This is a genomic window from Kineosporia rhizophila, assembly GCF_021277265.1.
Classification (GTDB): Bacteria; Actinomycetota; Actinomycetes; order Actinomycetales; family Kineosporiaceae; genus Kineosporia; species Kineosporia rhizophila.
This window is the reverse complement of the sequence record NZ_JAJSOH010000034.1, coordinates 1-57,671: the sequence shown is the minus strand read 5'-3', so window position 1 is coordinate 57,671 and position 57,671 is coordinate 1. Positions and strand designations below refer to the sequence as shown.

The following is a 57,671-nucleotide window of genomic DNA, read 5'->3' as shown; positions in this document are numbered from 1 at the left end:
AGCAGCGCCTGGTCCTGGAAACGTCGTGGGAAGCCCTGGAAGACGCCGGGGTCGACCCCACCTCGCTGGCCGGGATGCCGGTCGGCGTGTTCGTCGGGGCCATCGCCTCCGGCTACGGCGAGGTGGTCACCCGCTCGGCCCCCGACCTCGCCGGCCAACTGGTCACCGGCGCCGCCCAGAGCGTGCTCTCCGGCCGGGTCTCCTACTCCCTCGGGCTGCAGGGGCCGGCTGTCACGGTCGACACCGCCTGCTCCTCCTCGCTGGTCGCGATGCACTGGGCCGCACAGTCACTGCGTTCGGGGGAGTGCACGAGCGCCCTGGTCGGCGGGGTCAGCGTGATGGCCACCACCGAGCCCTTCGCCGGGTTCTCCCAGCAGGGCGGGCTGGCCCCGGACGGGCGGTGCAAGGCCTTCTCCGACGCCGCGGACGGCACCAGCTGGTCCGAGGGCGTGGGAATGATCGTGCTGCAGCGCCTTTCCGAGGCCCGCCGGGACGGCCGTCCGGTGCTGGCCGTTCTGCGCTCCAGCGCCGTCAACCAGGACGGGGCCTCCAACGGCCTGACCGCCCCCAACGGCCCGGCCCAGCAGCAGGTGATCCGGCAGGCGCTGGCCGGCGCCGGGCTCCGCGGCGCCGACGTGGACGCGGTGGAGGCCCACGGCACCGGCACCGTGCTCGGCGACCCGATCGAGGCCCAGGCCCTGATCGCCACCTACGGCCAGGACCGTTCCGAACCGCTGTACCTGGGATCGGTGAAGTCGAACATCGGCCACACCCAGGCCACCGCCGGGGTTGCCAGCGTGATCAAGATGATCCTGGCGATGCGCCACGGCGTGCTCCCGCGCACCCTGCACGTCGAGCGCCCCTCCACCCAGATGGACTGGTCGGACGGCACGGTGCAGCTGCTCACCGAGGCCACCGCCTGGCCGGACTCCCCGCAGCGGCCCCGCCGCGCGGGCGTCTCCTCGTTCGGGGTCTCCGGCACCAACGCCCACGTCATCCTCGAAGCACCCGAACCTGAGGACGTCCCCGCTCCGGTTCCGCTCGAAGCGCCGGTTGCGTGGGTGTTGTCGGCGCGCACACCCCAAGCCCTGCGCGAGCAGGCCCGCCGCCTGGCCGGGTCCGTCCCGGACGCGACCGCCGCCGACGTAGCCTGGTCGCTGGTGAACACCCGGACGGCCTTCGCCGAGCGGGCCGTCGTCGTCGGTTCCGATGCTGCTGGCCTGCGTTCCTCACTGGAGGCATTCGCCGCCGGCGAGGCCGCCTCCCCGATCGTGCGTGGCCGGGCCCGGGGCGGTTCGGTCGGTGTGCTGTTCAGCGGCCAGGGGTCGCAGCGTCTGGGTATGGGCGCGGGGCTCCGCGAGAGTTCGGCCGTCTTCGCCCAGGCGCTGGACGAGGTCGTCGCGGAACTGGACCAGCACCTGGACGGATCGCTGGCCGAGGTGATGCGCGGCAGCGACGCGGATCTGTTGCAGAGCACGGGCTGGGCGCAGCCGGCCTTGTTCGCGATCGAGGTCGCCCTGTTCCGGATGCTGCGCTCGTGGGGGGTGCGGCCCGCCTTCCTGGCCGGGCACTCGGTCGGCGAAGTGGCGGCGGCCCACGTCAGCGGGGTGCTCTCGCTGCCCGACGCCGCTCGCCTGGTGGCCGCGCGCGGACGCCTCATGCAGGCCCTGCCGGCCGGCGGGGCCATGACCGCCCTTGAGGCCTCCGAGGCGGAGGTCGCCGGGTTCCTGGGCGAGGACGTCTCGCTCGCCGCGGTCAACGCGCCCGGCTCGGTGGTGATCTCCGGCGTCGAGGCCGCGGTGCAGCGGGTGGGTGAGCACTTCGCCGGCCTGGGGCGGCGCACCACCCGGCTGAAGGTCTCGCACGCCTTCCACTCGGTGCTGATGGAACCGATGCTCGCCGACTTCCAGGCCGTGCTGGAATCGCTGGACTGGAACCCGCCCAGCATCCCGGTCGTGTCGACGCTCACCGGCGCGCCGGCCGACCCGGCCGAGTTCGCCGCCCCCGAGTACTGGCTGCGGCAGGTCCGTTCGGCCGTGCGCTTCGCCGACGCGGTCGCCGCGCTGGAGTCCCTGGGCGCGCGCACCCTGATCGAGCTGGGGCCGAACGGGTCGCTGGCGGCCATGGCGCAGCAGACCGCATCGGCCGACGTGCTCGCCGTGCCCATGCTCCGCGGGGCCGACCACCCCGAGGACCAGTCCGCCCTGACCGCGGCCGGGACGCTGTGGGCCCACGGCGCTCCCGTCCAGTGGGACGAACTGGTCAAGGGTGGACGCCGGATTGCGTTGCCCACGTATGCGTTCCAGCACGAGCGGTACTGGATCGAGGACGCCCCGGTCGCCGCGGACGTCTCGGCTGCGGGAATGGCCGGGATCGAGCACCCGGTACTGGGCGCCCGGCTGGACCTGCCCGCCCATGCGGGAGTGGTGTTCAGCGGGCGGGTCTCGATGCGCACCCTGCCCTGGCTCTCCGGGTACGAACTGCACGAGCAGATCGTCCTCCCGGCCGGTCTGGTGACGGACCTGGTCATCCGGGCCGGTGACGAGGTCGGCTGCGGGCGCATCGACGAACTGGTCATGGAAGTGCCCGCCGTGGTGCCGCCCACCGGCAGCCTGCAGTTGCAGGTGCTGCTGGTCCCCGAGCGCGACCGCTGGCTGGTCGAGGTGCACACCCGGCCGGAGGGAGCCCAGCAGTGGCGCAGCTGCGCCACGGCCACGCTCTCGCTGGGTGGTGAGACCTCGGACGGGCTGCGGCAGTGGCCCCCGGCGGGTGCACAAATGCTCGACCTGACGGCTGGAGCCGGTTCTGCCTTCGACGTGGCCGTTCAGGAGCCGGTGACCGGGGCTGGGGCGCTTGCCTGCGTGAGCAGGGCCTGGCGACGGGGCCGGCAGGTGTGGGCGGAGGCTGAACTCCCTGAGGTGGGGTCCGAACTGGGCCTTCACCCGGCATTGCTCGACGTGGCGCTGCAGGTGGCCGGTCTGGCCGACACGGCTGAGTCCGGTGCGGCCTTGATCGAGGTGGTGCCGGCCGCGCTGACCGACGTCGAGCTGTACGCCACCGGCGCGCAGCGGATACGGATCCAGGTCGAGCTCGGTGATGACGGCCTGGGAGTGACGGTGGCCGACGCGGGTGGGGAGCCGGTGCTCACCGCCGGGTGCCTGCAGACGGTGCCCGTGGACGAACTGGTGCTCGGCGACGCCTCCGATGACACCGTTGCCCTCGGCCTGGACTGGCTGCCCGCGGCCGCGCAGAACGCCGCCGGTGACTGGGTGGAGGTGGGTGGTGAGACCGGATTCGCCGACGTGGCAGCGCTGCTTGCCTCGATCGAGGCCGGGCGGGCGGTGCCGGACGGCGTGGTGCTCCTGCCCAGCGGCGTGACCACCGACCAGCCCGATGACGGCGCGCCGGAGCGGGCCCTGCGCGTGACCGCCTGGACCTTGGATCAGCTTCAGACGTGGCTCACCGACCCGCGTCTGGCCGCGGGGAGCCTGACCGTCATCACCCGCGGGGCAGTGAGCGTGGGCGTCGATGAGGCGATCGCCGATCCGGCCGGCGCTGCGGTCTGGGGTCTGGTGCGGACCGCGGCCACCGAGAATCCCGGCCGCATCTGCCTGGTGGACCTGGAACCCGGAGCCGCTGTCCGGGTACTGGCCGGGGCCGGGCAGTGGGCCGTACGCGGTGAGACCGTGTACGCGCCGCGTCTGGTCCGGCGGGCCGTTCCGGGCACAGAAGCCACCGAGATCAAGGGACGGGTGCTGGTCACCGGGGGGACCGGCGGCCTGGGGCAGCGGGTGGCCCGTCACCTGGTCACCGCCTACGGCGTCAGCGACCTGCTCCTGATGAGCCGGCGGGGCGATCAGGCCGCCGGGACGGCCGCCCTGATCGAGGAGCTCGCTGCCCTGGGGGCCCGGGCCACCGTCGTGGCCTGCGACGTGGCCGACCGGCAGGCTCTGGCCCGGGTGCTCGCAGAGCATCCGGTGACCGGCGTCGTCCACACTGCCGGTCTGGTCGAGGACGGCACCCTCACCTCGCTGAGCGCCGGGCACCTCGGGCGCGTGTTCGCGCCGAAGGTCTCGGGCACCTGGAACCTGCACGAGCTGGCCGGGGACCTGGACCTGTTCGTGGTGTTCTCCTCCATGGCCGGGATGCTCGGCGACGCAGGCCAGGCCAACTACGCCGCCGCCAACCACTTCGCTGATGCCGTGGTGGAGCTGCGCTGCGCCCAGGGCCTGCCCGGCGTCTCGATGGCCTGGGGCGCCTGGTCCGCCGAGGCCGGACTCACCGCGGCCCTGTCCGAGGCCGATCTGCGCCGGCTGAACACCTCCGGTCTGCCCACCCTCCGGCCGGAGCAGGGTCTGAGCCTGTTCGACCGGGCATTGTCCTTCGTGCACGGGCAGAGCGGCCCGTCCGCCGTGCTGGGTCTGACCCGGCTGGATCTGGCTGGTCTGCGCGCCCGCCCGCAACTGCCGCCGGTGCTCACCGCGCTGGCCGGGCGCACCGCCCGCCGGAGCGCCGGGAGCCAGGAGTTGACCGGCTTCGCCCAGCGCTGGGCCACCGTCCCGCCCACCCAGAGGGCGTCGTTCCTGCACGACCTCGTGCGCGATCATGTTGCTGCCGTGCTGGGCCACCGCCCCGGCACCACCGTCGATCCCGCCCAACCGTTCCGGGAGCTGGGCTTCGACTCACTGACGGCTGTCGAACTGCGCAATCAGCTGGCCGCCGTCACCGGGATCGCGCTGCCCGCCACCCTGGTCTTCGACCACCCCACCGCCAACGCCCTGGTCGAGCACCTCACCGAGATGCTGCAGGGCAGTGCGGTGGTGCCGGAGGGGGTCGCTGGGGCGGCCGCTGGGGTGGCGGACGACCCCATCGCCATCATCGGGATGGCCTGCCGCTACCCGGGTGAGGTCACCACCCCCGAGGAACTCTGGGACCTGGTGCTGCAGGGCCGCGACGCGATCAGCGGCTTCCCGGGTGACCGCGACTGGGACCTGAGCACCCTCGAGGCCGGCGCCTCGGTGACCTCCAGCGGTGGGTTCCTCACCGGGGCCGGGGACTTCGACGCGTCCTTCTTCGGCATCTCCCCGCGCGAGGCGATCGCCACCGACCCCCAGCAGCGGCTGCTGCTGGAGACCTCCTGGGAAGCGCTGGAGTACGCCGGGATCGCCCCCGACTCGCTGCAGGGCCAGCCGGTCGGGGTGTTCGCCGGGGCCTTCGAGTCCGGCTACGCCCAGCTCGCCGCCTCAGCAGGGGACGACCTCGCCGGGCACCTGATGACCGGCGGCTCGCAGAGCGTGGTCTCCGGGCGGGTGTCCTACGTGCTCGGCCTGCGCGGACCGGCCCTGACCGTGGACACGGCCTGCTCCTCGTCGCTGGTGGCGCTGCACCTGGCCGCCCAGGCGCTGCGCTCGGGGGAGTGCAGCATGGCCCTCGCCGGTGGAGTGACGGTGATGGCCACGGCCGAGACCTTTGTGGGTTTCACCCAGCAGGGTGGCCTGTCGGCGGACGGGCGGTGCAAGGCGTACGCCGACGGCGCCGACGGCACGGGCTGGGCCGAGGGTGCGGGAATGCTCGTGCTGCAGCGTCTTTCTGATGCTCAGCGGGAAGGCCGGCGGGTGCTGGCGGTGCTGCGCTCCAGCGCGGTGAACCAGGACGGCGCCTCCAACGGCCTGACCGCCCCCAACGGCCCGGCCCAGCAACGCGTGATCCGCTCCGCGCTGCACTCGGCGGGCCTGGCCCCCGCCGACATCCAGGCGGTCGAGGGGCACGGCACCGGGACCGTGCTGGGCGACCCCATCGAGGCCCAGGCACTGCTGGCGACCTACGGCCAGGACCGGCCCGGCCCCCTCTACCTCGGCTCGCTGAAGTCGAACATCGGGCACACCCAGGCCGCCGCCGGCGTGGGCGGTGTGATCAAGATGGTGATGGCCCTGCGCCACGGGGTACTGCCGCGCACCCTGCACGTCGGCCGGCCCTCCACGAAGGTCGACTGGGCCGCCGGAGACATCCAGCTGCTGACCGAGCAGACCCCGTGGCCCGCGACGGACGGGCCGCGCCGGGCCGGGATCTCGGCCTTCGGGGTGTCCGGGACCAACGCCCACGTGATCATCGAGGCGGTCCAGGCCGCACCCGTGGCCCTGGCCGAGACCGACGTGGAGGGCTCAGACGGCCCCCTGGGCCATCTCGGCCCGGTCGGCGTGAACGGCCCGCTGGTGCCCTGGGTCCTGTCCGCACGCTCCGCCAAGGCGCTGCAGGGTCAGGCCCGCCGCCTGCTCACCCGGCTGGGCGAGAACGCCGGAACGGTCGATGCGGTCGACGTCGGACGGTCGCTGATCCACGCCCGCAGCGCCACTTTCGAGCACCGGGCCGTCGTCACCGGCCGGGCCGGGCTCCAGGCCCTGGCCCAGGGCGAACCGGCTCCCGAACTGACCACCGCCCGAGCCCGCCCGCTCGGGGCACCCGTCTTCGTCTTCCCCGGCCAGGGAGCCCAGTGGGCCGGGATGGGACGGGAGCTGCTCCGCTCGTCCACTGTTTTCGCCTCCGCCCTGGCCGACTGCCAGCGGGCACTCGACCCGTATGTCGACTGGTTGCTCACCGACGTCCTGGCTGACGCCCAGGCCCTCGAGCGGGTGGACGTGGTCCAGCCGGCCTCCTGGGCGCTGATGGTCTCGCTCAGCGCGCTCTGGCAGGCGCACGGCGTGCAGCCAGCTGCTGTCGTCGGGCACTCGCAGGGCGAGATCGCCGCGCTGTGCGTGGCCGGAGCCCTGTCGCTGGAGGACGGCGCGCGCATCGTGTCGATGCGCAGCCGGATCATCGCCGAGGAACTGGCCGGGCGCGGCGGCATGATCGCGGTCGGTCTCGGCGCCGAGGCCGTGGCTGATCTGATCCGCCCCTGGGGAGAGGATCTTTCGCTCGCCGCCGTGAACAGTCCTTCGTCCGTGGTGCTGGCCGGTACCCCGGCTGCTGTGCAGGAAGTAGCCGCCCGCTGTGAGAGCGACGGGGTGCGCGCCCGGATCCTGCCGGTGGACTACGCCTCGCACTCGGCGCAGGTCGATGCGATCGCCGAGCGACTGCTCAGCGAACTGCACGGCATCGCACCCCGGCCGGGCGAGATCCCGGTGTACTCGACCGTGACCGGTTCGCTGTTCGACCCTGCGCTGGCCGACCCGGCGTACTGGGTGCGCAACCTGCGGCACACCGTCAAGCTTGCCCCAGTCGTGCAGGACCTGGCGCAGGCCGGGAAGAACTCCTTCGTCGAGATCAGCGCGCATCCGGTGCTGGTGGGCGCCATTCAGGAAACGGTTGCCGACGCTGTCGTCGTGGGCACCCTACGACGCGAGGACGGTGGTCCTTCGCGGCTGCTCACCTCGCTCGCCGAGCTGTTCGTGGCCGGCGGGCCGGTTGACTGGAGAACGCTTTTCACGCAACCGGGACGGTTCGTCCAACTGCCCACCTACCCCTTCGACCGACAGCGCTACTGGCCGCCGGCCAGCACACACAGCGCCGACGTCCGGGGTGCCGGTCTGGCTCCGGCCGGGCACCCACTGCTCGGCGCGGCCGTGGAACTGCCCGAGGACGGAACCGTCGTTCTCACCGGCCGCCTTTCGGCCCGTTCCCACCCGTGGCTCGAGGGGCGGACCACGTTGCCCGCGGCCGCGCTGCTCGAACTGGCCGTGCGAGCGGGCGACGAGGTCGGGGCCGAAGCAGTCCGACGGTTCACCCTGGAGACGGCTCTGGTCCTGCCCGAGCAGGCCGCTGTCCAGCTGCGGGTGACGGTGAAACCCTCTGGGGACGAATGGACGCTCGGGGTCTTCGCCCGTCCGGACGTCGATGGGCAGTGGACGCGGCATGCCACGGGCGTGCTCGGACCGAGCGTCGAAGCGACCTTCGACGCCGACGAGCCCGGCGTGGCGATCGCGGTCCCGGACGTTCCCGGATTCGGCCTGCACCCGGGCCTTCTGGACGCGGCCCTGCAGTCCGCGGCTCAGGTGTCCGAGGGTGAAGACCTGGTCGCGAGCGAGTTCCACGACGTCACCCTGCATGCTTCGGGCGCCTGCGAAGGGTCGGCGGCGCTGCAGGCGCTGGCCCCAGACTTGTACCGCCTGCGCATCACCGACCCGGCGGGTCTGCCGGTCCTGAGCATCGGATCCCTCACCCTTGTCCCTGCGGCCGAACCGGCCGCCCGCACAACGGACGTCACCGTGCTGGTGCCGGACTGGGAACGGGTGAAGGTGGATCCGGCATCCTCCACCGGTTGGGTCGTGGTCGGCGGCGGCGGTGCGCAAACGGATCTCGCAGCCCTCATCGATCTGGTGGACACCGGCGCGGCCGTCCCCGGGGCGGTTGTGCTGGCCGTGCCGCGTACTCCAGACGTGCCGGACTCGTCGGCCGGGGTCGCTGTCAGCGCTGTGGTCAGTCCGCTCGATCCGACGGGACCGATCGGGGCCGCGCACAGCAGCGCCATCTGGACGCTGGCGCAGGCCCAGCGCTGGCTCGGCGACGCGCGGTTCGCCCACACCCGGCTGATCGTCGTGACTCGCTCGGCGGTGACCACCAGCCCGGACGAGGTGGCCGACCTCGCGGCGTCCACCGTGTGGGGCCTGATCCGCACCGCACAGACCGAGAACCCCGACCGCATCGTGCTCGTCGACCTGCCGCTGAACGCCGAGCTCGACCTGGGGCTGCTGGCCGGCGTCGCGGCGTCGGCGGAGAGCCAGGTCGCGCTGCGCGGCGCCGCGGCAGGGACGGTGCTCGCTGCCCGGCTGGTGCGGCACCCGGCTCCGGGCTCGCCCGGATCGGCGAGCCCGGATCTGAGTGATGGCACTGTCCTGCTCACCGGAGCCTCGGGCGGCCTCGGTCGGCTCTTCGCCCGCCATCTCGTGCACCACCACGGCGTACGCGACCTTCTTCTGGTCAGCCGCCGCGGCCCGGCCGCCGAGGGCATGAGCGCCCTGACCGGCGAGCTCACCGATGCCGGGGCCCACGTCACCGTCGCGGCCTGCGACGTCTCCGACCGGGACGCTGTAGCCGATCTGTTGCGCAAGGTGCCGGACACCCGTCCTTTGATCGGGATCGTGCACACCGCTGGGGTTCTCGACGACGGGGTCATCACCTCCCTGACCCCCGAACGGGTCCGGAACGTGCTGCGGGCCAAGGTGGACGCTGCCTGGCACCTGCACGAGCTGACCCAGCACCTGGATCTGCGCCTGTTCGCCCTGTTCTCGTCGCTGGCCGGGCAGCTCGGTGGGCCGGGCCAGGGCAACTACGCGGCCGGCAACGTGTACCTGGACACCCTGGCGCAGTGGCGCCGGGCCCAGGGGCTGGCCGCGACCTCGATGGCCTGGGGCGCCTGGACCCCGGAGACCGGGCTGACCGGCACGCTGAACGAGGTCGACCTCAAGCGGATGGCCAAGGCCGGCATGCCGCTGCTCACCCTGGACCAGGGGCTGGAGTTGTTCGACCGTGCGCTGGCCGACGAGGCCCCGGTGCTCGGCCTGACCCGGCTCGACATTCCCGGACTACGCGACTCCGGGGACGTTCCGCCGGTGCTGCGCACGCTCACCGGTGGCATTGCGCGCCGTAGTGCATCCCGCTCCGCCCCGGACGATTTCGCCCAGCGATGGGCCGCGATGGAGCCCGACCGGCGGGGCCAGACGCTGCGTGACCTGCTGCGCCGTCACCTGGCCGCGGTGCTGGGGCATTCGTCGTCCGAAGACATCGACGACGCGCAGGCCTTCCGCGAGATGGGCCTGGACTCGCTGACCGCCGTCGAACTGCGCAACCAGCTCGGCGCGGCCACCGGCCTGGCCCTGCCGGCCACCCTGGTCTTCGACTTCCCCACCGTCTCCGCCCTGAGCGCACACCTCGCTGTCCTGCTCGGCGGTCCCGAGAACACCCCGGCCCGGCCCGAGGTCCCGGTGCCCACCCCGGTCGACGACCCGATCGTCATCGTGGGCATGTCCTGCCGCTTCCCGGGCGGGGTGAGTGGCCCGGACGAGCTGTGGAACCTGCTCGCCGAGGGCCGCGACGCGATCGGTGCCTTCCCCACCGACCGCGGCTGGGATCTGGAGGACCTGATCGGTTCCGGGGCCTCGGTCACCGCCCGCGGTGGCTTCCTGGAGGATGTCGGTGGCTTCGACGCCGCTTTCTTCGGCATCTCGCCGCGCGAGGCGCTGGCGATGGACCCGCAGCAGCGCATCCTGCTCGAGACCGCCTGGGAGGCCGTCGAGGACGCCGGGATCGATCCGACCGGCCTGGCCGGTGAACCGGTCGGCGTCTTCGTGGGTGCCTTCCCCTCCGGCTGGACCGAACTGGCCACCCGCGCCGACCGCGACCTGGCCGGGCACCTGATCACCGGCGGCTCGCAGAGTGTGCTGTCCGGCCGGGTCTCCTACGTGATGGGCCTGCAGGGACCGGCCGTCACCGTGGACACGGCCTGCTCGTCCTCGTTGGTGGCCCTGCACTGGGCGGCTCAGGCACTGCGCACGGGCGAGTGCTCGATGGCCCTGGCCGGCGGGGTGACCGTGATCGCCACCCCGGACACCTTCATCGGCTTCAGCCAGCAGGGCGGGCTCGCCCCGGACGGCCGCTGCAAGGCGTTCGCCGACTCTGCCGACGGCACCGGCTGGTCCGAGGGTGCCGGAATGCTCGTCCTGCAGCGTCTTTCCGACGCTCGCCGGGACAAGCGCCCGGTCCTGGCGGTGCTGCGCTCCAGTGCCGTGAATCAGGACGGCGCCTCGAACGGCCTGACCGCACCGAACGGCCCGGCCCAGCAGCGGGTGATCCGTCAGGCGCTGGCCGCGGCGGGCCTGTCGGGCTCGGACGTCGACGTCGTCGAAGGGCACGGCACCGGAACCGTTCTCGGTGATCCGATCGAGGCTCAGGCGCTGCTGGCCACCTACGGGCAGGACCGGGACGAGCCGCTGTACCTGGGTTCGCTGAAGTCGAACCTGGGCCACACCCAGGCCGCGGCCGGGGTGGCCGGCGTGGTCAAGATGGTGCTGGCCATGCGGCACGGGACGGCCCCGGCCAGCCTGCACGTGCAGGCGCCTTCGGCCAAGGTGGACTGGTCGTCCGGCGCCGTGCAGGTGCTCACCCGGAACACGCCGTGGCCCTCCAGCGGGCGCCCGCGCCGGGCCGGTGTCTCCTCCTTCGGGGTCTCGGGCACGAACGCCCACGTCATTCTCGAACAGCCCGAACCAGAGGACGTCCCCGCGCCGGTGACGCCTGAGGGCCCGCTTCCGTGGGTGGTTTCGGGAAAGACCGAGGACGGGGTCCGCGCCCAGGCCGGGCGGCTGGCCGGGTACGTGGCCGAGAACCCGGCCGGGCCGCTGGACATCGGGTGGTCGCTGGCCAACCAGCGCGCCCGGTTCGGGCACCGGGCCGTGGTCGTGGGTGCCGATCGGGACGAACTGCTCGAGGGCCTGCGTGCTCTGGCCGCCGGTTCACCATCCGCCGCAGTGACTCTGGGTCAGAGCCGGGGTGCTTCGGACGTTGCCGTGGTGTTCAGCGGTCAGGGTTCGCAGTGGCCCGGCATGGGCCGGGAACTGTACGAGGCGGCACCGGCCTTCGCGCAGGCCTTCGACGAGGTGACGCGGGCGCTGGACGAGCACCTGGAGCGACCTCTGCGCGAGGTGATGTGGCCTGACGCCGGTCCCGCCGAACCGGAGGCGGGGCAGTTGCAGCAGACCGGCTGGGCCCAGCCCGCGCTCTTCGCCCTCGAGGTCGCCCTGTTCCGGCTCCTGCAGGCGTACGGCGTGCGCCCGGCCCACCTGGCCGGGCACTCCGTCGGCGAGATCGCGGCTGCCCACGTCAGTGGTGCCCTCACGCTCCCGGACGCGGCTCGGCTGGTGGCAGCGCGTGGCCGGCTCATGCAGGCCCTCCCGGCCGGTGGAGCGATGGTGGCCATCGAGGCCGCCGAGGACGAGGTGAGCGGCCTGCTGGGCGAGGCGGTCACGGTGGCCGCGGTGAACTCGCCGACCTTCCTGGTCGTAGCCGGCGCGGAGGACGACGTTCTGGCCCTGGCCGAGACGTTTGCGGCGATGGGGCGGCGCACGAAACGGCTGAAGGTCTCGCACGCGTTCCACTCGCCGCTGATGGAGCCCATGCTGGCCGAGTTCGAGCAGGTGCTGAAGACGCTGCGGTGGGGTACCCCGGACACGCCGATCGTCTCCACGCTCACCGGCGGCCCGGTCACGCCGGAAGACTTCTCGACGCCGGAGTACTGGGTGCGCCAGGCCCGCGAGGGAGTTCGCTGGGCCGATGCGGTGCGTGCGCTGGAAAGCCTTGGTGTGCGCGCGCTCATCGAGGCCGGGCCGAACGGCTCCCTGGCCGCGGCGGCCCAGGAGAGCCTGTCGCCGGCGGTGAGGGCAGTCCCCGTACTGCGCGGCGCGGACAACGCCGGACTGCCGAGCGTGATGAACGGACTGGCTGCGGCCTTCGTGAACGGCGCAGCGGTCGACTGGAATGCCTTCCTCGCTGGTGGCCGGGGGACGACGTTGCCCACCTATGCCTTCCAACGTGAGCGTTACTGGGTCGAGGTACCTGTGGAGAAGACGGACGAGTCGGCTGTTCTCGAAGCGTGGCGTTACCGGGAGTCCTGGACGCTGCTGCCGGAGAGCGGTCAGGCCCAGGTCGCGGACGGGCCGGCGGACTGGGTGGTGGTCGCACCGGTCTCGCTCCTGGACGATCCGGAGGTCTCGCTGATCGCCGCCGCGCTGAGCGCCCGGACGGTCGGCTTCGACGGATCGGCCTTCGCCGGGCAGCTGGGTGCGTCGGAGCGTGTGCTGTCGCTGCTGTCGTGGGACGAGTCGACCCCCGGCTTCGTACCTGCCGGGGTGGTGCCCACGCTGGCTCTGCTGCAGAGGCTGGACCGACACACCGTGGTCTGGGCGGCCACCCGCGGTGCGGTCTCGACCGGTGCCGGCGATCCGGTCCTGAACCCGCGCCAGGCCGGTATCAGCGGCCTGGGCCGGGTCGCGGCGCTGGAACGACCGGATCAGTGGGGTGGGGTCGTCGACCTGCCGTCGCAGATCGACTCGGCCGCCGCCCGCCGACTGGCCGGGCTCCTGCGCAGGGCCGGCACCGACAACCGTGAGGACCAGCTCGCCCTGCGCCCGCACGGGGTGTTCGGCCGGCGGCTGATGCCGGCCCCCGCACCCGGTGGTCTCACGCAGTGGAAGGCCCGCGGCACGGTCCTGGTCACCGGCGGAACCGGCGGGCTGGGCGCGTTGGTGGCCCGCTGGGCTGCTGCGGCCGGTGCGGAGCACCTGGTTCTGCTCAGTCGCCGGGGCGAGCAGGCTCCCGGCGCCGATCGGCTGGCCGAGGATCTGCGCAACCTCGGAGCCAGTGTCACTTTCGCCGCCGCCGATGCCGCCGACGAAGGTGCGCTGAGTGACGTACTGGAGCAGATCCCGTCCCACATTCCGCTCCGGGCAGTTGTTCACGCGGCGGGGGTCAGCCACGGTGTGGTCGAGATCGACGACACCACGCCCGAGCAGGTGGAGGCTGAGGTGCGGGCCAAGGCCGGTGGGGCCGCGCTGCTGGACGAACTGACCCGCGGCCTGGACCTGGACGCCTTCGTGCTGTTCTCCTCGGGAGCCTCGGCCTGGGGCAGCGGGGGACAGGCCGCCTATGCCTCGGCCAACGCCTACCTGGACGCACTGGCCGCCCGGCGCCGGGCCGAGGGGCTCCCGGGCCTGGCCATCGCCTGGGGCAACTGGGCCGAGGCCGGCATGGCCGTGGACAACCCCGAGCAGGGTGAGTACCTGCGCAGGCTGGGGGTTCTGCCGATGCCCCCACGGCTGGCTCTGATCGCGCTGGGCCAGGCCCTGCAGGCCGGCGAGAGCGGGCTCACCGTCACGAACATGGACTGGGCCAAGTTCGCCCCGGCGTTCACCGTGTCCCGGCCCAGCGCCCTGCTTTCTGAGCTGCCGCAGGTGCAGGAGGTGCTCGCCGGGCCGATCGGCGGGCAGGACGACGCTTTTGCCAAGCAATGGCGTGAGACCCGGCCCGAGGAACGGCAGAAGTTCCTGCGCGCGCTGGTGCGTGAGCACGTCGCGGCGGCCCTGGGACACCGCTCGGGAAGCCGGATCGAGGCTGGGCAGGCCTTCAAGGAGCTGGGTTTCGACTCGCTGACCGCGGTGGAGCTGCGTAACCAGCTCGGCGCGGCGACCGGCCTGAACCTGCCCGCCACGATGGTGTTCGACCACCCCTCGATCGCCGAGCTGGCCGAGTTCCTGGCCGCCGAGCTGACCTGGGAGCCAGCCGGCGCGGAACCTGAGCGCCCGGCCGCAGCTGTGCCGGTGACCGACGAAGACGACGAAGCCCTCCTCACCGCGGATGTCGACGACCTCATCCGCCTGGCCCTGGGGGAGGACGAATGACCCCGCCGCAGAAGGACACCACTGTGAACCAGCCCGCCCGAGCGCAGGACCAGCAGAGCCGGATGGTCGAGGCCCTGCGGTCGGCCATGCTGGAGAACAAGCGACTGCAGCGCCGTAACCAGGAGCTGGAGGCGGCCGGCAGCGAGCCGATCGCGATCGTCGGGATGGCCTGCCGGCTGCCCGGTGGGGTCACCGGCCCCGACAGTCTGTGGGACCTGGTCGAGCAGGGCCGCGACGCCGTCACCGCCTTCCCCACCGACCGGGGCTGGGACCTGGACGCCCTGGCCGATGGTTCCAGCACGGGCCGGGGTGGCTTCCTGGACGGGGTCGCCGACTTCGACGCCGCGTTCTTCGGGATCTCCCCGCGCGAGGCGCTGGCGATGGACCCGCAGCAGCGGCTGCTGCTGGAGACCGCCTGGGAGGCTCTTGAGCACGCCGGGATCTCGCCCACCGCCCTGGCGGGAGAGCCGGTCGGGGTCTTCGCCGGGGCCAGCCCTTCGGGCTACGTCGAGATCGCCGACCGCGCCGACAGCGAGCTGGCCGGGCACCTGATCACCGGCGGTTCGCAGAGCGTGGTCTCCGGCCGCATCTCGTACGTGCTGGGCCTGCGCGGCCCGTCGATGACCGTGGACACGGCCTGTTCCTCCTCGCTGGTCGCCCTCCACCTGGCCGCCCAGGCGCTGCGGGCCGGTGAGTGCAGCACGGCGCTGGTCGGTGGCGTGTCGGTGATGGCCTCCGACGACGTGTTCGTGGGCTTCTCCCAGCAGGGCGGCCTGGCCCCGGACGGCCGCTGCAAGGCGTTCGCCGAGGCCGCCGACGGCACCGGCTGGGCCGAGGGTGCGGGCGTGCTGGTGGTGCAGCGCCTGTCCGAGGCGCACCGTCAGGGCCGCCGCGTCCTGGCCGTGGTGCGGGCCAGCGCGGTCAACCAGGACGGCGCGTCGAACGGCCTGACCGCGCCCAACGGCCCGGCCCAGCAGCGGGTGATCCGGGCCGCCCTGCAGGCGGCCGGGCTCCGCGGCGCCGACGTGGACGTGGTCGAAGGTCACGGCACCGGAACGATTCTCGGCGACCCGATCGAGGCGCAGGCCCTGCTGGCCACCTACGGTCGTGACCGTTCCGAGACGGACCCGCTGTGGCTGGGTTCGCTGAAGTCCAACCTCGGGCACGCCCAGGCCGCGGCCGGGGTCTCGGGTGTGATCAAGATGGTCATGGCCCTGCGCAACGGGGTCCTGCCGCGCACCCTGCACGTGGACGCGCCCTCCACCAAGGTGGACTGGTCGCGGGGGGCGGTGCGCCTGCTCACCGAGGCCCGGTCCTGGCCGCAGGTGGATCGCCCCCGCCGGGCCGCGGTCTCGGCCTTCGGGGTCTCCGGCACCAACGCGCACGTGATCCTGGAAGCGGCCCCGGACGAGGCCCCCGCACCGGCGGCGTCCGGGCTCTCGCTGGTTCCCTGGATGGTCTCGGCCAAGTCGCCGGCCGCCCTGCGCGAGCAGGCCGCCCGGCTGCGGCAGTGGCCCGTCGAGGATGCCCAGGCCGCAGCACGCACGCTGGCCATTGGCCGGGCCGCGCTGTCCTACCGGGCCGTGGTGACCGGCGCCGACCTGAGCGAGCTGCGGGACGCCCTGCAGACCGTGGCCTCCGGCGCCCCGGACGTCACCCGGGCCCTGGAGGCCGAGGACGGCCCGGTCTTCGTCTTCCCGGGACAAGGGGCGCAGTGGGCCGGGATGGCCCGGGAACTGCTCGGTTCCTCACCGGTCTTTGCCTCTTCGTTCGACGACTGTGCCCGCGCCCTGGCGCCGTTCGTGGACTGGCAGCTCACCGACGTCCTCAATGACGAGAGTGCCCTGGAACGAGTTGACGTGGTGCAGCCGGCCCTGTGGGCGGTGATGGTCTCGCTCGCGGCCACCTGGCGCTCGTACGGGGTCGAACCCGCCGCGGTGGTGGGGCACTCACAGGGCGAGATTGCCGCGCTGTGTGTGGCCGGCGCCCTCACCCTGGCCGACGGCGCCCGGATCGTGGCGCTGCGCAGCCGGGCCATCGCCGAGCAGTTGGCGGGAGCCGGGGCGATGGTCGCCGTCGGCCTGCCGCTGGAGCGGGCCCAGGAGCTGCTGACGGCCTGGGGCGGGCGGCTCTCGGTCGCCGTGGTCAACGCTCCCGGCTCGGTGGTCGTCGCCGGTGAGCCCTCGGCGGTGCAGGAACTGGCGGCGCAGTGCGAGAGCGACGGCGTGCGGGTGCGGATCCTGCCGGTGGACTACGCCTCCCACTCGGCGCAGGTCGACACGATCACCGAGCGGCTGCTGGAGGACCTGGCCGATGTCGCCCCCGTCCGCGCGGCCGTGCCGGTGTACTCCTCGCTCACCGGTGAGGAACTGGACACCACCACGGCCGATGCCGGGTACTGGGTGCGCAACCTGCGCGAGACGGTGCGCTTCGACCTGGCCACCCAGGCCCTGATGGACGCCGGGCACCGGCTGTTCGTCGAGGTCAGCCCGCACCCGGTGCTGGTGCAGGCGATCCAGCAGAGCGCGGACGGTCTGGAGCCGGACGATTCGGCCGCCACCGTCCCCACCCTGCACCGCGGCGACGGTGCTCTGCGGCGGATGTTTTCGGCGCTAGGTGAGTTCTGGGCCGCAGGGGGCAACGTCGACTGGGCCGGCCTGCTGGGCGAGGGGCCCCAGGCCTCGGTGCCCACCTACGCCTTCCAGCACGAGCGCTACTGGCCTTCGGCTCCGGCCGTGGCCGGGGATGTCGCGGGAGCTGGGCTGGACGCTGCGGGGCACCCCCTGCTGGGGGCACGGATGGAACTGCCCGGTGACGCCGGGCTGCTGTTCACCGGACGGCTCTCGGTGCGGACCCAGCCCTGGCTGGCCGACCACGTGGTGCGCGGATCGGTGGTCTTCCCCGGAACCGGGTTCGTGGAACTGGCGGTGCAGGCCGGGGACGCGGTCGGGTGCGGGCACCTGTCGGAACTGGTTCTGCAGGCGCCGCTGGTGCTGCCCGAGCACGGTGGCTGCCAGATCCGGGTGCACGTGAGCGGAACCGGCGCCGAGCGCCGCGACATCTCTGTCCAGGCCCGCCCGGACGGGCTCGAGGTCTGGACCGAGCACGCCGTGGGTGTCCTGGTCGCCGCCTCGCCCGCCCCGGGCCCGACGCTGACCTCCTGGCCCCCCGCAGGCACCGAAGCCGACATCTCCGGCCTGTATTCCGCGCCCGGAGACCTCGCGTACGGCCCCGCGTTCCAGGGCCTGCGCAAGGTGTGGCAGGACGCCGGCAGCGTCTGGGCCGAAGCCGAGATCGACGTCCCCTCCGAAGGGTTCGGCATCCACCCGGCGCTGCTGGACTCGGTCCTGCACGCTGCCGCCTTCCTCGGCGGCACGACGGCCTTCGAGGACGTGCGGCTGCCGTTCACCTTCAGCGGTGTGGAACTGTTCGCGACGGGTGCGGCCCGCGTCCGGGTCCGGATGGACCAGATCGCGCCGGACGAGGTCGCGGTGACCGTGACCGATGCCTCCGGGGCGGCCGTCCTGACGATCGCCTCGCTGCTCACCCGGCCGATCCCGGCCGGGAACCTGACCGCGCCCGACGACTCGGCCGCCCTCACCCTGCGCTGGCTCGACCTGCCCGATGCACCCGTCGCCACTGATGCCACGGCCGGCTCGGACTGGGTTGCGGTCGGGCCGGTCCCGGTGACCGGCGCCGCGCTGCAGCACCCCGACATCACGGCCCTGAGCGCCGCGGTCGAGGCCGGGGCACCAGTGCCGGGCCGCATCCTCCTGGCCGTCGCCCACCAGCCCGAACCCGAGAACGTCGCGGCCGCCGCCCACGCGGTCGCGGCCTGGACGCTGGAGCAGGTGCAGACCTGGCTGGGCGACGAGCGCCTCGAGCGCACCCCGCTCACGGTGGTCACCACCGCCGCGGTCGGCACCGCCGAGGACGACCCAGTCATCGACCTGCCCGCGGCCACGGTCTGGGGCCTGGTGCGCTCGGCGCAGGCCGAGAACCCGGGCCGGGTGACGCTGGTCGACCTCGAGATCGGCGCCGAGCCCGACCTGGCCGGCCTGACCCTGGCCGTGGCCACCGGCGAGCCCCAGGTCGCCGTGCGTGGCCGGGTGCTGCGCCGCCCCCGCCTGCTGAGCGCCGAACCGGTCGTGGAGCAGGCGTCCTCGGCCGGCCCGCTGGGCAGCGGCACCGTCCTGATCACCGGCGGCACCGGCGGGCTGGGCGCCCTCACCGCCCGTCACCTGGTCGCCGAGCACGGCGTGCGGCACCTGCTGCTGGTCAGCCGCCGCGGCGGCCAGGCCGAGGGCGCCGAGGCCCTGACCCGCGAACTGAGCGAGCTCGGCGCCGAGGTCACGATCGCCGCCGCCGATGTGAGCGACCGTGCGGCCCTGACGGCCCTGCTGTCCTCGATCCCGGCCGAGCACCCCCTGACCGGGGTCGTGCACACCGCCGGGGTGCTCGACGACGGGGTGATCAGCTCCCTCACCGCCGAACGTCTGGACGGGGTGCTCACCCCCAAGGTCGACGCCACCTGGCTGCTGCACGACCTCACCCGCGAGGCGGACCTTTCCCTCTTCGCGGTCTACTCCTCCCTGTCCGGTCTGCTCGGCAGCCCCGGCCAGGCCAACTACGCGGCCGGCAACGTCTTCGCCGACGCCGTGGTGCAGTGGCGCCGCCAGTTCGGGCTGCCCGCCGTGTCGATGGCGTGGGGCGCCTGGACCCCCGAGATCGGCCTGACCGGAACTCTTTCCGAGATCGACCGGCGGCGCCTGGAGAGCACCGGAATGCCTCCGCTGTCGGCCCGGCAGGGTCTGGCCCTGCTGGACCGGGCCCTGGCCGCCGACGAGCACGTGCTCGGCCTGACCCGCCTGGACCAGCCCACCCTGCGGACCCTGGGCGACCTGCCGCCGGTGCTGCGCACCCTCGTGCCGTCCCGGGCCACCCGCCGGGTGGCGGAGGAAGCCGCCGATGGCTTCGCGGCGCGCTGGGCCCAGTTGCCCCTGGCCGAGCGCCGCCGCACCCTGACCGGCCTGGTCAGCGAGCACGTGGCCGCAGTGCTCGGACACCCGGCCGGCACCACCGTGGACACCGCCCAGGCCTTCCGCGACCTGGGGTTCGACTCCCTGACGGCCGTGGAGCTGCGCAACCGTCTGACCGGGGTGACCGGGCTGCGCCTGCCGGTGACCCTGGTCTTCGACCACCCCACGGTCACCGCGCTGGCCGCCCATCTGATGAGCCGCCTGGGCGATGCACCGGCCGTGACGACCACCGGGGCCCCCACGAAGGCCATCGTGGCCACTGACGACGACCCGATCGTCATCACCGGCATGGCCTGCCGTTTCCCCGGTGACATCGGCGGTCCCGACGCGCTGTGGCAGGTCGTGGAGCAGGGCCGCGACGTGGTCTCCGGGTTCCCCTCCGACCGTGGCTGGGACCTGGCCGCCCTGGCCCGGACGTCCGCCACCGCCAACGGCGGCTTCCTCGAGCGCGTCGGTGGTTTCGACGCCTCCTTCTTCGGTGTCTCGGCTCGCGAGGCGATCGCGATGGATCCGCAGCAGCGGCTGGTCCTCGAAACCTCCTGGGAGGCACTGGAGCACGCCGGGATCGACCCGGCCACACTGGCCGGCGCCCCGGTCGGGGTGTTCGTCGGGGCCTTCGAGTCCGGCTACACGCAGGTCGCGATGGACTCGATCGACGACGTCGCCGGGCACCTGGTCACCGGCGGCTCGCAGAGTGTCCTGTCCGGCCGGGTGGCCTACGTGCTCGGCCTGCACGGGCCCGCGGTGACCGTGGACACGGCCTGCTCCTCCTCGCTGGTGGCCCTGCACTGGGCGGCGCAGGCGCTGCGTTCGGGCGAGTGCTCGATGGCCCTGGTCGGCGGGGTGACCGTGATGGCCACGCCGGACGCCTTCATCGGGTTCTCGGTGCAGGGCGGGCTGGCCGCCGACGGTCGGTGCAAGGCCTTCTCCGACGACGCAGACGGCACCGGCTGGTCCGAGGGTGCCGGAATGCTGGTGGTGCAGAGGCTTTCGGACGCCCGCCGCGAAGGTCGCCGGGTGCTGGCGGTGCTGCGTTCCAGCGCGGTCAACCAGGACGGCGCCTCCAACGGGCTGACCGCGCCGAACGGGCCGGCCCAGCAACGGGTGATCCGCGCGGCCCTGGCCGCGGCCGGGCTCGACCCGGCCGACGTGGACGTGGTCGAGGCCCACGGCACCGGCACCGTGCTGGGCGACCCGATCGAGGCCCAGGCCCTGCTGGAGACCTACGGGCAGGACCGTTCCGAGCCGCTGTACCTCGGCTCGCTGAAGTCGAACCTGGGGCACACCCAGGCCGCCGCCGGGGTCGCCGGAATCATCAAGATGGTCCAGGCGATGCGGCACGGGGTGGTCCCGCGCACCCTGCACCTGGGCACCCCCACGTCGAAGGTGGACTGGGCCGAGGGCTCGATCCGGTTGCTGGAGGAGAACACGGCCTGGCCCTCCAGCGGGCACCCGCGCCGGGCCGGGGTCTCCTCGTTCGGTGTTTCCGGCACCAATGCCCACGTGATCATCGAGGCGCCGCAGCTCGAGGAACCGGTCGGGCCGGTTGCTGCTGAGGGCCCGCTGGCGTGGGTGATCTCGGCGCGGACGCCGGAGGCGTTGCGGGGGCAGGCGGTTCGCCTGGCGGAAGTGGACCAGGACCCGGCCGATGTGGCCCACACCCTCGCCACCGCCCGTGCTCGCTTCGGCCACCGCGCCGTCGTGCTCGGCCCGGGCGCCCAGGAACTTCTGGCCGGTGTGCGGGCCCTGTCCGACGGCACCCCGCGGGCCGGGCTGGTCGAGGGCCAGACCGTCAACGGCGGCGTGGCCGTGCTCTTCGGCGGTCAGGGCTCCCAGCGCCTCGGCATGGGCCGCGAGCTCCACTCCTCGTCCGAGGTCTTTGCCCGGGCTCTCGAAGAGGTGACCGCCGAACTCGACCCGCTGCTCGGACGTCCTGTGCTGGAGGTGATCTGGGGGAAGGACGCCGACCTGATCGAGCAGACCGGCTGGGCCCAGCCCGCCCTGTTCGCCATCGAGGTCGCGCTCTTCCGGATGCTCCAGACCTGGGGCATCACCCCGGACCACGTCGCCGGGCACTCCGTGGGCGAGATCGCCGCCGCCCACGCGGCCGGGGTGCTCTCGCTGGCCGACGCCTGCCGTCTGGTGGTCGCCCGTGGGCAGCTCATGCAGCAGTTGCCGGCCGGGGGTGCGATGCTCGCCGTCGAGGCCACCGAGGACGAGGTGGCACACCTGCTTACGGACGAGGTGTCGCTGGCAGCCGTCAACGCCCCCGGTTCCGTGGTGGTCTCCGGTGTCGAGGATCCGGTGCTGGCCGTGCAGGAGCACTTTGCCCGCCAGGGCCGCCGGACTCGCAGGCTCGCGGTCTCGCACGCCTTCCACTCGGTCCTGATGGAACCGGCGCTGGCCGAATTCGAGCAGGTGCTGCAGACCCTGCAGTGGCAGCCCGGCCGGATCCCGGTCGTGTCCACCCTGACCGGCACACTGATCGATCCGGCCGAGTTCGCCACTCCCGGATACTGGCTGCGTCAGGCCCGCTCGGCCGTCCGGTTCGCCGACGCCGTGACCACGCTGGAGGCCCTGGGCACCCGCACCCTGATCGAGGCCGGCGCCGACGGCACCCTCAGCGCGATGGCCCAGCAGAGCGCCTCGGACGACGTGGTCGCCGTGCCGGTGCTGCGCGGGGGCCGGGCCGGTGAGGACGTTGACGCCCTGACCGCTGCGGCCACCGCCTTCGTCCGGGGCGTCCCGATCGACTGGAGCGTTCTGCTCCCGGCGGGCCGGGTCGTCGACCTGCCCACCTACGCGTTCCAGCACGAGCACTACTGGGTCGCTCCTGCCGCCCTCGCCGGTGACGTCGTGGCCGCCGGCCTGTCGAAGGCCGAGCATCCGCTGTTGGCCGCATCGGTGCAACTGCCCGGCTCGGGCGGGATGCTGTTCACCGGCCGGATCGGCCTGGACACCCATCCCTGGCTGGCCGACCACGTCGTGCGCGAGAGCGTCCTGTTCCCCGGCGCGGGTTTCGTCGAGCTCGCGGTGCGGGCCGCCGATGCGGTCGGCGCAACGCGGGTGGCCGAACTGGTGCTCGAGGCGCCGCTGGTGCTCCCCACGGTCGGCGGCGTGCAATTGCAGGTTGCGCTCGCTCCCGTGGATTCCGCTTGGGAGGTGCAGATCCACGCCCGGGCGGACGGTTCCGAGACGTGGGTGCGGCATGCCACCGCCACGCTCGACCGCCCCATCGACGACAGCTTCGACGGCTTCGACGGCTCCTGGCCGCCGGCCGGAGCGGACGCGGTCGATGCGGGGGAGATGTACGCCGAGGGCCTGGACATCGCCTACGGCCCCGCTTTCCAGGGCCTGACCCGGGTCTGGCGCCAGGGGAGCGACGTCTGGGCCGAGGCCGGCCTGCCCGATCTGGACCAGGCGGGCGGATACGGTCTGCACCCGGCGCTGCTGGACGCCGTGCTCCAGGCCTGCGCCTTCGCCGACCTCGGCTCCGACGCGGTCCGGTTGCCCTTCACCTTCACCGACGTGGTGCTGCGGGCCTCCGCGGCCGGCCACGTGCGGGCCCGGCTGCATACCCACGGCGACCAGGTCTCGATCACCGTGACCGACCCGGCCGGTGCGCCGGTGCTGAGCATCGGCGCCCTGACCCTGCTGCCCCTGCCCGACGGGGAAATGGCCCAGGCGGCCGACGATTCCGTGGTGCTGCAGCTGGAATGGCAGGATGCCGACACTACGGGAGGGACGGCCGCATCCTTCCTCGAGGCTGATGGCGGGCTCGCCGGCCAACCGCACCTCGCGGGTGCCACCGACGTCCTGCTGCGCGTCCCGGCTCCGGAGGCCGGGCAGGACCCGGTCGAGCGGACCCACCGGATCACCACCTGGATGCTCGAGCAGCTGCAGACCTGGCTGAGCGACGAACGTCTCGCCGCCGCCCGGCTCACCGTCGTCACCAGTGGCGCCGTCGCCGCAGGCGGGACGACGCCGATCGACCCGGCGGCCGCCGCCGTGCAGGGGCTCATCCGCTCCGCGCAGACCGAGAACCCGGGCCGGATCGGCCTGATCGATTCGGACTCGGACGGGGCTTCTCTCGGGCTGGCGGTGGGTCTGGCCCACGATCAGCTCGCTGTTCGGGACGGTCGCATCCTGGCGCCCCAGCTGATCCGGAGCCTCAGCGAAAGTGGAACCGCTCCCGTCATCACCGGCCGCATCCTGATCACCGGCGCCACCGGGGGCCTGGGGGCCGAGGTCGCCCGGCACCTGGCCGCCACCCACCCCGGCCTGGAACTGCTCCTGCTCAGCCGCAGCGGGCACCAGGCCGAGACGGCGGCCGGCCTGCTCGCCGACCTGGCCGAGCTGGGTGCCTCGGTGGTGCTGGAAGCCTGCGACGTCACCGACCCGGCCGCCCTGGCCGCGGTTCTTCGCAAGCACCCGGTCACCGGTGTGGTGCACACGGCCGGGGTGGTCGACGACGCCACCCTGACCTCGCTCACGCCGCAGCAGCTGAGCGCCGTGCTGCGGCCCAAGGTCGACGCCGCCTGGCACCTGCACCAGCTGCTGCCCGACGCCGAGCTGTTCGTGCTCTTCTCCTCCCTCGCCGGGGTGCTGGGCGGCGCCGGCCAGGCCAACTACGCGGCCGCCAACGCCTTCACCGACGCCCTGGTCCAGCTGCGCCGGCAGGCCGGCCGCAGCGGTATCGCCCTGGCCTGGGGCCCGTGGACCCACCAGGCCGGTCTGACCCGGGCGCTGTCCGCGCACGACCGCCGGCGCCTGGAGGAGTCCGGGCTGCCGCCGCTGAGCGTCGAACAGGGCCTGGCCCTGTTCGACCGGGCCCTGAGCAGCCAGGCTGATGTGCTCGCCGTGACCCGCCTGGCGCCCCCGGCGCTCCGTGCCCAAGGCGACGTGCCCGCCCTGTTCAGCACCCTCGTCCCTCATCTGCCCGTCCGCCCGAACGCCGGTCCGGCCCGGCCCGAGGGACTGGCCGCGACCTGGCAGAGCCTGGCCGAGAACGAGCGCGAGGAGTTCCTGCACACCCAGGTGCGCGCCCACGTGGGCGCGGTCCTGGCCCATCCGGACCCGGCCCGCATCGATGTCCGGCAGGCGTTCCGCGACCTGGGCTTCGACTCGCTCACTGCCGTGGAACTGCGCAACCGGGTGGCTGCTGCGACCGGGCTGCGCCTGCCCGCCACCCTGGTCTTCGACCATCCTTCGGTCGCCGCCCTCGCCGGCTTCCTGAGTGGTGAGCTCGGTGGCTCCCGACCCTCAGCGCCGGAACCGGCGGCCGCGACCACCGACGTCGACGACCCGATCGTGGTGGTCGGGATGGCCTGCCGTTTCCCCGGTGGGGTGAACGGCCCGGACGAGCTGTGGCGGCTGGTCGCCGATGGCCGGGACGCGATCTCCGCCTTCCCCACCGACCGCGGCTGGGACCTCGAGGAGCTCTTCGGGGACGGGACCGGCGCCTCGGTCACCGCCGAGGGCGGATTCCTCGACGGGGTGGCCGACTTCGACGCGTCCTTCTTCGGGATCTCGCCCCGTGAGGCGATCACCATGGATCCCCAGCAGCGCCTGCTGCTGGAGACGTCCTGGGAGGCTCTGGAGCACGCCGGGATCGACCCGAGCGGGCTGTCCGGCGCACCGGTGGGCGTTTTCGTCGGAGTGTTCTCCTCCGGCTACGCGGAGATGGCCGGGCGGGCCGCGCCGGAGCTGTCCGGGCACCTGATGACCGGTGGTTCGCAGAGCGTCGCCTCCGGCCGGATCGCGTACGTGCTCGGGCTGCAGGGGCCCACCATGACGATCGACACCGCCTGCTCCTCCTCTCTGGTCGCCGTGCACCTGGCCGCGCAGGCGCTGCGGGCCGGGGAGTGCTCGGCGGCCCTGGTCGGCGGGGCCACGGTGATGGCGGCCCCGGACACCTTCATCGGTTTCACCCAGCAGGGCGGTCTGGCCCCGGACGGGCGCTGCCGGGCCTTCGCCGACGGCGCCGACGGCACCGGCTGGTCCGAGGGCGCGGGCATGCTCGTACTGCAGCGACAGTCCGAGGCGCTCCGGCAGAACCACCGCGTTCTGGCCGTGATCCGTTCCAGCGCAGTGAACTCCGACGGTGCCAGCAACGGTCTGACCGCACCCAACGGTCCCTCCCAGCAGCGCGTCATCCGGCAGGCCCTGGCCGCGGCCGGGCTGCGCCCCGACGAGGTGGACGCGGTCGAGGCGCACGGCACGGGCACCGCCCTGGGCGACCCGATCGAGGCTCAGGCCCTGATCGCGACCTACGGTCAGGACCGCCGGCAGCCGCTGCTGCTGGGCTCGCTGAAGTCGAACGTGGGCCACACCCAGGCCGCGGCCGGCGCCGGCGGGCTGATCAAGATGATCATGGCCCTCCAGCACGGGATGCTGCCCCGGACCCTGCACGCCGCTCAGCCCTCGACCCGGATCGACTGGCAGGCCGGGCAGGTGCGCCTGCTGAGCGAGAACACGCCGTGGCCGCAGACCGGCCGCCCGCGCCGGGCCGGGGTCTCGGCCTTCGGAGTCTCGGGCACCAACGCGCACGTCATCCTGGAGGAACCGGCCCCATCCTCAGCCGCTTCGGGAAGTGCGCAGTCTCCCGCGATCACGCCGTGGGTGCTCTCGGGCCGCACGCCGGACGTGGTGCGCGCCCAGGCCGGGCGCCTGCTCAGCCACGTGCGTTCCGGTACGGTCGGCCCGGCCGACATCGCCTTCTCACTGGTCACCACCCGCGCCCGGTTCGACCACCGGGCGGTGGTCACCGGCGCCGACCGCACCGAGCTGATCACGGCCCTGGCCGCCCTGGCCGCCGGTGAGCCCTCGCCCCAGGTCGTCACCGGCACGGTGGCCGACACCTCCGGCCCGGTCTGGGTGTTCCCCGGCCAGGGCGCACAGTGGGCCGGGATGGCCCACGAAATCCTGGCCACCTCGCCGGTCTTCGCGGAGGCGATGCAGGAGTGCGGCGCCGCGCTGGCCCCGTACGTGGACTGGCAGCTGGCCGATGTCCTGAACGACGAACAGGCCCTGGAACGGGTGGACGTGGTGCAGCCCGCCCTCTGGGCGGTGATGGTCTCCTTGGCGGCGATCTGGCGTTCGCACGGCGTGGAACCGGCTGCGGTGATCGGGCATTCACAGGGCGAGATCGCGGCCCTGTGCGTGGCCGGCGGGCTGAGCCTGCCCGACGGGGCGCGGATCGTGGCCCTGCGCAGCCGTGCCATCGCCGAGACGCTCGCCGGGGCCGGCGGCATGGTCGCCCTTCCACTGTCCGAGATCGCAGCCGGCGAGCTCGTGGCCCGCTGGGAAGGGCGTCTGGAAATAGCGGCCGTCAACGGACCCTCCTCCGTGGTGGTCTCCGGTGACGCCGCGGCGATCCCGGAACTGGTCGCGGCCTGCGAGAAGGCACAGGTCCGGGCGCGCACCGTCCCGGTGGACTACGCCTCGCACTCCGCGCACGTCGAGCGCCTGCAGGAGCGGCTGCTGGCCGACCTCGCGCCGATCCGGCCGCAAGCCTCCACGGTGGCCGTCTACTCCTCGGTGACCGGCGAGCTTTTCGACAGCGAGAGCGCCGATGCCGCCTACTGGTTCGCGAACCTGCGGCGCAGCGTCCAGTTCCAGGACGCGGTGAGCATGGCGGTCGCGGCCGGGCGGCGCACGTTCCTGGAGATCAGCCCGCACCCGGTCCTCGTCACCGGGATCCAGGAGACCTTGGAGACGCTCGGGGCCACCGGGACGGTGAGCGGGACCCTGCGTCGGGGGGAGGGCGGCGCGCGACGACTGACCGCCTCCCTGGCCGAGGCCTTCGTGGCCGGGGTCCGGGTGGACTGGTCCGGGCTGTTCCCGGGCGCCCAGGTCACGCAGCTGCCCACCTACGCGTTCGCCCACGAACGGTTCTGGATCGACACCACCGGTGCGCGCCCGGACCTGCGCGCAGCCGGCCTGAAGGGGGCCGACCACCCCATTCTGGTTGCCGTCACCGACCTTCCGGAGACCAGGGGCATGCTGCTGTCCGGCAGCCTCTCGGTGCCGGCGCAGCCCTGGCTGGCCGATCACCGGCTGGGCGAGCAGATCGTCTTCCCCGGCACCGGGTTCGCCGAGCTGGCCCTGCGGGCCGGGGAAGCGGTGGGCTGTCACCGGATCACCGAACTGGTGCTGCACACGCCCCTGCTGCTGCCCGAACGCGACAGCGTCCGGATCCAGGTGGCCCTGACCCCCGACGAGGCCGGCGCCTGGCAGATCGCCGTCCACGCGGCTACCGCGGACGGCGCCTGGACCCGCCATGCCAGTGGCGGACTCGGCGTGGCCGAAGAACCGCCGACCTTCACCTGGGCAACGGCCGACGCAGTGGAGACCGACCTCAGCGGGCAGTACGCGGGCGGCTCGGACATCGTCTACGGCCCGGCCTTCCAGGGCCTGAAGCGGGCCTGGACGGCGAACGGTCAGGTCTGGGCCGAGGCCGAACTACCCACCGAGCCGGAGGGCTTCGGTGTGCACCCGGCCCTGTTCGACGCCGTGCTGCAGGCCGCGGGCCTGGCCGGGCTGGACGAGGCCGGCACCCAGCTGCCGTTCCTGCTCACCGACGTGACGCTCTGGGCCACCGGCGCCACCCAGGTACGCGCCCACCTGCGGCGCACCGGGCCGGACCAGGTCGAGATCTCCGTGGCCGACACGGACGGCGGCGCCGTTCTGCGGGCGGGGAAGCTGAAGGTCCGCCCCGTCGACGTCGCGGCGCTGACGGCCACACAACCGGCCGACGACTCGGCGGTGCTGCGGCCGCACTGGGTCGAGGTGAGCCGGCCGGTGAGCATCCCCCCGGTCACCTGGACCGTGACGGACGCCCTCACTCCGCAGACCCTCGGCGCGATCGCCCTCGTCGTCCCGGCCAGCCCGGCCGACGCTCCGGCCGAGCGCGTTCACGAGGTCACCGGGTGGCTGCTGGAGAACCTGCAGACCGCCCTGCGCTCGGGCCTGGACCGGCTCGCCGTGATCACCCGGGGAGCCGTCGCCACCAGCTCGCAGGAGCCCCCGCGCGACCTGGCCGCAGCCGCGGCCTGGGGCCTGGCCCGCTCGGCGCAGTCGGAGAACCCGGACCGGATCACCCTGATCGACCTCGAGGCCGGCACTCCGGTCACCGACCTGCTGGTGGCCGAGGCGGCAGCCGCCGGAGAGCCGCAGATCGCCTGGCGCGGTGGGCGGCTGCTGGCCCCGCGACTGGCCCGCAGCGGCGACGTCGGCCGGCTGATCCCGCCGGCCGGCCGGTTCTGGCACCTGGACACCACCCAGCCCGGCACCCTGGACGCACTCACCTTCACCACCCGGCCCGAACTGGCCGCCCCGCCCGCCCCCGGACAGGTGCGCATCAGCGTCCAGGCCGCCGGGCTGAACTTCCGCGACGTACTCAACGCCCTGGGCATGTACCCGGGCGAGGCCGGGCCGCTGGGCAGCGAGGCCGCCGGGATCGTCACCGCCGTCGGGGCCGGGGTCAGCGGGTTCCAGGTGGGCGACGAGGTGATGGGCATCGTCCCGGCCGCCTTCGGGCCCTTCGCCGACACCGACCACCGCTGGATCACCCGGATGCCCGAAGGCTGGTCGTTCACCGAGGCGGCCGGTGTCCCGATCGTCTACCTCACCGCCTACCACGCCCTGGTCGACCTGGCCGGGGTCCTGAGCGGCGAACGGCTGCTGGTGCACGCCGGCACCGGCGGGGTCGGGACCGCGGCGATCCAGCTGGCCCGGCACTTCGGCCTGGAGGTGTTCGCCACCGCCAGCACCGCCAAGCAGCAGACCCTGCGCGAGCTGGGCCTGGACGAGGCGCACATCGGCGACTCGCGCACCCTGGACTTCGAGGCCCGCTTCCTCACCGCCACCGCCGGTCAGGGCGTCGACGTGGTGCTCAACTCCCTGGCCGGTGACTTCGTCGACGCCTCGCTGCGGGTGCTGGCCGAGCGCGGCCGGTTCATCGAGATGGGCAAGACCGACATCCGCTCGCCCTACGACGTGCTGGGCGCCCACCCGGGCGTGGGCTACCAGGCGTTCGACCTGATCGACGCCGGCCCGGAGCGGATCAGCCAGATGCTGGGCGAACTCCTGGCCCTGTTCGAGGCCGGCCGGATCACCCCGGTCCCGGTCAGCGCGCACGACCTGCGCTCAGCCGGCGCGGTGTTCCGCTCGATGAGCCAGGCCCGGCACGTGGGCAAGCTCGTCTTCACCATCCCACCCGCCCTGGACGGGCAGGACCTGGCCGCCGGCACTGTGCTGATCACCGGGGGTACCGGGGGCCTGGGCGGCATCACCGCCCGGCATCTGGTCAGCGCCCACGCAGCCACTGACCTGCTGCTGGTCAGCCGGCGCGGAGCACAGGCCGAGGGGGCGGCCGAACTGGCCGCCGAACTACGGGCACTGGGCGCACGGGTGCGCATCGAGGCCGCAGACGTCTCCGACCGGGACGCGGCCGCCGCCCTGCTGGCCTCTGTGCCGGCCGAGCGTCCCCTGCGCGGGATCATCCACACCGCAGGGGTTCTCGACGACGGCCTGATCGAGAACCTGACCCCGCAGAAGCTCGACCGGGTCCTGGCGCCCAAGGTCGACGCCCTGCTGAACCTGCACGACCTGACCCGCGGGGCCGACCTGGCCTTCTTCGTCGTGTACTCCTCCCTGGCCGGGACCACCGGCAACCCCGGGCAGGGCAACTACGCCGCAGGCAACCTGTTCGCCGACACCCTGATGCAGTGGCGCCGCTCGCAGGGTCTGACCGGCACCTCCATGGCCTGGGGCGGCTGGACCAGCGAGGCCGGGTTGACCGCCACGCTCTCGCAGGCCGACCTGCAGCGGGTGACCGAGTCCGGCCTGCCGCCCCTGGGCGCCCGCCAGGGCATGGAACTGTTCGACCTGGCGCTGCGCTCGGGCCAGGCCACGCTCGGGCTCACCCGGATCGATCCGGCCGTGCTGCGCGCCGCCGACCTGCCGCCGATGATGCGGCCCCTGGTCCGCCTCGAGAGCGCCTCCCGCCCGATCGCCTCCGTGCAGAAGCGACCGGAAACGAACAGCTTTGCCGATAAGTGGGCGGCCGTCGCGGCCCCCGAACGCCCGGCCTTCCTGCACCACCTGCTGCGCGCCCACGCTGCGGCCGTGCTCGGGCACTCCTCACCAGAGCGCATCGACGTGCGCCAGGCCTTCCGCGAGCTGGGTTTCGACTCCCTGACCGCGGTCGAGCTGCGTAACCGCATCGCCGCCCTGACCGGGCTCCGGCTGCCGGCCACGCTGGTGTTCGACTACCCGGCCATCGACGTGCTCGCCGAACACCTCACCGGGCTGCTGGGCGGTGCCGGGACAAGTCCGGTCGTGCCCGTACCGGCGCCGGCCACCGAATCCGACGACGACCCGATCGTGATCGTCGGGATGGCCTGCCGTTTCCCCGGCGGCATCGACACCCCCGAAGGCCTGTGGCAGCTGCTGGCCGAGGGCCGCGATGCGGTCTCGCCGTTCCCCACCGACCGCGGCTGGGACCGGGAGCGTTTCACCTCGGTCGCCGATGAGGGCGGCTTCCTCGAGGACGTCGCCGGCTTCGACGCCGCCTTCTTCGGGATCTCCCCGCGCGAGGCGCTGGCGATGGACCCGCAGCAGCGTCTGCTGCTGGAGATGTCGTGGGAGGCGGCCGAGAACGCCGGGATCGACCCGGCCACGCTGGCCGGCACCGACACCGGCGTGTTCGTGGGCGCGTTCAACTCCGCCTACGGGGACGTGGCCGGGGCACTGGGCGACGAGGTCGTCGGGCACCTGATGACCGGGGCCTCGCAGAGCGTCGCCAGCGGCCGGGTCGCCTACGTGATGGGTCTGCAGGGCCCGGCGGTGACGGTGGACACCGCCTGTTCCTCCTCGCTGGTCGCCCTGCACCTGGCGGCCGCCGCGATCCGCCGGGGTGAGTGCTCGGCGGCGCTGGTCGGTGGGGTCACCGTGATGGCCACCCCGGGCACCTTCGCCGGGTTCACCGCCCAGGGCGGGATGGCCACCGACGGCCGCTGCAAGGCCTTCTCCGACTCCGCGGACGGGGCCGGCTGGGCCGAGGGCGGCGGCATGCTCGTCGTGCAGCGCCTTTCGCAGGCCCGCCGGGAGAACCGCCCGGTGCTGGCCGTGATCCGCTCCAGTGCGATGAACTCCGACGGCGCCTCGAACGGGCTGACCGCGCCGAACGGGCCCTCGCAGCAGCGGGTGATCCGCGCCGCCCTGGCCCAGGGCGTGCTCACCCCGGCCGACGTGGACGTGGTCGAGGCGCACGGCACCGGAACGGTTCTCGGTGACCCGATCGAGGCCCAGGCCGTTCTCGCGACCTACGGCCAGGACCGGACCGCCCCGCTGTACCTGGGCTCGCTGAAGTCCAACCTCGGGCACACCCAGGCCGCGGCCGGGGTGGCCGGAGTGATCAAGATGGTGCTGGCGATGCGCCACGGCCGGCTGCCCCGGACCCTGCACGTGGACCAGCCCTCCTCGAAGGTGGACTGGTCGGCCGGGTCGGTGCAGTTGCTGACCGAGGACCAGGCCTGGACCGAAGGCCCCCGCCGGGCGGGCATCTCCAGCTTCGGCTTCTCCGGCACGAACGCCCACCTGATCCTGGAGGCACCCGGAGCCGGCCCTGCGGTCTCCGCCCAGGAGCCCGCTCTCGCGGCGCCGGCCGTGTGGTCCCTCTCCGCCAAGTCCGATGCGGCATTGCGGGGCCAGGCGGCCCGGCTGCTCGAAATGATGGACGGGCGGACGCGCCTCGATCTGCGGGCGGTGGGTCATGCGCTGGTCACCTCGCGCACGAGGTTCGACCGGCGTGCCGTGGTCATCGGCGACGACGTGGGGGAGCTGGCCACCGGGCTCACCGCCCTGGCTTCTGGCGAACCGGCCGTGAACGTGGTGGTGGGTGCAGCGAAGTCCGCCGGCGAAGTGGTGTTCGTCTTCCCGGGCCAGGGTGGCCAGTGGGCCGGAATGGCGGTCGATCTACTCGCTGAGTCCACGGTCTTCGCCGAGCGGATGGAGGCGTGCCAGGAGGCGCTGGCGCCGTTCGTGGACTGGCGTCTGGCGGATGTTCTGGGGGATGAGCGCGCGCTGGAGCGGGTGGAGGTCGTTCAGCCCGCGTTGTGGGCGGTGATGGTTTCCCTGGCCGGGGTGTGGCGGTCACTGGGCGTCGAACCCTCCGCGGTGGTGGGGCATTCGCAGGGTGAGATCGCGGCGTTGTGTGTGGCGGGCGGTCTGAGCCTGGAGGACGGGGCTCGGGTGGTGGCCCTGCGCAGCCGGGCCATCGCTGAGGAGCTGGCCGGGCGCGGGGGCATGGCAGCGATAGCTGTCTCCGGGGAACAGGCTTCGGCCCTGATCGAGGGAACGGGCCTGTCCGTGGCCGCGGTCAACGGCCCGCAGGCCGTCGTGGTCTCCGGCGACGCCGTCGCGATCGAGGCCCTGGCCGCCCGGTGCGAGAGCGAGGGCGTGCGGGTGCGCGTCCTGCCGGTCGACTACGCCTCCCACTCGGAGCAGGTCGAGGCCATCCGCGAGCGACTGATGCGCGACCTTGCCGACATCGAACCGGAAACGTCCGCCACCGACGTCCATTCGTCGGTCACCGGTGACCTGATGGACACCGCAACCGCCGACGCCACCTACTGGGTGCGCAACCTGCGAGAGCCCGTCCGCTTCGCCGAGACCACCAGCAACCTGATCTCCGCCGGACGCCGGGTGTTCCTGGAGATCAGCCCGCACCCGGTGCTGACCCTCGCGGTCGAGGAGCAGCTGGAGAGCGCGGAGGTCGACGGTGCGGCCGTGGGGACACTGCGGCGCCAGCAGGGGGGAATCCGGCAGCTGGTCACGGCCATGGCCGGGCTGCACGCGGCCGGAGTGACGGTGAACTGGGAACCGGTGACGGGGGTTCCGGCCACCCGCACCGTCCTGCCCACCTACGCCTTCACCCGGCAGCGCTACTGGCCCGACGACCTGTCGCTGACGGCCGACGTGAGCGGCGCCGGACTCGACGAGGCCGGGCACCCGCTGCTCACCGCCATCACCACCATCTCGGCCAGCGGCGAGGTCCTGCTCACCGGACGCCTGTCCGTGCGGACCCAGCCGTGGCTGCGCGATCACCAGGTCCGAGGCCAGATCTACTTCCCCGCAGCAGGATTCACCGAGCTGGCGGTTCGGGCCGGAGACGCGGTGGGGTGCGCGAGCATCGCCGAACTGGTTCTGGCTGCCCCGCTGGTGCTCTCGCCGGATCAGGCACACCGCATCCAGGTGCTCCTGCGTGAGGACGGCCAGGCGTGGACGCTGAGCATCAGCTCCCGTCCCGACGGGACCACGATTTGGACCGAGCACGCCAGCGGACGCCTGGTGGTCCAGCCGATTCAGGCCCCCGACCAGGACACCCGGCCCCCGGCCGGGCTGGAGCCGTCGGACCCGGGCGAGATCTATCGCCCCGACGCCGATGTCCGCTACGGACCGGCCTTCCAGGGGCTGCAGAAGGTGTGGAAGCAGGGCGAGCAGGTCTGGGGTGAGGTGATGCTGCCGGACGGGCAACGCCCCGACGGGTACGGCATCCACCCGGTGCTGTTGGACGCCGTCCTGCAGACAGCGATGTTCCTGGACTGGGACGGTACGGGCCCGGCCCGTCTGCCGTTCCTGCTCGGGGAGGCCGGCCTGTTCGCCTCGGGGGCCGCTCGCGTGCGGGTGCTCACCACCCGGACCGCTCCGGACGAAGTGAGTGTCCTGGTCACCGACGAGGCCCAGAACGCGGTCCTGTCGATCGGGCGGCTCGCACTGAGGCCGCTGCCGGAAACGGCTGCGGCGACCGACGACCACGACCTTGCCGTCCTGGTGCCGCAGTGGGTCGAGGTGGCGACCCCGGCCGGATCGGCTCACGTCGCCGACCTGGCCTGGGTCCGGCCGGGAGATTCGCGGCCCGACGAGGGTTGCGCAGTCCTGGCCCTGGACGTGCCCCACTGTCCGGGTACGCCGGTGGTCGAGGCCACGCACGAGATCAGCGCCTGGGTGCTGGCGGAGCTGCAGACCTGGCTGGACCAGCCCGGCCCGCCGGATGCGCGCCTGGTCGTGGTCACCCGCGGCGCGGTCAGTGCCGTCCCGGACGAGCCGATCACCGATCTGCCGGCCGCTGCCGTGCACGGTCTGGTCGCCTCGGCCCAGTCGGAGAACCCTGGCCGGATCGTCCTTCTCGACCTGGACGCGGATGCCGAGCCCACCACCGACACGATCTCCGCTGCCCTGGTCACCGGTGAGCCGAGGCTGGCGGTGCGCGGGACGACCCTGCGCGCGCTGCGCCTGAACCAGCAGTCTCAGCAGGCTGGTTCGGTCCGGATCAAGGACACGGTGCTGGTCACCGGGGGCACCGGTGGTCTGGGCGCCGAGGTGGCCCGGCATCTGGCCCGCGAGCACGGCGTGCGCGACCTGCTCCTGATCAGCCGGCAGGGCCCGGCCGCCCCGGGCAGCGCCGGACTGGTGCACGACCTGGCCGGGCTCGGCGCCCGGGCCGAGGTCGTGGTGTGCGACGTCACCGACCGGGCGGCCCTGGCCGCCCTGATCGATGCCCACCGGATCGGTGGGGTGGTGCACACTGCCGGCGTCCTGGACGACGGTGTGATCGGCTCCCTGGACGCCGGCCGGCTCGATCGTGTGCTCGCGCCCAAGGCCGACGCCGCCTGGCACCTGCACGAGCTCACCCAGGGTCTGGATCTGAGTCTGTTCGTGCTGTTCTCGTCGCTGGCCGGTCTGCTGGGCAATGCGGGGCAGGGCAACTATGCCGCCGCCAACGTCTTCGCCGACGCCCTGGCGCAGCACCGCCGTGACCGCGGACTGCCGGGAGTCTCGCTGGCGTGGGGGGCCTGGCAGTCCACCACCGGCCTGACGGGTCAGCTCTCGGCGGCCGGCCGCCGCCGGATCGCCAGCACCGGCCTGCCGGCCCTGAGTACCCGCCAGGGGCTGCGCCTTTTCGACCAGGCGGTGGCCGGGGATCAGCCGGTGGTGGGCCTGACCCGGCTGGACGCGGGCGCCCTGCAGGCCCAGGAGAACGTTCCCGTGCCGTTACGAGACCTGGTCCCGGCCGTGGTGCGGCGCCCCGCCGTGGGCGCCGGGGGCGAGGGTTTCCCCGGACGCTGGGCAGCCCTGGCCGAAGCCGAACGCGGCCGTTTCCTGAACGATCTGGTGCGTCGCCAGGTCGCCGCCGCCCTGGGACATGCAGACCCCGGCCTGGTCGCGATCGACCAGTCGTTCCGGGACCTGGGTCTGGACTCCCTCACCGCGGTGGACCTGCGCAACCGCCTCACCGCGGCCACCGGTCTGCGGCTGCCCGCCACGCTCGTGTTCGACCACCCGACCGTCATCGAGGTCAGCCGGCACCTGGCCGGGCTGCTCGGCGCCCCACAGACGCCGTCACAGTCGCAGTCGCCGTCGCAGCTGCCGGCCCAGTCGGCTCCCGCCGCCGACGACCCGATCGTGATCGTGGGCATGGCCTGCCGCCTGCCCGGCGGTGTCCGGAACCCCGACGATCTGTGGACGCTGGTGTCGTCGGGAACCGATGCGGTGCAGCCGTTCCCGGCTGACCGCGGCTGGGACCTGGCCGAGCTGCGCGAGGGTGCCTCGGCCACCACCTCGGGGGGGTTCCTGGACGGGGTGGGCGACTTCGACGCCGACTTCTTCGGGATCTCCCCGCGTGAGGCCCTGGCCTCGGACCCGCAGCAGCGGCTGCTGCTGGAGACCTCCTGGGAGGCGCTGGAGAACGCCGGCATCGACCCCAGCACCCTGCACGGCAGCCCGGTCGGGGTGTTCGTCGGCGCCATGCCCTCCGGCTACCACGACCTGGCCCTGGCCTCCGACCCGGCGCTGGGCGACCACATGGCCACCGGAGGCTCGCTCGGTGTCGTCTCCGGCCGGATCGCCTACGTCCTGGGTGTGCAGGGTCCGGCTGTCACGGTGGACACCGCCTGCTCCTCGTCACTGGTGGCCCTGCACTGGGCCGCGGCCGCGCTGCGCACCGGCGAGTGCACCACCGCCCTGGTCGGCGGGGTGTCGGTGCTGCCCTCGGCCGACAACTTCATCGGTTTCTCCCGTCACGGCGGCCTGGCCGCCGACGGGCGCTGCAAGGCCTTCGCCGAGGCTGCGGACGGCACCGGCTGGTCCGAGGGCGTCGGGGTACTGGCCGTACAGCGGCTCTCCGAGGCCCGCCGCCAGGGCCGCCGCGTGCTGGCCGTGGTCCGGGGCAGCGCGGTCAACTCCGACGGCGCCTCGAACGGGCTGACCGCCCCCAACGGTCCCTCCCAACAGCGAGTCATCCGGAACGCGCTGGCCGCGGCCGGGCTCAGCCCGGCCGACGTCGACGCGGTCGAGGGCCACGGCACCGCCACCGTCCTGGGTGACCCGATCGAGGCTCAGGCCATCATCGCCACCTACGGCCAGGACCGGCCCGCCGAGCGCCCGCTGCGGCTGGGCTCGCTGAAGTCCAACATCGGTCACACCCAGGCCGCGGCCGGGGTCGCCGGGGTGATCAAGACGGTGATGGCGCTGCGCCACGGCGTCCTTCCCCAGACCCTGCACGTCGACCGGCCCAGCACCCGCATCGACTGGGAAGCCGGCCACGTCCAGCTACTCACCGAAGCGGTGGACTGGCCCGAGACCGGGCGCCCGCGCCGCGCCGGGGTCTCCGCGTTCGGGGTGTCCGGCACCAACGCCCACGTCATCCTCGAAGCCCCCGCCGACGAAGCGGCCCCCGAGCCCGAACGGCCGGAGCAGGTCCTGAGCCCTCCGGCCACGCCGTGGGTGCTGTCGGGCAAGACCGAGGCGGCGCTGCGGGCCCAGGCCACGCGGATGCTGACCTGGACCCAGGAGAACCCGGACGCCGACCCGGACGCCGTCGCCCGCACCCTGGTCACCGAGCGGGCCACCTTCGCCCACCGCGCCGTCCTGGCCGGCAACGGCCTCGACGGCCTGCGGGACGGCCTGGCGGCCCTGGCCGACGAGCGCCCCTCCGCCCAGGTGCGCTCCGGCCGGGCCCTGAGCTCCGAGGTGGTCTTCGTGTTCCCCGGCCAGGGCGGCCACTGGGCCGGCATGGCACTCGACCTGATCGACTCCAGCCCGGTCTTCGCTGAGGCGATCGGCGAATGCGCCGCCGCCCTGGCACCTCACGTCGGCTGGAAGCTCACCGACGTACTGGGCGACGAGAAGGCCCTGGAACGCGCGGACGTGGTCCAGCCCGCCCACTGGGCCGTCTCGGTCGCCCTGGCCCGGCTGTGGCAGGCCTGCGGGATCGTGCCGTCGGCCGTGGTCGGGCACTCGCAGGGCGAGATCGCGGCAGCCCACGTGGCCGGCGCGCTCACCCTGGCCGAGGCCGCCCGGCTCACGGCCACCCGCTCGGCGGTGATCGCGGCCGGCCTCAGCGCAAGCGGGGCGATGCTGTCCCTGCCGCTGTCGGCCCCGGAAGCGGAGGAACTGCTGCGCCCCTGGGCGGGCCGGCTGTGGATTGCCGCGTACAACGGCCCGCAGTCGGTGGCGGTCTCCGGGGAACCGCAGGCCGTTCAGGAGTTGCTGACGCACTGCGAAGGCCACGACATCCGGGCCCGGCGCGTGCCCATCGGCTACGCCTCCCACACCCCGCTGGTGGAGCCGGTGGCCGAGGAGCTGCTCGCGGCCCTGGGAACGGTGACGACCCAGGCCTCAAGCGTGCCGCTGTACTCCACCGTCAGCGGCCGGTTGCTGGACACCAGCAGCCTGGACGCCGGGTACTGGCTGGACAACCTGCGCAGCCCGGTCCGCCTCCAGGACGCGGTGCAGGAACTGCTCTCCGACGGTGCGCGGATCTTCCTGGAGGTCGGCCCGCACCCGGTGCTGACCGCGGCCATCGGTGACACCGCAGCCGCCTCGGGCATCGAGGTCGCAGCGCTGGGCACCCTGCGCCGGGGCGAGGGGGGAGCCGCGCGGATGCTCTCCGCGCTCAGCGAGGCCCACGTCCACGGAGCCACCGTGAACTGGCCCCTGGTGCTCCCGAAGGCTTCGGTCGCTGCACAGAGGTCGTTGCCCACCTACGCCTTCCAGCACCAGCGGTTCTGGCCGGTGGCTGCGGGCACGAGCGCGGACGTCGGCGGAGCCGGCCTGGTCTCACCCGGGCACCCGCTGCTGGGGGCGGTCGTGGACCTGCCGGAGGGCGACGGCTGCCTGCTCACCGGTCGGGTCGCGGTGCACACCCACCCGTGGCTGGCTGACCACCGGGTACGCGGTGCGATCGTCTTCCCGGCCGCCGGTTTCGTCGAGCTCGCGGTCCAGGCCGCCGACCAGGCCGGGTTCGACCGGATCGCCGAACTGCTGTTCGAGGCCCCCTTGGTGATCCCGGAGGCCGGCGGCTGCCGGATCCAGGTCCGGGTCAGCGGTGAGGAACTCACCGTGCACGCCCGTACCGGCCCGGACGGTGAATGGGTCCGGCACGTCAGCGGAAGCCTGGCCCACTCCGAGGGCTCCGATCTCGATGACATGGCCAGGGCGACTCTCGCGCCGACCGGAGCCCGGCCGCTCGAGGTCGGTGCTCTCTACGCCCCGGACGCCGAAGTGCTGTACGGGCCGGCCTTCCAGGGCGTGGAACAGATCTGGGTGCACCAGGAACAGGTGTACGGCGACGTCGCCCTGCCGCCCGGGCAGAACACGGCCGGGTTCGGCATCCACCCGGCCCTGCTCGATGCCGTCCTGCAGACGACGTTGTTCACGGACCCGAACCGGGCTGCGGGAGCGCAGCTTCCGTTCACCATCGAGGACATCCGGCTGCACGCCTCCGGGGCCACCCGGCTCCGGGTGCGGGCCGAGCGCCTCGGCGAGGACGCCAGCACGCTGAGCGTGACCGATCCGGCCGGTGAGCCGGTGCTGAGCATCGGCTCGCTGCGGGTGCGGCCGCTGCCCGACGGCGCCCTCACCGCGCCGGCCGTCGCCGACGAGACCGTGGTGCTGGTGCCGCGCTGGAACCCCGTCGCGGACGGCCCGGTGCACACCGCGGTCTCCGACGTCGTGGCCGGTCTCGGCGAGGCACCGGGGCAGATCCGGGTGCTGGTGGCCGAAAGCGACCGCGCAGCCGACCCGATCGCTGAGGCGCAGACCCTCGGCGCCCGGGTCCTGTCCGACCTGCAGACCTGGCTGGGCGACAGCCGGTACGAGCGCACCCAGCTGGTGGTTCTCACCCGCGGCGCGGTCTCCACCGGCCCCCACGAGCCGGTCGGCGACCTGCCGGCGGCCGGGGTGCGGGGTCTGGTCCGGGCCGCCCAGTCGGAGAACCCGGGCCGGATCGTCCTGCTCGATCTGGACCTCGAACTGAACCCCGATCTGGATCCCGAGCTGGACCCCGAGCTGGACCCCGAGCTGGACGAGGTGCTCATCGCCCGGGCGATCGACACCGGCGAGATCGAGCTGGCGGTGCGGGGCGGCGCGTTCCTGGCGCCCTCCCTCCTGCCCGCTGCACAGGCCGGGGCGCTGATCCCGCCGGCTGGGGCCTGGCGTCTGGACACCGTCCAGCGCGGCACCCTCGACGGCCTCGCCCTGGTGCCCGACCCCGAGTCCGGCCGCGCACTGGAGGCCGGTGAGGTACGGATCCGTATTCATGCCGCGGGACTGAACTTCCGCGACGTCCTCAATGCACTGGGGATGTACCCCGGTGATCCCGGCCCGCTCGGGGGCGAGGCCGCCGGTGAGGTCATCGAAACAGCCGCTGACGTGACCGGTCTGGCGATCGGGGACCGGGTCACCGGCATGATGGGCGGCGCCTTCGGCCCGCTTGCGGTCGCCGACGCCCGGCACGTCACCCGCTACCCGGACGAGTGGAGTCACGCCCAGGCCGCGGCCATGCCGACGGTGTTCCTGACCGCCCACTACGGTCTGAGCGACCTGGCTGGACTGCGGCGCGGCGAGAGCGTCCTGATCCACGCCGGGACCGGCGGTGTGGGCATGGCCGCGATCCAGCTGGCCCAGCACCTGGGCGCCGAGGTGTTCGCCACCGCCAGCGAGAGCAAGTGGGACGTGCTGCGCTCGCTGGGCCTGGACGAGGACCACATCGCCTCCTCCCGTTCGCTGGACTTCGAGCTGAAGTTCGGCGTCGTCACCGCAGGGCGGGGGGTGGACGTCGTCCTGAACTCGCTGTCCGGTGAGTACGTGGACGCCTCGCTGCGGCTGCTGGCCGAGGGCGGGCGGTTCGTGGAGATGGGCAAGACCGACATCCGCACGGCAGAACAGGTTCCCGGCGTCCGGTACCAGGCGTTCGACATGATGGACGCCGGACCCGACCGGGTGCAGGGCATGCTGGGCGAACTGCTGTCGCTCTTCCGGGCCGGCGCGCTGCGGCCCCTGCCGGTCACCCGGACCGACGTGCGCGAGGCCCCGCAGGTCTTCCGGGCGATGAGCCAGGCCCGGCACACCGGCAAGAACGTCCTGACCATCCCGCAGGCACCGGCCCACGGAACGGTCGTGATCACCGGCGGTACCGGCGGGCTCGGGGCCGTCCTGGCCCGGCACCTGGTCACCCGGCACGGGGTCCGTGACCTGCTGCTGCTCAGCCGCAGCGGCGACCAGGCGGCATCCGCCGGCCGGCTGCGCCAGGACCTTAACGCCCTGGGCGCCCGCGTGGACATGCAGGCCTGCGACGTCGCCGACCGCTCGGCCCTGGAGAAGGCCCTGGCCGCGGCCACCACCCCGATCACCGGGATCATCCACACCGCAGCGGTTCTCGACGACGGGGTGATCACCTCGCTGGACGCCGGCCGGCTGGAGACGGTGTTCGCGCCCAAGGCCGCGGCCACCTGGCACCTGCACGAACTGACCCGCGACCTGGACCTGTCCTGGTTCGTGGTGTTCTCCTCGATGGCCGGCCTGACCGGCAACCCGGGCCAGGGCAGCTACGCCGCCGCGAACGTGTTCGCCGACGCCGTGGTCCAGCACCGCCGCGACCTCGGCCTGCCCGCGGTCTCGATGGCCTGGGGGGCCTGGACCGCCCGGACCGGTCTGACCGCAACGCTGTCCGAGGTGGACCAGGCCCGCATCGCGGGCAGCGGGATGCTGCCGCTGTCCCTCGAGCAGGGCCTTGGCCTGTTCGACCGGGCCGTGCTGTCCGGCCCTGCCGTGCTGGGCCTGATGCGCCCGGCCGCACCCGCCCGGGCAGTGGCCGCGCTCCGTCGTACGGCCGGAACCGATGCCTCGGCAGAAGGCTTCGCCCAGCGCTGGGCAGCCGTCCCGGCGGCCGAACGACCGGAGTACCTCACCACCCTGGTCCGCTCGCACGCGGCCGCCGTGCTGGGGCATCCGGGCCCGGACGACATCGATCCCGAACGTTCCTTCCGGGATGCAGGATTCGACTCCCTCACCGCGGTCGAGCTGCGTAACCGGCTCACCGCGCAGACCGGGCAGACACTGCCGGCCACCGTCGTCTTCGACTACCCGTCGGCGCAGGCCCTGGCCGGGCACCTGATCGGGCTGATCGCGGCCGAGGAACCCTCGCCCGCCGAGCCGGTGCTGCGGGCGCTGAGCAGCCTGCGGGGCGGGCTCGGCGCGGCGATCACCGACCCGGGCGATCGGGCCGAGATCGCCCGGCGGCTCAACGAGTTGCTGGCCCTGGTCTCCGGACCCCAGGGACCCCAGGAGCAGACCGGGAACGACGAGGCCGCCGACGACCTCGACTCCGCCTCCGACGACGAACTGTTCGCCCTGGTCGACAAGGGCTTCGAGTGAGACGGCAGCGACCCGGCCAGGTCAGGACGACCCGGCCGGCCCGACGCCGCCATGTGAACCGGACGACAGGAGTTGACAGGTAATGTCCAACGAGGAGCAGCTTCGTTCCTACCTCAAGCGGGCGATCGCCGACTCGCGCGAGGTCCAGCGGCGCCTGCGTGAGGTCGAGGACCGGCAGAACGAGCCGATCGCGATCGTGGGCATGTCCTGCCGTCTGCCCGGTGGGGTCACCGGCCCGGACGACCTGTGGGACCTGGTGCTCTCCGGCCGGGACGGCGTCGGCCCGGTGCCCGCCGGACGCGGCTGGGACCTCGCTGAACTGGCCGCGGCCGGCCTCACGTCGGTGCAGGGCGGCTTCCTGGTGGGCGCCGACGAGTTCGACGCCGGCTTCTTCGGCATCTCACCGCGCGAGGCCCTGGCCATGGACCCCCAGCAGCGCCTGCTGCTGGAGATGTCATGGGAGGCTTTGGAGGACGCGGGCATCCGGCCGCAGTCGCTGCACGGCAGCGACACCGGCGTCTTCGTCGGCACCTTCGCCTCGCACTACACCGAGGTGGCGGCCGCCTCGGCGGACGACCTGAGCGGGCACCTGATCACCGGCGGCTCGCAGAGCGTGGCCTCCGGGCGGATCGCCTACGTGCTCGGGCTGCAGGGACCGGCCCTGTCGGTGGACACGGCCTGTTCCTCCTCCTCGGTCGCGGTGCACCTGGCCGCGGGCGCCCTGCGTAAGGGTGAGTGCTCGGCCGCCCTGGTCGGCGGGGTGACCGTGATGGCCACGCCCGGTGCGTTCTTCGGGTTCTCCGCACAGGAGGGCATGGCCCACGACGGGCGCTGCAAGGCCTTCGCCGACTCCGCCGACGGTGCCGGATGGGCGGAGGGCGGCGGCGTCCTGGTGCTCATGCGGTTGTCCGAGGCACAGCGTCAGGGCCACCGTGTCCTGGCCCTGATCCGCTCCAGCGCGGTCAACCAGGACGGCGCCTCCAACGGCCTCACCGCGCCCAACGGCCCGGCCCAGCAACGGGTGATCCGCTCGGCACTGGCCGCCGCCGGACTCGCTCCGGCCGACGTGGACGTCGTCGAGGCGCACGGCACCGGGACCGTCCTGGGTGACCCGATCGAGGCTCAGGCCCTACTGGCCACCTACGGTCAGGACCGCCCGGCGGGGCGTCCGCTGCTGATCGGCTCACTGAAGTCGAACATCGGCCACACCCAGGCCGCGGCCGGGGTGGCCGGGATCATCAAGATGGTCCTGGCCCTGCGCCACGGGATCGCCCCGCGCACCCTGCACGTCGATGCCCCGACCGCCAAGGTGGACTGGACGCAGGGCGAGGTGCGCCTGCTGACCGAGAACACCGAGTGGTCCGGCACCGGGCAGCCCCGCCGGGCAGGCGTCTCCTCGTTCGGGGTCTCCGGGACCAATGCCCACATCATCCTCGAAGAGGCGCCCGTCGAGGGCCTTTCGGAGCAGGCTGGGGGCGCCCCCGGACCGTGGGTGGTCACGGCGAAGAGCCCCGAGGCCCTGAACGAGCAGGCCGCCCGCCTGGCGCAGCACCTGCGCACGCACCCGCACCTGCCGGCCGAGGCCGTCGCCGCCTCGCTGCTGGGCCGCACCCGGTTCGACCACCGCCTGGTGGTGCTCGGGCCCACGCGCGATGCACTGCTGAGTGGACTGGACACTTTCGTTGCTGGGCAACCCTCCGCGACCACCGTCCACGGCCGGGTGCGACCAGGCCCGCTGGGTGTGCTGTTCAGCGGGCAGGGAGCCCAGCGCCTGGGCATGGGACGCGAACTGCACGCCGGCAACCCCGTCTTCCATCGTGCTTTCGAGGAGGTGGCCGCCGAACTCGGCCGGCACCTCGAGCATCCGCTCACCGACGTCCTGTGGGGTGAGGACGGCGACCTGCTCGACCAGACCGGCTGGGCGCAGCCGGCCCTGTTCGCCATCGAGGTCGCCCTGTACCGGGTGCTGGAGGCCACCGGGGTTCGGCCCGCCTACCTGAGCGGGCACTCGGTCGGCGAGATCGCCGCCGTGCACGTAAGCGGGGCCCTGAACCTGGCCGACGCCTGCCGTCTGGTCGCGGCCCGAGGGCGCCTGATGCAGGCCCTGCCCGCGGGCGGGGCGATGATGGCGATCGAGGCCTCGCAGGCCGACGTGCGGCCCTACCTGTCGGCCGAGGTCGCCCTGGCCGCGGTGAACGGCCCGGCCTCGCTCGTCCTGGCCGGTCCGGAGGCGGCGGTGACCGAGGCCGCCGGCCACCTGGCCCGGGCGGGGCGGCGCACCCACCGGCTGAAGGTCTCCCACGCGTTCCACTCGGCGCTGGTGGATCCCATGATGGGAGCTTTCCAGCAGGTGCTGGAGACCCTGACCTGGCACGAGCCCACCGTGCCGATGGTCTCAACGCTCACGGCTGGCCCGGTCGCCGTCGGCGAGTTCGGCACCGTGGGCTACTGGCAGCGCCAGGCCCGCGGCACCGTCCGTTTCGCCGACGCCGTGCGCCGCCTGGAAGAACTGGGTGTGCGCACGCTGGTGGAGGTAGGTCCTTCGGGCGCGCTGGCGGCCGCCGCGGCCGAGATCGTCAGTGCCGAGACCATGACCGTCGCGCTGCAGCGAGGCCGGGAGAACTCTGAGAGCAACGGCCTTGAGTCGGCCCTGGCCACCTTGACGGTGCGCGGCCTGCCGATCACCTGGGGCCCGGCGCCGCTTCGGCCGATTCCCCTGCCCACGTATGCTTTCCAGCGCCGACGCTACTGGCCCACGCCGGCGCCGCAGACCGGTGACGTCAGCGGAGCCGGTCTGATGCCTGCGGGGCATCCGATGCTCGGCGCCACGGTGGTCCTGCCCGAGTCCGGCGGCACGCTGTTCACCGGCCGCATCTCCACCCGCACCCATCCCTGGCTGGCCGGGCACGTCGTGCGCGGTGCGATCGTCCTGCCCGGCACCGCCTTCGCCGAACTCGCGCTGTGGGCCGGCGCGGGCCTGGGCTGCCCGCGCATCGCGGAGCTCACACTGCACAGCCCTCTGGTGCTGGAGCCGGGGGTGGGCTGTCTGCTGCAGGTGCTGCTGACCCCCGGCGAGACAACCGCCGAACAGTGGACGTTCGTGGTCCACGCCCGGCCCGAGGACAGCCAGGAGTGGACCCGTCACGCCGGTGGCACCCTGACCCCGGCCCACGCGCCTGAACCGGTTTTCGTCTGGCCGCCGGCCGCACCGGAGATCAGCCTCGAGGGTGTGTATCCCGCCGCCGCCGAGGGCGGCCTGCTCTACGGTGAGGCCTTCCAGGGCCTGACCCGGGCCTGGAAGGCGGGCGAGCAGGTCTGGTCCGAAGTCGCCCTGACCGACGATGCCGGCGACTACGGCATCCACCCGGCGCTGCTGGACGCGGTGCTGCACGCGGCGCTGCTGCTGGACGATCGGCAAGGCAGTGGGCTGCCCTTCGTCTTCGAGGACGTGCAGCTGTACGCTTCCGGCGCCTCGCGGGTGCGGGCACACGTGCGGCGTACCGCCGCGGGAAAGCTGCGGGTGCAGGTCAGCGACGAGGCCGGCTCGCCGGTCCTGACCGTCGGCTCGCTGCTGACCCGGCCGCTGCCGCAGGGCCCGCTCAGCGGAAGCCCCGGCAGCACCGAGAGCACCGACACGGTGGTGCTGCAGCCGCGCTGGAACCGGATCACGGCCCCCGGTGCCGAGCGGGATGTGACGGTCGCCCGGCTGGCGGATCTCAGTGACGGCCAGACTGGTCCGGAGGCAGCTTTTTTCGAGATTCCGACGGCCGGTGGAGACGTGCTGGCGGACACGCGGCAGCGCACGGCAGCTGTCCTGGAGACGGTGCAGCATTTCCTGGCCCAGGACGCCTGGGCCAGGACGCGCCTGATCGTGATCACCTGGGGCGCGGTCAGCACCTCGCACGACGACGTCGCGACCGATCTGGGGGCGGCAGCGATCTGGGGCCTGGTACGTTCTGCCCAGTCCGAGAACCCCGGCCGCATCGTCCTGCTGGACCTACCGGCTCCCGAACCACTGGCCGGCCAGACCCCGGCCGGTGGGCCCGCGGTCCTGGTGTGGGCCGGGCCCGCCCTGGCCACCGGGCACCCCCAGCTTGCGCTTCGCGCGGGCGAACTGCTCATCCCCAGCCTGGTGCCGTTCGACCAGGCACCGGCTCACGATCCGCGGACGGCCTGGGCCGTGGCCCGACCCGACACCGTTCCTGGGGGTGCCTGCGCAGCCGAGGCAGGCAGCGGCACCGTCCTGATCACCGGTGGTACCGGCGGTCTGGGCATGGTGTTGGCCCGGCATCTGGTGCTGCAGCATCAGGTCCGCAGCCTGCTCCTGGTCAGCCGTCGCGGCCCCTCCGCCGAAGGCGTGTCCGACCTCGTGGCCGAGCTCGAGGAGGCCGGCGCCCGGGTCGTCGTGCAGGCCGCCGACGTGGCCGACCGGGAATCAGTGCGCCACCTCCTGGCCGCCCACCCGGACCTCACGGCGATCGTGCACACCGCAGGCGTGGTGGACGACGGGGCGATCACCTCGCTCACCCCGGAACGCATGCACACGGTGTTCGCGCCCAAGGCCGAGGCTGCCTGGCACCTGCACAAGCTGACCGCAGACCGCGATCTGCGCGCATTCGTCGTGTTCTCTTCACTGGCAGGGCAGTTCGGTACCCCCGGCCAGGCGAACTACGCGGCCGCCAACCTTTTCCTCGACACCCTCATGCAGTCGCGCCGCGCCGCCGGCCTGCCGGGTACGTCGCTGGCCTGGGGCGCCTGGGCGCCCACGACCGGCCTCACAGCCCGCCTGTCCGAGGCCGACCAGAAGCGCATCGAGCGCTCCGGGCTGCCCCCGCTGTCGCTCGAGCAAGGTCTGCGTCTGATGGACCACGCCCTCGGCCTGGCCTCCGACGACGACGACCGCGACCCGAGCCAGGACCCGAGCCAGGACCCGAGCCAGGACCCGAGCCAGGACCCGAGCCAGGACGGGGCCGGGGGTCCGGCCCGCCGCACCGGCCCGGCGGTGCTGGGGCTGACCCGTCTGGCTCCCGCCGACCTGCGGGCGGCCGGAGCAGTGCCCTGGCTGTTGCGCGACCTCGTGCCCGCCGCCGTTCCCACCGCCCGCGCCGGCAAGGTGGTGCCCACGGGGGACTTCGCCCGGAAGTGGGCCGCCCTGAGCGAGGCCGACCGGCCCGGCTTCCTCCTGCGCCTGGTCACCGGCCACGTCGCCGCAGCCCTCGGTCACCCGGACGGCGCCGGACTCGAGACCACGGTGCAGTTCAGGGACCTCGGATTCGACTCCCTGACCGCCATCGACCTGCGCAACCGCCTCAGCGGGGTCACCGGGCTGAGCCTGGCCGCCAGCCTGGTGTTCGACTACCCCACGATCACCGCGCTGGCCGATCGCCTGGCCGACCTGCTGGACCAGAGCCCGGCAGCCAGTGCGAGCGCGGCGGGCCCTCCGCCGGTCCTGGCCGATGCCGACGACCCGATCGTCATCACCGGTATGGCCTGTCGCGCCCCCGGCGGGGTGAACAACCCCGACCAGCTGTGGGACATGGTCCTGCAGGGCCGCGACGGGATCAGCCCCTTCCCCGAGGACCGCGGCTGGGACCTGGAGCTGCTGCTGGGCGCGGACGGTCCGGGGTCGGGCATCTCGGTCACGGCCGAGGGCGGGTTCCTGCACGGCGCAGCCGACTTCGATGCCGGATTCTTCGGCATCTCACCGCGCGAGGCGCTCGGCGCCGACCCCCAGCAGCGCCTGCTGCTGGAGACCTCCTGGGAGGCGCTGGAGAACGCCGGGATCGATCCGAGCAGCCTGCGCGGCAGCCCGGTCGGGGTCTTCATGGGGGCGATGACCTCCAACTACATGGAGGTCGCGGCCCGCTCCGCCGACGACCTGATCGGTCAGCTGGTCACCGGCGGCACGCTCAGCGTCACCGCCGGGCGCCTGTCCTACGTGCTCGGGCTGCAGGGCCCGTCGGTCACAGTGGACACGGCCTGTTCCTCCTCGCTGGTGGCCCTGCACTGGGCCTCCCAGGCGCTACGGGCGGGGGAGTGCACCGCCGCCCTGGTCGGCGGGGTCACCGTGATGGCCACCCCGGACGCCTTCGTCGGGTTCTCCGCCCAGGGCGGACTCGCCGGGAACGGCCGCTGCAAGGCCTATTCCGACAACGCCGACGGCACCGGCTGGTCCGAGGGTGTGGGAGTGCTGGTGGTACAGCGCCTTTCGGACGCCCGGCGACAGGGGCGGCGGGTCCTGGCCGTGGTCCGCTCCAGCGCGGTCAACTCCGACGGTGCCAGCAACGGGCTCACCGCACCGAACGGGCCCGCGCAGCAGCGCGTGATCCGCCAAGCGCTGGCCGCGGCCGGGCTCGGTCCGGCCGACGTGGACGTGGTCGAAGGTCACGGCACCGGAACCGTCCTGGGCGACCCGATCGAGGCCCAGGCCCTGCTGGCCACCTACGGCCAGGAGCGCCCGGCACACAACCCGGTGCTGCTGGGCTCGCTCAAGTCGAACGTCGGGCACACCCAGGCCGCGGCCGGCGTGCTCGGCCTGATCAAGATGATCCAGGCCATGCGCCACGGCATCGCCCCGCAGACCCTGCACGCCCAGCAGCCCAGCACGAAGGTCGACTGGACCCAGGGCGAACTGCAGTTGCTCACCGAGAACACAACCTGGCCGGCCACGGACCGGCCCCGCCGGGCAGCGGTCTCCTCGTTCGGCGTCTCCGGCACGAACGCCCACGTCATCATCGAAGCCCCGCACGAGCAACCGGCCCCCCTCACCCCGCCGGACCGTCCGATGCCGGTCAGCGCGCTCACTCCCTGGCTGCTCAGTGCCCGTTCCCCGCAGCAGGTACGCACGCAGGCCTCGCAGTTGCTGCGCGCCCTGCGCACGCACGCGCAGGAACCGGACCTGGCGGACGTCGGGGTGAGCCTGCTCAGCCGCACCCACTTCGAGCACCGGGCCGTCGTCCTGGGCCGCAGCCTCGACGAGATGCTCACCGAACTGGCGAACCTGGCCGCCGACGGCAGCCCGATGCGGACCGGTTCCGGCTCCCTGGCCGTGATGTTCGCCGGGCAGGGATCTCAGCGCATCGGGATGGGCCGCGAACTGCACGCCGCCTCAGCGGTCTTCGCCGAGGCCTTCGACGCCGTGGCCGCTGAGCTGAACGGGCACCTGGAACGTCCACTCCAGGAGGTGGTCTGGGGTGAGGAACCCGGCCTGCTCGCCGACACCGGCTGGGCGCAGCCGGCACTGTTCGCGGTGGAGGTGGCGCTCTACCGGCTCCTGACCTCCCTGGGCCCGGAACCGGCCTATCTGGTGGGTCACTCGGTCGGCGAGATCGCCGCCGCCCACGTGTCTGGCCTGCTGTCCCTGCCGGAGGCGGCCCGGCTGGTGAGCGCCCGGGGCCGGCTGATGCAGGCTCTGCCCGGGGGCGGCGTGATGATGTCCGCCCGGATGGCACGGCAGGAGGCCGAACGCCTCGTCCGGGGAACCGGTGTGGTCATCGCCGCCGTCAACGGCCCCGAGTCGGTGGTCTTCTCGGGCGAGCGCGACCGGGTCAGCGAGCTGGCTGCCGGTCTGAAGGTGAAGACCAGCTGGCTCAGGGTCAGTCATGCCTTCCACTCGCCGCTGATGGACCCGATGCTCAAGGACTTCCAGGCGGTCCTGGACACCCTCACCTGGCACGAGCCGCGCATCCCGATCGTCTCCACCCTCACCGCGCAGGTGGCCGGCCCCGAGATGGCCAGCCCGGAGTACTGGGTACGCCAGCTGCGCGAGCCGGTCGACTTCGCCAGCGCCGTCGCCCGCCTGGAAGAACTGGGCGCCACCACCTTGGTCGAAGCCGGACCCGACGCCGCGCTCACCACAGCGGCGCAGTACACCTGCAGCCCACAGGTCAGCACGGTGGCCTTGCTGCGGGGCCGCGATCGCCCCGAGAGCAGCGACGTGATGACGGCTCTGGCCGCGCTGCACGGTCGCGGCGTGCCGATCACCTGGGACGGCTTCTACCCCGGCGGGCGGCACGTCGAGCTGCCCACCTACCCGTTCGCGCACGAGCACTACTGGCCCAGCGCCCCGTTGAGCGGGCAGGACGTGCACGGCGCCGGGCTGAGGGCCACCGGGCACCCGCTGCTCGGCGCGGTGCTGACCCGCCCCGACGGCGCAGAAACGGTGCTCACCGGGCACCTGTCGCTGCGCACCCATCCCTGGCTGGCCGACCACCGCATCGGTGAGGAGATCGTCGTGCCCGGCACCGGTCTGGCCGAGATCGCGATCCAGGCCGGTGACCAGGTCGGCCGCCCGCGACTGGCCGAGCTCGCCCTCGAGGAACCACTGGTGCTCCCCGCCCGGGGCGCCAGCCAGCTCCAGGTCACCGTCACCGAGAACGAGACCGGCCGCTGGGGCGTCACCATCCATTCCCGCCCCGAGCACGAACAACGGTGGACCCGTCACGCGAGCGGCGTTCTGCAAGAGCCGCAGCCGCTTGCGGGGGAGGCGCTGGAGGAATGGCCGCCTGCCGCTGAGCCGGTCGACGTGTCCGGTCTCTACCCGGCCACCGCAGCTACGGGTCTGCTCTACGGCCCCGCCTTCCAGGGGCTGACCCGGGCGTGGCAGCAGGACCGGCAGGTCTGGGCCGAGGTGGAACTGCCCACGAACGTGGGCGTGCAGGGCTACGGCATCCACCCGGCCCTGTTCGACGCCGTCCTGCACGCGGCGGCGTTCCTTGGCCAGGAGCAGGCTCCGCAGCTGCCTTTCGTCTTCACCGACGTGCAGATGTGGGCTTCCGGCGCCCGCCAGGTCAGGGTCAGGATTGAGGACGCCGGTGAGGACGGACGCGTTCGGGTCGCCGTCGCCGACGCGCTGGGTAACCCGCTGCTCAGTGTCGGCTCGCTGCTGACCCGTCCGCTGCCTGAGGGCGGGCTGCGGGCCCCCGACGACACCGTGGCGCTGGTCCCGCGATGGAGCCCAGTGACTCTCCCGCCCGCCGCAACTGCGGTCGGGCACCTACTGCTGCCGGTCGCCTCGGGCGGCGGCCCGATGCTGGACGACGTCCACGCATTGACCGCCCACACCCTGCAGCGGCTCCAGGGCTGGCTCGAGGATCCCGCTCCAGGGCAGGAGAACCTCGTCGTTCTCACTCACGGCGCGGTCACCACCGGCCCCGGGAACACGGTGAGCGACCTGCCCGCGGCCGCCGTCTGGGGCCTGGTCCGGGCCGCCCAGAACGAGAACCCCGGCCGGATCCTGCTGCTGGACCTGGACCAACCCGCCGCCGAACCGGAGGCCTCCCTGATCGGGGCCGCCTTCGCCGCCGGCGAGTTGCAGGTGGCCGTCCGTGACGGCATCGCCCACACCCCGGCCCTGGTCCCGGCCGGCCCGTCGTCGCCCGCCGCCGAGCCCGCGCCGATCAGCGGACCGGTCCTGATCACCGGCGGCACCGGGGGGCTGGGCAGCAGCATCGCCCGTCACCTCGCCGCGACCACGCCCGGCGTCGAGCTCCTCCTGGTCAGCCGGCGCGGCCCCGAGGCCGACGGCGCCCAGGCCCTGGTGGCCGACCTGACCGAGGCCGGCGCGCAGGTCACGATCGCTGCCTGCGACGTCTCGGACCGCCCGGCCCTGGCCGCTCTTATGGCTCGTCATCCGGTGCGGGGAGTGGTCCACACCGCGGGGGTGCTCGACGACGGGGTGCTGACCTCGCTGAGCGCCGAGCGTCTGCAGCGGGTGCTGCGGCCCAAGGCCGACGCGGCCTGGCACCTGCACGAGCTGGCCGGTGACCTGGACCTCTTCGTCGTCTTCTCCTCGATCGCCGGGCAGATCGGCGCCCCCGGCCAGGGCAACTACGCCGCCGCCAACGTCTTCGCCGACACCCTGGTGCAGTGGCGCCGCCAGCAGGGCCTGACCGGCACGTCGATGGCCTGGGGCCCCTGGAACGCCGAGGCGGGCCTGATCTCCGGCCTGGCCCAGGCCGACCGAGAGCGGATGGACCGGGCGGGCCTGCCGCCTCTGGATCACCGGCAGGGCCTGAACCTCTTCGACCGGGCCCTGTCCACCGACCAGGCTCTGCTGGCCCTGACCCGGATCGACCGGGACGCGCTGCGCCGCAACGGTGTGCCGCCGATCCTGCGCACTCTGGCCGGCCCGGCGCCCCGGACGCGGCCGGTTGTCTCCTCCGGCCTGACCCGCAGATGGGACGGCGCCGGCGCCGCCGATCGTCCGCGGCTCCTGCGTGACCTGGTCCGGGCCGAGGTGGCCGCGGTCCTCGGACACACGTCGGCCGAGGCGATCGAGACCGGAACGCCACTGCGTGAGCTGGGTTTCGACTCGCTCTCGTCGATGGAGCTGCGTAACCGGCTCGGCGCCGCGACCGGGCTGAGCCTGCCGGCCAGCCTGGTGTTCGACCACCCCACGGTGAGTGCCCTGGCCGATCACCTGGCCGAGCTTCTCGGTGTCAGCGGGCCCAGTGAGGGCGGGCGAGTCTCTTCCAGACCCCTCGTCGACGCCGGCGACGACCCGATCGTGATCGTCGGCATGGCCTGCCGGTATCCCGGTGAGGTCGCCACCCCGGACGACCTGTGGAACCTGGTGGCCGAGGGCCGCGAGGGGATCACCCCGTTCCCCACCGACCGGGGCTGGGACCTGAGCGACCTGGACTTCACCCCCGAAGGCGGGTTCCTGCACGAGGCCGCCCACTTCGACGCGACGTTCTTCGGCATCTCGCCGCGTGAAGCCCTGGCTGCCGATCCGCAGCAGCGCCTTCTGCTCGAGACCTCCTGGGAAGCACTCGAGAACGCCGGAATCGACCCGGCCGGGCTGGCCGGCGCGCAGGTCGGGGTGTTCGCCGGTGCCCTGCAGTCCGGGTACAGCGAGGTGGCCTCCCGCTCGGCCGAGGACATCGCCGGTCACCTGGTCACCGGTGGCTCCCAGAGCGTCCTGTCCGGGCGGGTCTCGTACGTGCTGGGCCTTCAGGGCCCGACCATGACGATCGACACCGCCTGCTCCTCGTCGCTGGTCGCCCTGCACCTTGCGGCCCAGGCGCTGCGGGCGGGCGAGTGCACGATGGCCCTGGCCGGCGGTGTGACCGTCATGGCCACTCCGGGAACCTTCGCCGGGTTCGCACTGCAGGGGGGCCTGGCCGGTGACGGCCGGTGCAAGGCCTACGCAGACGCGGCCGACGGCACCGGGTGGTCCGAAGGTGCCGGGATGCTGGTGCTGCAACGTCTCTCGGACGCGCGCCGGCAGGGCCGGCGGGTGCTGGCGGTGGTGCGTTCCAGCGCCGTGAACTCCGACGGCGCCAGCAACGGCCTCACCGCCCCCAACGGCCCGTCCCAGCAGCGCGTCGTCCGGCAGGCTCTGGCCGCGGCCGGGCTGCGGCCCGGCGACGTGGACGCGGTCGAAGGGCACGGCACCGGCACGGTTCTCGGTGACCCGATCGAGGCCCAGGCCCTGCTGGCCACGTACGGTCAGGAGCGCGAGACCCCGCTGTACCTGGGCTCGCTGAAGTCCAACATCGGCCACACCCAGGCCGCCGCCGGGGTCGGCGGCATCATCAAGATGATCATGGCTATGCGGCACGGGCTCCTGCCCCGCACACTGCATCTGGACCAGCCCTCGACGAAGGTCGACTGGAGCACCGGTTCGCTCGAGCTGCTCGCCCACGAGCAGGCCTGGCCACAGCTGCCGGCCGGGCGCCCACGCCGCAGCGCCGTCTCCTCGTTCGGTGTCTCCGGCACCAACGCCCACGTGATCCTCGAGGCACCGGAGGCCGACGACGCCGTCTTCCCGGCAGGCCCGGCCTCAGCGCCCACCCTGAGCGGAAACACTGTGCCCTGGCTGATCACGGCCCGCACCGAGCCGGCCCTGCGCGATCAAGCGGCTCGGCTGCATGCCCACCTGACCGCTCGGCCCGACGCCGCACCGCAGGACGTTGCCTGGTCCCTCCTGGAGCACCGCTCACGCTTCGCTCAGCGCGCCGCGATCACCGGCACCACCCGGGAAGAACTCCTGAACGGACTGGCGGCGCTCGCCTCGGGCGAGCCCACGGCCAACGCGGTCACGGGTGCTGCACGGGCAGGCGATGGGGTGGTGTTCATCTTTCCGGGCCAGGGCGGCCAGTGGACCGGCATGGCGGTCGACCTGCTCATTGAATCGACGGTCTTCGCCGAGCGGATGCAAGCGTGTCAGGAAGCGCTGGCGCCGTTCGTGGACTGGCGTCTGGCTGATGTGCTGGGGGATGAGGCCGCGCTTGAGCGGGTGGAGGTGGTTCAGCCGGCGCTGTGGGCCGTGATGGTGTCGCTGGCCGGGGTATGGCGGTCGCTGGGGGTGGAGCCGACTGCGGTGGTGGGGCATTCGCAGGGTGAGATCGCCGCGTTGTGTGTGGCGGGTGGTCTGAGTCTGCAGGACGGGGCCCGGGTGGTGGCCCTGCGCAGTCGGGCCGTCGCCGAGGAGCTGGCTGGGCGAGGCGGCATGGTCGCTGTCGCCCTGCCGCGTGCCGAGGCCGAAAAGCTGGCCAAGGGAACCACTCTCTGCGCAGCCGTGGTGAACAGTCCCGGTTCGACCGTCCTGTCCGGTGCCGTCGCCGACGTCAGGGCGATCGCCGCCCGGTGCGAAGCTGATGGTGTGCGGGCGCGGATCCTGCCGGTCGACTACGCCTCCCACTCCACCCAGGTCGACGCACTCCGCGAGCGGCTGCTGCGGGAACTGGCCCCGGTAACCCCGCAACCTGCGTCCGTCGTCGTCTACTCCACGGTCACCGGTGCCCCGCTCGACCCGCTCCAGGCGGACGCCGCCTACTGGGTCGAGAACCTGCGCTCGACGGTCTGTTTCGAGGACGCGCTGCGGTCCCTGGCCGGGGCCGGCCACCGGTCCTTCCTCGAGATCGGCCCGCACCCGGTGCTGCTCGGCGCCGTTCAGGAGACGATCGCGGACGCCGTCGTCACCGGCACCCTGCGGCGTCAGGAGGGTGGCGCCGACCGGGTCGTCGCCGCATTGGCCGAACTGGCCGTGAGCGGAGTCGAAGGCGACCTGCGGGACGTGCTCGGCGCCGCCCGTCCCCTCGACCTGCCCACCTACGCCTTCCAGCAGCAACGCTTCTGGCCCGACACCCTGCTCGCCAGCGACGTCTCCGAGGCCGGTCTCGCTCCCACCCGGCACCCGATGCTGGGGGCCGCGGTGCCCCTGCCCGAGGATGCCGGAACCGTCCTGACCGGGCGGCTCTCCCTGCACACCCATCCCTGGCTGGGCGACCACCGGGTCCGGGGCCTGGCGGTGCTTCCCGGCACCGGTCTGATCGAACTGGCGCTGCGGGCGGGCGAGGAGGTGGGCGCCGCTCATCTGGCCGAGCTCACGCTCGAGGCCCCACTACTCGTCCCGGACCAGGCGAGCCTGAGCATCCGGGTCACCGTGAGCGCGCAGAAGGAGCCGGACGAGAGCTGGCGGGTGGCGGTCCACAGCCGAGCGGGTGAGGACCAGGAGTGGACCCGGCACGCCTGGGGCGTCCTGGACCGACGCGAGAGCGCGGGCCAGGCACTGGCCTGGCCGCCCGCCGGCGTGAGCCCGGTGGACCTGGCCGGTTTCTACCGTGAGGAAGGACGCGAGTTCGAGGACATCCACTACGGGCCGGCCTTCCAGGGCCTGCAGGCGGTCTGGGCCGGTCCCGACGGTGACACGTGGGCCGAGATCGCCCTTCCGGACGGCCTGGACGACGAGCGCTTCGGCTTGCACCCGGCGCTGTTCGACGCCGTCCTGCACGCTGCCCTGGCCGCCGCCGGGACGAACGCCGAGGCTCCGGACGAGAGCCCGCACCTGCCGTTCATGTTCACCGATGTCCAGGTGCACGCCGGCGGCGCGACCCGGCTGCGGGCCCGGATCACCCGGGAGGCGAGCGACCGGATCAGCATCACCGCCACGGATCCGGCGGGCGGGCCGGTGCTGACCGTTGGTGCTCTTCTCAGCCGCCCGCTGCCGGACGGGCCCCTGGTGATCGCCGGAACGAACGACAGCGTCGTCCTGGGCCTGGAGTGGACGCCCATCGAGGCCCCGGCTCCCGCCGCCGCGCCGGGCTGGTCCGTGACCGCGGACCTGAGCACCTCCGGTTTCACCGAGCCCCGGCCCGCCGGTCTGGTGCTGAGCGTCCCCACCACCGACCCGGCCACGGTCGGCGACTCGCAGCAGGCCGCGGATCGGGCCCTCGAGGTCACCACCTGGGCCCTGGAACAGCTCCAGAGCTGGCTGTCCCGTGACGAACTGGCGGCCACGCACCTGGTCGTCCTGACCCGCTCGGCGGTACACACGGGCCCCGGCCACCCGGTCACCGACCTGCCTGCGGCAGCGGTCTGGGGTCTGGTGCGCTCGGCCCAGTCGGAGAACCCCGGACGGATCACCCTGCTGGACATCCCCACCGGGATCGAGGTCCCCGAGCCGGCCGCCATCGCCGCGCTGGTGGCCACCGGCGAGCCGCAACTGGTAATGGACCCCACACCCCGGGCGCCGCGCTTGACGCGTCGTCGTGCCGGCGCCGAGGCCGTGAACATCCCGGACGGACAGATCCTGATCACCGGCGGCACCGGCGGGCTGGGCCGTGCGCTGGCCCGGCACCTGGTGCTGCGCCACGGGGCGCGCGACCTGCTTCTGGTCAGCCGGCGGGGAACCGCAGCCGAGGGGACCGGGCAGCTGGTGGCCGAACTGAGCGCCCACGGCGCCCGGGTGAGGATCGAGGCCTGCGACGTCTCCGACCGCTCCGCCCTGGCCGCCCTGCTGAAGGGGCGCGTGCTGGGCGGGGTGGTGCACACCGCCGGAGTGCTCGACGACGGAGTGATCAACTCGCTGACGCCCGAGCGGCTGCAACGGGTGCTGCGGCCCAAGGTCGACGCTGTGGCCCACCTGAGCGAACTGGCCGAACTCACCGATCCCGGCCTGTTCGTGGTGTTCTCCTCGATGGCCGGTCTGCTCGGTGGCCCGGGGCAGGGCAACTACGCGGCGGCCAACGTCTACTTGGACGCGCTCATGCAGCAACGCCACCAGGCCGGCCGTCCCGGCCGTTCGCAGGCCTGGGGTCTGTGGACCTCCGAGACGGGCCTGGGCGGCACGCTGAGCGCGGGCGATCTGCAGCGGATGGCCCGCAACGGCATGCCACCGCTGTCGGTCCAGGAGGGCCTGAGCCTGTTCGACCAGGCCCTGGCCGTCGACGAGCCGGTGCTGGGCCTGACCCGGCTGGACCCGGTACTGCTGCGCAGGCCCGATCGCCTGCCGCCGCTGCTCAGCTCGCTGGCCCCCCGGGCCGTACGGCGGGCCGCAGGTGCAGCCCAGGAACAGCCCGGCAGCATCGCTCAACGCTGGCTCGCCCTGCCGGCGCAGCAGCGGCCCGACTACCTGCGCCAGGCCGTGCGCGCCGAGGTCGCCGCCGCCCTGGGCCACGCCTCGGGGGAGGGCATCGACGCCGACCGGGAGTTCCGGGAGCTGGGCTTCGACTCCCTGACGGCCCTGGAACTGCGCAACCGCCTGTCCGCCGGGACCGGCCTGACCCTGCCCGCCACGCTG

The 57,671-nt window shown here is 73.3% G+C and carries 3 protein-coding genes and 2 pseudogenes (1 of these 5 running past the window's edge); all 5 read left to right on the top strand.

What is annotated here, in order from left to right; translation table 11 throughout:
• Positions 1-12,533 (top strand): annotated as a pseudogene (locus tag LWF15_RS31195) (SDR family NAD(P)-dependent oxidoreductase) (its annotated part extends 4,159 nt beyond the left edge of the window); the annotation flags it as partial.
• A gap of 609 nt (positions 12,534-13,142) precedes the next feature.
• A pseudogene (locus LWF15_RS38355) lies at positions 13,143-13,715 on the top strand (ketoreductase domain-containing protein); the annotation flags it as partial.
• Between the two features lie 18 nt (positions 13,716-13,733).
• Positions 13,734-14,384, top strand: a complete 651-nt coding sequence (locus tag LWF15_RS38350) for a beta-ketoacyl reductase (RefSeq protein ID WP_456298979.1) — start codon at positions 13,734-13,736, stop codon at positions 14,382-14,384.
• The gene (locus tag LWF15_RS31190; RefSeq protein ID WP_232814569.1) at positions 14,381-42,145 is read left to right on the top strand and encodes a type I polyketide synthase; all 27,765 of its coding nucleotides are present in this window, start codon (positions 14,381-14,383) and stop codon (positions 42,143-42,145) included. Before LWF15_RS38350 ends, LWF15_RS31190 begins: the two co-directional genes overlap by 4 nt.
• Positions 42,146-42,269: 124 nt before the next feature.
• The coding region (locus tag LWF15_RS31185; protein WP_408624392.1) for an SDR family NAD(P)-dependent oxidoreductase at positions 42,270-57,671 on the top strand (15,402 nt) is incomplete at its 3' end.

Bases quoted from the DNA above. Each gene is read 5' to 3' on its own strand.
- LWF15_RS38350 (WP_456298979.1), top strand. From the start codon at position 13,734: ATGGCCGTGGACAACCCCGAGCAGGGTGAGTACCTGCGCAGGCTGGGG.
- LWF15_RS31190 (WP_232814569.1), top strand. From the start codon at position 14,381: ATGACCCCGCCGCAGAAGGACACCACTGTGAACCAGCCCGCCCGAGCG.